This is a genomic window from Amycolatopsis sp. 3B14, from assembly GCF_050958625.1.
Classification (GTDB): Bacteria; Actinomycetota; Actinomycetes; order Mycobacteriales; family Pseudonocardiaceae; genus Amycolatopsis_E; species Amycolatopsis_E thermoflava.
On the sequence record NZ_JBHZEN010000054.1, the window covers coordinates 1 to 55,995 of the forward strand.

52 protein-coding genes (1 of these 52 only partly in view) are annotated in these 55,995 nt (G+C 71.8%); 21 read left to right on the forward strand and 31 right to left on the reverse strand.

Annotation, left to right across the window (positions count from 1 at the left end; translation table 11 throughout):
- Positions 1–131: 131 nt before the first annotated feature.
- Together ACCP09_RS27730 and ACCP09_RS27735 are read right to left on the reverse strand one after the other, a co-directional pair.
- Positions 132–1,001: an HpcH/HpaI aldolase/citrate lyase family protein gene (locus tag ACCP09_RS27730; protein ID WP_431903441.1), complete on the reverse strand. Its 870-nt coding sequence runs from the start codon at positions 999–1,001 to the stop codon at positions 132–134.
- A complete protein-coding gene (locus ACCP09_RS27735) occupies positions 998–2,068 on the reverse strand; it encodes an HpcH/HpaI aldolase/citrate lyase family protein (RefSeq protein ID WP_017986040.1) in 1,071 nt (356 codons plus the stop codon). Before ACCP09_RS27735 ends, ACCP09_RS27730 begins: the two co-directional genes overlap by 4 nt.
- Positions 2,069–2,166: 98 nt before the next feature.
- Between ACCP09_RS27735 and ACCP09_RS27740 the strand changes: the two genes are divergently transcribed.
- The 3 genes from ACCP09_RS27740 to ACCP09_RS27750 all read left to right on the forward strand — a co-directional run bounded on the left by ACCP09_RS27740 (position 2,167) and on the right by ACCP09_RS27750 (position 5,595).
- Complete coding sequence (locus ACCP09_RS27740) at positions 2,167–3,912, forward strand: protein kinase domain-containing protein (protein ID WP_433751523.1); 1,746 nt, start codon at positions 2,167–2,169, stop codon at positions 3,910–3,912.
- A 277-nt stretch (positions 3,913–4,189) separates the two neighbouring features.
- Positions 4,190–4,825 (forward strand): hypothetical protein, encoded by a 636-nt coding sequence (locus ACCP09_RS27745; protein ID WP_027933129.1) that lies wholly within the window; start codon positions 4,190–4,192, stop codon positions 4,823–4,825.
- A gap of 119 nt (positions 4,826–4,944) precedes the next feature.
- Entirely contained in the window at positions 4,945–5,595 is a 651-nt protein-coding gene (locus tag ACCP09_RS27750) for an SDR family oxidoreductase (RefSeq protein WP_027933128.1), read from the forward strand.
- A 259-nt stretch (positions 5,596–5,854) separates the two neighbouring features.
- Here ACCP09_RS27750 and ACCP09_RS27755 read toward each other — a convergent pair whose 3' ends face one another.
- On the reverse strand, positions 5,855–7,162 hold the full coding sequence (locus tag ACCP09_RS27755) for a D-arabinono-1,4-lactone oxidase (protein WP_378365066.1): 1,308 nt from the start codon (positions 7,160–7,162) through the stop codon (positions 5,855–5,857).
- 85 nt (positions 7,163–7,247) lie between these two features.
- Between ACCP09_RS27755 and ACCP09_RS27760 the strand changes: the two genes are divergently transcribed.
- The gene (locus tag ACCP09_RS27760) at positions 7,248–8,435 is read left to right on the forward strand and encodes an amino acid deaminase/aldolase (protein WP_433751526.1); all 1,188 of its coding nucleotides are present in this window, start codon (positions 7,248–7,250) and stop codon (positions 8,433–8,435) included.
- Between the two features lie 32 nt (positions 8,436–8,467).
- Here ACCP09_RS27760 and ACCP09_RS27765 read toward each other — a convergent pair whose 3' ends face one another.
- Positions 8,468–9,040 (reverse strand): TetR/AcrR family transcriptional regulator, encoded by a 573-nt coding sequence (locus ACCP09_RS27765; RefSeq protein ID WP_123684328.1) that lies wholly within the window; start codon positions 9,038–9,040, stop codon positions 8,468–8,470.
- A gap of 84 nt (positions 9,041–9,124) precedes the next feature.
- On the opposite strand from ACCP09_RS27765, the gene ACCP09_RS27770 reads away from it, so the two are divergent.
- A complete protein-coding gene (locus ACCP09_RS27770; protein WP_027933124.1) occupies positions 9,125–10,033 on the forward strand; it encodes an SDR family oxidoreductase in 909 nt (302 codons plus the stop codon).
- Between the two features lie 188 nt (positions 10,034–10,221).
- Here the strand turns inward: ACCP09_RS27770 and ACCP09_RS27775 are convergent, their stop codons facing one another.
- Positions 10,222–10,848: a TetR/AcrR family transcriptional regulator gene (locus ACCP09_RS27775; RefSeq protein ID WP_027933123.1), complete on the reverse strand. Its 627-nt coding sequence runs from the start codon at positions 10,846–10,848 to the stop codon at positions 10,222–10,224.
- A gap of 121 nt (positions 10,849–10,969) precedes the next feature.
- Between ACCP09_RS27775 and ACCP09_RS27780 the strand changes: the two genes are divergently transcribed.
- Both ACCP09_RS27780 and ACCP09_RS27785 read left to right on the forward strand, forming a co-directional pair.
- On the forward strand, positions 10,970–12,244 hold the full coding sequence (locus ACCP09_RS27780) for a GH1 family beta-glucosidase (RefSeq protein WP_433751529.1): 1,275 nt from the start codon (positions 10,970–10,972) through the stop codon (positions 12,242–12,244).
- Positions 12,241–13,488, forward strand: coding sequence for an MFS transporter (locus ACCP09_RS27785; protein WP_433751531.1), 1,248 nt, complete (start codon positions 12,241–12,243; stop codon positions 13,486–13,488). The genes ACCP09_RS27780 and ACCP09_RS27785 overlap by 4 nt, the downstream gene beginning before the upstream one ends.
- Before the next feature lie 250 nt (positions 13,489–13,738).
- Here ACCP09_RS27785 and ACCP09_RS27790 read toward each other — a convergent pair whose 3' ends face one another.
- Entirely contained in the window at positions 13,739–14,137 is a 399-nt protein-coding gene (locus ACCP09_RS27790; RefSeq protein WP_027933120.1) for a hypothetical protein, read from the reverse strand.
- Positions 14,138–14,150: 13 nt separating this feature from the next.
- Complete coding sequence (locus ACCP09_RS27795) at positions 14,151–14,477, reverse strand: hypothetical protein (RefSeq protein ID WP_027933119.1); 327 nt, start codon at positions 14,475–14,477, stop codon at positions 14,151–14,153.
- Between the two features lie 286 nt (positions 14,478–14,763).
- Here ACCP09_RS27795 and ACCP09_RS27800 point away from each other — a divergent pair, with 286 nt between their 5' ends.
- A complete protein-coding gene (locus tag ACCP09_RS27800; protein WP_017986057.1) occupies positions 14,764–16,146 on the forward strand; it encodes a helix-turn-helix domain-containing protein in 1,383 nt (460 codons plus the stop codon).
- Between the two features lie 4 nt (positions 16,147–16,150).
- The gene (locus ACCP09_RS27805) at positions 16,151–17,059 is read left to right on the forward strand and encodes a phosphotransferase family protein (RefSeq protein WP_084022699.1); all 909 of its coding nucleotides are present in this window, start codon (positions 16,151–16,153) and stop codon (positions 17,057–17,059) included.
- A 155-nt stretch (positions 17,060–17,214) separates the two neighbouring features.
- Here the strand turns inward: ACCP09_RS27805 and ACCP09_RS27810 are convergent, their stop codons facing one another.
- From ACCP09_RS27810 to ACCP09_RS27825, 4 genes are all read right to left on the reverse strand, one after another.
- Complete coding sequence (locus ACCP09_RS27810; protein ID WP_123684324.1) at positions 17,215–18,240, reverse strand: copper resistance D family protein; 1,026 nt, start codon at positions 18,238–18,240, stop codon at positions 17,215–17,217.
- Positions 18,241–18,313: 73 nt separating this feature from the next.
- Entirely contained in the window at positions 18,314–18,847 is a 534-nt protein-coding gene (locus ACCP09_RS27815; protein WP_433751534.1) for a copper resistance CopC family protein, read from the reverse strand.
- Positions 18,847–19,581 carry a YcnI family copper-binding membrane protein gene (locus ACCP09_RS27820; RefSeq protein ID WP_027933116.1) on the reverse strand — a complete coding sequence of 245 codons (735 nt, stop codon included), beginning with the start codon at positions 19,579–19,581 and terminating at the stop codon, positions 18,847–18,849. The genes ACCP09_RS27815 and ACCP09_RS27820 overlap by 1 nt, the downstream gene beginning before the upstream one ends.
- 25 nt (positions 19,582–19,606) lie before the next feature.
- On the reverse strand, positions 19,607–20,161 hold the full coding sequence (locus ACCP09_RS27825; protein WP_433751536.1) for a hypothetical protein: 555 nt from the start codon (positions 20,159–20,161) through the stop codon (positions 19,607–19,609).
- Between the two features lie 189 nt (positions 20,162–20,350).
- Here ACCP09_RS27825 and ACCP09_RS27830 point away from each other — a divergent pair, with 189 nt between their 5' ends.
- The 4 genes from ACCP09_RS27830 to ACCP09_RS27845 are packed head-to-tail and all read left to right on the forward strand — an operon-like array spanning position 20,351 to position 23,913.
- Positions 20,351–20,998 (forward strand): ABC transporter permease, encoded by a 648-nt coding sequence (locus ACCP09_RS27830; protein ID WP_027933114.1) that lies wholly within the window; start codon positions 20,351–20,353, stop codon positions 20,996–20,998.
- A gap of 37 nt (positions 20,999–21,035) precedes the next feature.
- The gene (locus ACCP09_RS27835) at positions 21,036–22,181 is read left to right on the forward strand and encodes a betaine/proline/choline family ABC transporter ATP-binding protein (protein ID WP_037322742.1); all 1,146 of its coding nucleotides are present in this window, start codon (positions 21,036–21,038) and stop codon (positions 22,179–22,181) included.
- The gene (locus tag ACCP09_RS27840) at positions 22,178–22,954 is read left to right on the forward strand and encodes an ABC transporter permease (RefSeq protein WP_027933112.1); all 777 of its coding nucleotides are present in this window, start codon (positions 22,178–22,180) and stop codon (positions 22,952–22,954) included. The genes ACCP09_RS27835 and ACCP09_RS27840 overlap by 4 nt, the downstream gene beginning before the upstream one ends.
- The gene (locus tag ACCP09_RS27845; RefSeq protein ID WP_027933111.1) at positions 22,951–23,913 is read left to right on the forward strand and encodes a glycine betaine ABC transporter substrate-binding protein; all 963 of its coding nucleotides are present in this window, start codon (positions 22,951–22,953) and stop codon (positions 23,911–23,913) included. Before ACCP09_RS27840 ends, ACCP09_RS27845 begins: the two co-directional genes overlap by 4 nt.
- Here ACCP09_RS27845 and ACCP09_RS27850 read toward each other — a convergent pair whose 3' ends face one another.
- Positions 23,914–24,378 (reverse strand): DUF6474 family protein, encoded by a 465-nt coding sequence (locus tag ACCP09_RS27850; protein WP_400983404.1) that lies wholly within the window; start codon positions 24,376–24,378, stop codon positions 23,914–23,916.
- A 103-nt stretch (positions 24,379–24,481) separates the two neighbouring features.
- Between ACCP09_RS27850 and ACCP09_RS27855 the strand changes: the two genes are divergently transcribed.
- Entirely contained in the window at positions 24,482–26,116 is a 1,635-nt protein-coding gene (locus ACCP09_RS27855; protein ID WP_378337022.1) for a TM0106 family RecB-like putative nuclease, read from the forward strand.
- 427 nt (positions 26,117–26,543) lie between these two features.
- On the opposite strand, the gene ACCP09_RS27860 is transcribed toward ACCP09_RS27855, so the two are convergent.
- A complete protein-coding gene (locus ACCP09_RS27860; RefSeq protein WP_433751540.1) occupies positions 26,544–27,248 on the reverse strand; it encodes a TioE family transcriptional regulator in 705 nt (234 codons plus the stop codon).
- Between the two features lie 82 nt (positions 27,249–27,330).
- Here ACCP09_RS27860 and ACCP09_RS27865 point away from each other — a divergent pair, with 82 nt between their 5' ends.
- A complete protein-coding gene (locus ACCP09_RS27865) occupies positions 27,331–28,470 on the forward strand; it encodes an erythromycin esterase family protein (RefSeq protein ID WP_378365060.1) in 1,140 nt (379 codons plus the stop codon).
- On the opposite strand, the gene ACCP09_RS27870 is transcribed toward ACCP09_RS27865, so the two are convergent.
- Entirely contained in the window at positions 28,467–29,225 is a 759-nt protein-coding gene (locus ACCP09_RS27870; RefSeq protein ID WP_431903479.1) for an SDR family NAD(P)-dependent oxidoreductase, read from the reverse strand. The genes ACCP09_RS27865 and ACCP09_RS27870 overlap by 4 nt on opposite strands.
- A 158-nt stretch (positions 29,226–29,383) precedes the next feature.
- Here ACCP09_RS27870 and ACCP09_RS27875 point away from each other — a divergent pair, with 158 nt between their 5' ends.
- Positions 29,384–30,688 (forward strand): UDP-glucose dehydrogenase family protein, encoded by a 1,305-nt coding sequence (locus tag ACCP09_RS27875; RefSeq protein ID WP_433751543.1) that lies wholly within the window; start codon positions 29,384–29,386, stop codon positions 30,686–30,688.
- 1 nt (position 30,689) lies between these two features.
- On the opposite strand, the gene ACCP09_RS27880 is transcribed toward ACCP09_RS27875, so the two are convergent.
- The 3 genes from ACCP09_RS27880 to ACCP09_RS27890 are packed head-to-tail and all read right to left on the reverse strand — an operon-like array spanning position 30,690 to position 33,541.
- The gene (locus ACCP09_RS27880) at positions 30,690–31,559 is read right to left on the reverse strand and encodes a VOC family protein (RefSeq protein ID WP_378334473.1); all 870 of its coding nucleotides are present in this window, start codon (positions 31,557–31,559) and stop codon (positions 30,690–30,692) included.
- Entirely contained in the window at positions 31,552–32,076 is a 525-nt protein-coding gene (locus ACCP09_RS27885; RefSeq protein WP_123684317.1) for an RNA polymerase sigma factor, read from the reverse strand. Before ACCP09_RS27885 ends, ACCP09_RS27880 begins: the two co-directional genes overlap by 8 nt.
- A 52-nt stretch (positions 32,077–32,128) precedes the next feature.
- Positions 32,129–33,541 carry an MFS transporter gene (locus ACCP09_RS27890; RefSeq protein WP_433751545.1) on the reverse strand — a complete coding sequence of 471 codons (1,413 nt, stop codon included), beginning with the start codon at positions 33,539–33,541 and terminating at the stop codon, positions 32,129–32,131.
- Between the two features lie 100 nt (positions 33,542–33,641).
- On the opposite strand from ACCP09_RS27890, the gene ACCP09_RS27895 reads away from it, so the two are divergent.
- The 4 genes from ACCP09_RS27895 to ACCP09_RS27910 all read left to right on the forward strand — a co-directional run bounded on the left by ACCP09_RS27895 (position 33,642) and on the right by ACCP09_RS27910 (position 36,690).
- Positions 33,642–34,475, forward strand: a complete 834-nt coding sequence (locus tag ACCP09_RS27895) for a helix-turn-helix transcriptional regulator (protein ID WP_027933102.1) — start codon at positions 33,642–33,644, stop codon at positions 34,473–34,475.
- 54 nt (positions 34,476–34,529) lie between these two features.
- Positions 34,530–34,685 (forward strand): hypothetical protein, encoded by a 156-nt coding sequence (locus tag ACCP09_RS27900; protein ID WP_433751547.1) that lies wholly within the window; start codon positions 34,530–34,532, stop codon positions 34,683–34,685.
- Between the two features lie 263 nt (positions 34,686–34,948).
- Entirely contained in the window at positions 34,949–36,025 is a 1,077-nt protein-coding gene (locus ACCP09_RS27905) for a sensor histidine kinase (RefSeq protein WP_433751593.1), read from the forward strand.
- Positions 36,022–36,690, forward strand: coding sequence for a response regulator (locus ACCP09_RS27910; protein WP_027933099.1), 669 nt, complete (start codon positions 36,022–36,024; stop codon positions 36,688–36,690). Before ACCP09_RS27905 ends, ACCP09_RS27910 begins: the two co-directional genes overlap by 4 nt.
- Before the next feature lie 148 nt (positions 36,691–36,838).
- Here ACCP09_RS27910 and ACCP09_RS27915 read toward each other — a convergent pair whose 3' ends face one another.
- Genes ACCP09_RS27915 through ACCP09_RS27935 form a run of 5 tightly spaced genes read right to left on the reverse strand, consistent with a single transcriptional unit; the run spans position 36,839 to position 44,283 of the window.
- Complete coding sequence (locus ACCP09_RS27915; RefSeq protein WP_433751549.1) at positions 36,839–38,644, reverse strand: glycosyltransferase family protein; 1,806 nt, start codon at positions 38,642–38,644, stop codon at positions 36,839–36,841.
- Positions 38,641–39,129, reverse strand: coding sequence for a hypothetical protein (locus ACCP09_RS27920; protein WP_433751551.1), 489 nt, complete (start codon positions 39,127–39,129; stop codon positions 38,641–38,643). The genes ACCP09_RS27915 and ACCP09_RS27920 overlap by 4 nt, the downstream gene beginning before the upstream one ends.
- Complete coding sequence (locus tag ACCP09_RS27925; RefSeq protein ID WP_433751553.1) at positions 39,126–41,009, reverse strand: glycosyltransferase family 4 protein; 1,884 nt, start codon at positions 41,007–41,009, stop codon at positions 39,126–39,128. The genes ACCP09_RS27920 and ACCP09_RS27925 overlap by 4 nt, the downstream gene beginning before the upstream one ends.
- A complete protein-coding gene (locus ACCP09_RS27930; protein ID WP_433751555.1) occupies positions 41,006–43,069 on the reverse strand; it encodes a methyltransferase domain-containing protein in 2,064 nt (687 codons plus the stop codon). The genes ACCP09_RS27925 and ACCP09_RS27930 overlap by 4 nt, the downstream gene beginning before the upstream one ends.
- A 2-nt stretch (positions 43,070–43,071) precedes the next feature.
- Entirely contained in the window at positions 43,072–44,283 is a 1,212-nt protein-coding gene (locus ACCP09_RS27935; protein WP_433751557.1) for a hypothetical protein, read from the reverse strand.
- Positions 44,284–44,439: 156 nt separating this feature from the next.
- On the opposite strand from ACCP09_RS27935, the gene ACCP09_RS27940 reads away from it, so the two are divergent.
- Positions 44,440–46,074 (forward strand): hypothetical protein, encoded by a 1,635-nt coding sequence (locus ACCP09_RS27940; protein WP_433751559.1) that lies wholly within the window; start codon positions 44,440–44,442, stop codon positions 46,072–46,074.
- Here the strand turns inward: ACCP09_RS27940 and ACCP09_RS27945 are convergent.
- From ACCP09_RS27945 to ACCP09_RS27985, 9 genes are all read right to left on the reverse strand, one after another.
- Positions 46,071–47,825 (reverse strand): hypothetical protein, encoded by a 1,755-nt coding sequence (locus tag ACCP09_RS27945; protein WP_433751561.1) that lies wholly within the window; start codon positions 47,823–47,825, stop codon positions 46,071–46,073. The genes ACCP09_RS27940 and ACCP09_RS27945 overlap by 4 nt on opposite strands.
- A 96-nt stretch (positions 47,826–47,921) precedes the next feature.
- Complete coding sequence (locus ACCP09_RS27950; RefSeq protein WP_433751563.1) at positions 47,922–48,437, reverse strand: DUF3558 family protein; 516 nt, start codon at positions 48,435–48,437, stop codon at positions 47,922–47,924.
- Positions 48,434–48,877: a hypothetical protein gene (locus ACCP09_RS27955; RefSeq protein WP_433751565.1), complete on the reverse strand. Its 444-nt coding sequence runs from the start codon at positions 48,875–48,877 to the stop codon at positions 48,434–48,436. The genes ACCP09_RS27950 and ACCP09_RS27955 overlap by 4 nt, the downstream gene beginning before the upstream one ends.
- 62 nt (positions 48,878–48,939) lie before the next feature.
- On the reverse strand, positions 48,940–50,892 hold the full coding sequence (locus ACCP09_RS27960) for an ABC transporter ATP-binding protein (protein WP_157360805.1): 1,953 nt from the start codon (positions 50,890–50,892) through the stop codon (positions 48,940–48,942).
- The gene (locus ACCP09_RS27965) at positions 50,892–51,440 is read right to left on the reverse strand and encodes a TetR/AcrR family transcriptional regulator (protein ID WP_123684303.1); all 549 of its coding nucleotides are present in this window, start codon (positions 51,438–51,440) and stop codon (positions 50,892–50,894) included. The genes ACCP09_RS27960 and ACCP09_RS27965 overlap by 1 nt, the downstream gene beginning before the upstream one ends.
- 113 nt (positions 51,441–51,553) lie before the next feature.
- Positions 51,554–52,879, reverse strand: a complete 1,326-nt coding sequence (locus ACCP09_RS27970; RefSeq protein ID WP_123684302.1) for a dihydrolipoamide acetyltransferase family protein — start codon at positions 52,877–52,879, stop codon at positions 51,554–51,556.
- Positions 52,880–52,885: 6 nt separating this feature from the next.
- Positions 52,886–53,914: an alpha-ketoacid dehydrogenase subunit beta gene (locus ACCP09_RS27975; RefSeq protein WP_027933085.1), complete on the reverse strand. Its 1,029-nt coding sequence runs from the start codon at positions 53,912–53,914 to the stop codon at positions 52,886–52,888.
- Positions 53,914–55,122: a pyruvate dehydrogenase (acetyl-transferring) E1 component subunit alpha gene (gene pdhA, locus ACCP09_RS27980; protein WP_431903516.1), complete on the reverse strand. Its 1,209-nt coding sequence runs from the start codon at positions 55,120–55,122 to the stop codon at positions 53,914–53,916. Before pdhA ends, ACCP09_RS27975 begins: the two co-directional genes overlap by 1 nt.
- A gap of 357 nt (positions 55,123–55,479) precedes the next feature.
- A protein-coding gene (locus ACCP09_RS27985) for an ABC transporter substrate-binding protein (protein WP_027933083.1) crosses the window boundary here: on the reverse strand, positions 55,480–55,995 show its end. Its footprint extends 759 nt past the window's final position; the window shows 516 of its 1,275 coding nt (coding positions 760–1,275); its start codon lies off the right edge, out of view; its stop codon occupies positions 55,480–55,482.

The window sequence follows — 55,995 nt, forward strand, 5'->3', positions numbered from 1 at the left end:
CGGGAAAGCGTGCCTTGACCCCGCTGGTCGGCGACCAAAGATCGGCTGTGGATCGGGGGCGGGGGAGGTCTGGGGCGTAGTGGGTCTTCTTTCGTTGCCGGGTGCCGGTTTTCTTGTTGGCTAAAGCTTTCCTAGCTCTTTCCGGCGATCGCCTCGGCCAGTGCCAGGATCCGCTGCGCGTTCTCCACGTGCAGGTTCTCGATCATCCGCCCGTCCACGGTCACCACACCGCGTCCCTCGGCCTTCGCCTCGTCGAACGCGGCGATGATCTTCCGCGCCTGGGCGACCTCGTCGTCCGACGGTGCGAACACCCGGTTGCACGGCTCGATCTGCCCCGGATGAATGAGGGTCTTGCCGTCGAACCCGAACTGGCGTCCCTGCAGGCACTCCGCCTCGAAGCCGGCCAGGTCCTTCACGTCGTTGTAGACGCCGTCCAGGATGACCTTGCCCGTCGCCCTCGCGGCGAGCAGGCACAGCGACAAGCCACCCAGGAGCGGGGCCCGGCCGGGGACGAACTCCGCGTGCAGCTCCTTGGCCAGGTCATTCGTCCCCATCACCAGCACCGTCAGGCGCTCGCTCGCCGCAGCGATCTCCTCCGCGTGCAGCATCGCGACCGGGGTCTCGACCATCGCCCAGATCTTCGTCGAATCGGGCGCCCCGCCGAGCTCCAGCGCGCGTTCGATGTTGTGCACCTCGGCCGCCGAGTTGACCTTCGGCACGACCACCGCGGCCGGGCCGGCCTGGGCTGCCGCCCGGAGGTCCGCGTCGTGCCATTCGGTGTCCAGTCCGTTGACCCGGATGGTCACCTCGCGGCTGCCGTAGTCGCCGGAGGCCGCCGCCGCGCACACCCGCTCCCGCGCCGCCTCCTTCGCGTCCGGGGCGACCGCGTCCTCCAGGTCCAGGATCAGCGCGTCCGCGGGCAGCGTCTTCGCCTTCTCCAGCGCCCGCTCGTTCGCGCCCGGCATGTACAGCACCGAACGCCGCGGCTTCACTCCACTCATGCCAGCGCTTCCTTCGTCGCCTCGTCGTACGCCTGCTTCAGCTCCGGGTCGCGCTCGGCCAGCTTGTCCGCCAGCTCCGCGACCACCCGGCACTGCTTGACCGAGGCGTCGTCCTGCATCTTCCCGTCGATCATGACCGCGCCGGTGCCGTCGCCCATCGCCGCGATCACCTTCCGCGCCCACGCGACGTCCTTCGGCTCCGGCGAGAACACCCGTTTCGCGATGTCCACCTGCACCGGGTGCAACGTCCAGGTGCCGACACAGCCGAGCAGGAACGCGTTGCGGAACTGGTCCTCGCAGGCCACCACGTCCCGGATGTCCCCGAACGGCCCGTAGTACGGCAGGATCCCGTGCATCGCGCAGGCATCGACCATCCGCGCGACCGTGTAGTGCCACAGGTCCTGCTGGTAGGTGGTGCGGCCTTCGTGCAAGTCCTCGCCGACCGGGTCGGTCCGCACCAGGTAGCCGGGGTGCCCGCCGCCGACGCGCGTCGTCTTCATGCGGCGGCTCGCGGCGAGGTCCGCCGGGCCCAGCGAAATGCCCTGCATGCGCGGGCTCGCGCCGGCGATCTCCTCGACGTTCGCGACCCCGCTCGCGGTCTCCAGAATCGCGTGCACCAGCAGCGGCCTGCGCAGACCGGCCCGCGCTTCCAGCTGCGCCAGCAACCGGTCGACGTAGTGGATGTCCTGGGCGCCCTCGACCTTCGGCACCATGATCACGTCGAGTTTGTCGCCGATCTCGGTGACCAGCGTGATCAGGTCGTCCAGCACCCACGGCGAGTCGAGGCTGTTGATCCGCGTCCACAGCTGCGTCGAGCCGAAGTCGGTGGCCTTCGCGATCTCCACCAGGCCCTGGCGCGCGGCCTCCTTGCGGTCCGCGCGCACGGCGTCCTCGAGGTTGCCGAGCAGCACGTCGACCTTCTTGGCCAGGTCGGGGACCTTCGCCGCCATCTTCGCGTTGCTGGGGTCGAAGAAGTGGATCATCCGCGACGGCAGCGCGGGGATCTCGCGGACGGGGTCGGGCGCCCCCACGGCAAGGGGCGCGAAGAAGTCCTTCGGCGAGCGCATCCGTCCTCCCTTGGCACGGCCGTTGTAACCGACGAGTAACCCTAACCACGAAACCAGGGGAACCGCTGCGGCGAAACTCACCTCGGAGTGAGGTGCGGATGCGGAACTGGGCGGTGCCGGGCTTCACCGAAGTCGGGTTGCTGGGCGAAGGCGGGTTCGGCGAGGTCGTGCTGGCCAGGCACGACCCCTCCGGCACCCCGGTGGCGATCAAGTACCTGTTCGGGAAGCACCTCGGCGACCCGGCGCGGCTGGCCGCGTTCCGGCACGAGGCGCAGCTGCTGAGCCGCATCCAGTCGCCGCACGTCGCCCGGCTCTACGAGTTCCACGAGAGCCCGCACGGCGCCGCGATCGTGATGGAGGCCATCCACGGCGTCTCGCTGCGCGAGGTCCTCGGCCACGACGGCGTGCTGCCGCCCGAGTCGGCGCTCGCGGTGCTGAAGGGTTCGCTGCTCGGGCTGGCCGACGCGCACCGGGCCGGGGTCGTGCACCGCGACTACAAACCGGCGAACGTGCTGGTCGAGCCAGGCCGGGAGAGCAAACTGGTCGACTTCGGCATCGCCGTGCTGGCCGGGCGGCCCGGCGTGCCCGCGGGCACCCCGGCGTACATGGCGCCCGAGCAGTGGCGCGGCGGGCCCGCCACCCCGGCGACCGACGTGTACGCGGCGACCTGCGTGTTCTTCCAGAGCATCGCCGGGCGGCAGCCGTACGAGGGCGCGACCACCGACGAGCTCCGGAACCTGCACGAGAACGCGCCGGTGCCGCTCGATGCGGTGCCGGAGCCGGTGCGCGGGCTGATCGCGCGCGGCATGGCGAAGGAGGCGGACCGGCGGCCGTCCGCGGCGGCCGAGTTCGTCGCCGAACTGGAGACCGCCGCGGTCGCCGGGTACGGCCCGGACTGGGAGCAGCGCGGCCTGGGCAGGCTGGCCCAGCGGGCCGGGGCGTTGCTGGCGTTGTCGCCGCTGGCGCTGCTCGGCGCCGGGACCGCGGCCGCGCCGGGAGCCGCGGCGGGCGGGCTGGCGGCGGTCGGCACCGGCATCGGTCTCGGCGCGAAGATCGGCGCCACGCTGGTCGCCGTCGCGGTCGGCGTCGGCGCGGTGATCGGCACGATCGCGGTGATCGGCAACGGCGAAACCCTCCCGCCGGTCGCCGCCGCGCCACCCGCCGAGCAGCAGGCGGCGGTCCAGGTGAACCTGCTGACCCGCACCGAACCGGGCGCCGGGTTCCACGTCGACGCGCAGTACGCCGCGGTGAGCGGGATGCGGGACCCCGCGCTGCAGGACCGGATCAACGCCGCGCTCGCGAAACCGCTCGACGACTTCACCGCCTACGTCCGCTCCGGGATCGTCGACCCGACGGAGGACCCGGTGATCGAGAACAAGGTCACCATCGGCAGGCAGGACGAGCGGATCGTGTCCGTGCGGTACGACCTGACGGTGGAGTCGAGCCAGTTCGGCAACCACGGCGGCTACGCCATCCTCTGGCTGAACGTCGACCTGTCGACCGGGCAGGTGATCACGGCCGGGGACGTCTTCGACGGAATCGCGGCCGACCAGAACGCGATGAGCGCGCTGGAGTCGCGGATCCTCGCCCGCTCACCGGGCGGCTACTGCGACGGCGGCGAACCGTTCGGCGAGCGCACCCCGCTCGCGCCGCAGGACCTGCGGCCGTGGGGGATCCTCGACGCGCCCGCGCTCCAGCTGGGATTCCGGCCCGACGGAGTGGTGTTCTGGCTCGCCACCGACGCGCGGAATTATCCGATGGCGTGCGGGTACCACGAGGTCGTGGTTCCCTACTCGGAGGTCGCCGACCTGATGACACCGCTGGGCCGGGAACTCCTGCCCTGATCCATACGTTGTCCACAGTGGAACGCGAATGGAATTGCTCCGTTCGGCGGTACGGAAACGCTGGGCGTCGGGTCGTTCAGCGGTCCGTCACCCATTCGGAAGCAGTGTCGGGCTGAAGTCCCGATACCGCTCATCGACCGGTCACCGACCGTTGAGCGCCGCCGATCGCAGGCGCTCCCGTTGTCCACCGATCAACCGGCCCACCCCTGGTACCTCTTTCCATGTGCCTCTTTTCACGAGGTGCGGGTAGGGAATCAGCGGTAAGAGGAGGCGGATCGTGGCGGTTACACCAGGGCACACCGGAAACTCGGTGGTGGCCGGCGGACGATCGTTCCCCACCCGCGTGGTGCCGCCCGTCGAGCTGCCCGCCAGCGTCAGCGTGCTGGCCCGCGACGCCGCCGCCCAGCTGGGCTGGCACGGCGTCGTCCTCCCCGAGGTCACGATGCTCGGCCGCCGCGTGTGCGTCGTCGCCAAGCTGCGCACCGCCACCCACGCCGAGCGGATCGCGATGGGCGTCGCCCCGGTGACCGACCGCGCGACCGTCGCCACCTGGACGTGGCCGGAGTTCGCGCCGACCGCCCCGGCCCCGGCCGCGGAGATCGTCGGCGTCCTCGCCGTCGCCCGGCACTGGCGCACCGGAATGGCGTCCGCCGTGCCGTTCAGCCGCTACGGCGAGGCGGCCGTGGTGCTGCCGACGTCGGCCGTGCTGAGCCGCGACTACCTGGACAACTGCCTGCCGCGCGCCCGTTCCTACGGCGTCGGCGTGGTCACCGCCGACGAGGACGCCCGGGTCGACCTGGACATCGACGTGCGCCGCGAGCGCATCCTCCTCCCCGAGGACGCCGTGTCCCGCTGGATCAACGAGATGGTCTACGAACAGCTCCTCGCCTCCTACGACCTGCCGGTGGCCTAGAAGACAGGTCGGGGTGGCCTGCGTGACGGTGCGAGTGGCGGTGCCGGTTGCTCGGGTGGCGAAGCGGCTCCGCCACTTCCGAACAGCACCCCGGTGCCGGTCGTCCTAGGCTGGGTCTCATGCGAGTCGTCATCGCCGGAGGGCACGGGAAGATCGCGCGTCACCTGGAGCGGCTGCTGGCCGGCACCGGGGACGAGGCCGTTGGCATCATCCGCAACGTCGAGCAGGCGCCCGCCCTGCGCGACCTCAGCGCCGAGCCGGTCGTGCTCGACCTGGAGTCCGCCGCGGTCGACGAGGTCGCCGACGTGCTGAAGGGCGCGGACGTCGCGGTCTTCGCCGCGGGCGCGGGCCCCGGCAGCGGCGCGGCCCGCAAGGAGACGGTGGACCTCGGCGCCGCGCGGCTGTTCGCCGACGCCGCCGAGCGCGCCGGCGTCCGGCGGCACATCCAGATCGGCTCGATCGGCGTCGACCGCCCGGCCCGCCCCGGCACCGACGAGGTGTTCGCGGCGTACCTGCGCGCGAAGAAGGCGGCCGAGGAGGACCTGCGCGCCCGCGACCTGGACTGGACCATCCTGCGCCCCGGCCGCCTCACCGACGAGCCCGCGATCGGCGAGGTCCACCTGGCCGACAAAGTCGACTACGGCGAAATCCCGCGCGAGGACGTCGCCGCGGTGCTGGTCGCGCTCTTCGAGGAGCCCCGCTCGTTCCGCCGCACGCTGGAACTGGTGACCGGCAACACACCCGTCGACGAGGCGATCACTCGCTTGTAGACGATTCAGGAGAGCATCGAGATCGCGGACTGGCCCGCGGACGAGGCCTGCCGCCGCCGCGGTCCGGCTGCTGAACCCGCCGGAAGCCGCCCCGGTGGTCCAGGCCATCGACGCCGTGGTCGAACTCGCCCGCACCGTCGAGGCGCCGGCTTCACCACAGCAGCTGACCGCCACCCGCGACCCTGCTCGCCCAGTTCGGGCCGCAACCGCCGGGCGATCCACTGTGGATTCGCACCTACTGGCACGACTGACGCGCTGCCTAGGGCAACGGGCCGAGCACGCGGTCCACATAGGAGTTCCGGAACACACCGGCCGGGTCGCAGCGTTGCGCCACCTTCACGAAGTCGTCGAAATGCGGGTAGCGCTCGCGCAGCGCGGTGGCGTCCAGGGTGTGCATCTTGCCCCAGTGCGGACGTCCGCCGACGGCTCCGACGATCGACTCGAAGCCGGCGAAGTACTCGCGGTAGGGCATGCCGACGAACTGGTGCACGGCGATGTAGGCGGAGTCGCGGCCCTGCGCCGTGGACAGCCAGATGTCGTCCGCCGCCGCGACGCGCACCTCCACCGGGAACGCCACCGGGTTCTCCAGCCGCGGCACCAGCGCCCGCAGTTCGCGCAGGACCTCGTGCAGTGATTCACGTGGAACGGCGTACTCCGACTCCACGAACCGCACCCCGCGGTGGGTCACGAAAACCCGGTGCGAGGTGTCCGAGTACTCGCGTGCCGACAACGCCGCCGACGCGAACCGGCCGAGCGGCTGGACCAGTCGCGGCACCGCCCGGCCGATGCGGCACAGCGTGCCGAACGCGACGTTCTCCATGATCTCGTAGTCGAGGAACTCGCGGGCCCGGCTCAACGGCCGCGGCGTCTCACCCGCGGGCAGCCGGTTGTTGCGCTTGACCAGCGCGTTCTTCCCATACGGAAACCAGTAGAACTCGAAGTGGTCGTTCTCCGCTGCGAAGGTGTCGAACCCCTCCAGCACCTGCTCCAGCGGCTCCGGCCGTTCCTGCGCGGCGAGCGCGAACGCCGGCTCGCATTGCAGCGTCACGTGCGTGATCACGCCGAGCGCGCCGAGCCCGACGCGGGCCGCGGCGAACAGGTCCGGCTGCCGGTCGGCCGAGCACGTGACCACCGAGCCGTCGGCGAGCACCAGTTCCAGTTGCACGATCTGCGTGGCCAGCCCGCCGAGCCGCGCGCCGGTGCCGTGCGTGCCGGTCGACACGGCGCCCGCGATCGTCTGCGCGTCGATGTCCCCGAGGTTGGTCAGCGCCAGGCCCAGTCCGTCCAGCTCGGCGTTGAGCTGCCGGATCGTGGTGCCCGACCGCACCGTGACGCGGTGGTTCCCGGCGTCGACCGCGGCGATCCCGGTCCAGCCGCGGAGGTCGATCGCGTCCGAGTCGGCCACCGCGATCGGCGTGAACGAGTGCCCGCTGCCCCACGCGCGGACGCGGCGGCCGTTCACCGCGACGCCGGTGACGACCTCGGCGATCTCGGCCGCGCTGCGCGGAGTGTGGATGCGCTGTGGGTCCGCGCTCGCGGTCCCCGCCCAGTTGTGCCACCGGCTCATGAAGTGCTCACCCGTCCGTGTCGAGTGACGAAACCGTAAGTGAAAGGTATTCGCGTTTCAAGTCGTTCTGACGTACGGTCCTAGCATGACGAGCTCCGCGACCACGTACGACACGGCGACGAAGGATCTCGATCCGCCGCTCGCCGTCGTCGACCTGGCCGCGTTCGATGCCAACGCCGCCGATCTGGTCGAGCGCGCAGCGGGCCTGCCGATCCGCCTGGTCAGCAAGTCCGTGCGCTGCCGCTATCTGATCGAGCGCGCGCTCGCGACGCCCGGGTTCGCCGGGCTGATGTGCTACTCGCTGGCCGAAGCCCTGTGGCACGCCCGCCTGGGAACGTGCGACGACATCCTGGTCGCCTATCCCACCGCCGATTTCGGCGCGCTGCGCGCACTCGCGGCCGACGAGCGGGCCCGCACCGCGATCACGATCGTGGTCGACTCGGCCGAGCACCTGGACCTCGTGGACGCCGCGCTGGGCCACGACCACCCGGAGATCCGGGTGTGCCTGGAACTCGACGCGTCCTGGCGCCCGCTGCCGTTCGTGCACGTCGGGACCCGCCGCTCGCCGGTCTTCACCGCGAAGCAGGCCGCGGCGCTGGCGCGGAAGATCGTGGCACGCCAAGGCTTCCGCCTGACCGGGCTGATGGCCTACGAGGGCCAGATCGCCGGGCTCGGCGACGCCACCGGCAGCCGCCTCAACGACCTCGCCGTGCGCTGGATGCAGCGCCGGTCGTCGGCCGAGCTGTCCCGCCGTCGCACGGCCGCGGTGGAGGCGGTGCGGGAGGTCGCCGACCTGGAGTTCGTCAACGGCGGCGGCAGCGGCAGCATCGAGCTGACCCGGGCCGACCGGGTGGTCACCGAGGTCGCGGCCGGGTCCGGGCTGATCGGCTCGACCCTGTTCGACGGCTACACCCGCTTCCACCCGCAGCCCGCGGTGTTGTTCGCGCTCCCGGTCGTGCACAAGCCGTCGCGCCACATCGCCACGCTCTACTCCGGCGGTTTCGTCGCCTCCGGCCCGGCTTCGGCGAGCCGGCTGCCGTCCCCCTACCTGCCGGAAGGGTTGCGGCTGCTGCCGTTCGAAGGCGCCGGCGAGGTGCAGACCCCCGTCACCGGCAAGGCGGCCCGCGATCTCCGGGTCGGTGACCGGGTGTGGATGCGGCACGCGAAGGCGGGCGAACTCGCCGAGCGGTTCGACGCCTACCACATCGTGGTGGACGGCCGGGTGGAGCGCACCGTGCCCACCTACCGGGGCGAACACCAGAACTTCGGCTGACTTGTCCACATGTCCACAACCCTGTGGACAACTCAGGCGAGCGTCGCCGCCGCCTGTCGCAGTTCGTCGAGCGTCCGCCGGGTCAGTTCGGCGAAGTCCAGCTGGTTGGCCGGGTCGATCCAGCGGGTGAACGCGGTCCGGAAGGCGAGGTTCCCGATCTCGGCGGCGAGGCTCGCGCCGGGTTCCGGCACGCCGCGTTCCCGCAGGGCGTCCCGGAAGGCGGTGGTGAGCGTGGCGAGCTTGAGCAGCTCGCGCTCCTGCAGCTCGGGGTTGGCGTCGATGACGGCCTGCCGTTCCTGCGCCCACTTCAGCCGCTCCGGCCCGAAGAACACCGCGGTGGCTTCGAGAGCCGCGCCGATCGCCGCCAGCGGTTCGACCGGATCGGGCGCGGCGGTGATCGCCTCCGCGAGGACCTTGACCAACGCGTCCTGACCGCCGAACAGCACCTCGCGCTTGTCGGCGAAGTGCCGGAAGAACGTCCGCTTCGTCAGCCCGGTGCGCTCCGCGATCTCCGCGACCGTCGTGTTGTCGTACCCCCGCTCGGTGAACAGCTCCAGCGCGGCGCGCGACAGCCGCTCAGGCGCGTTGGGCTCCCACCTGACCATGCGCCCAGTCTAGGTGATGACACCAAGTGTCATGCGGTGCTATCGTTGTTGATGTCACCAAGTGACATCACTGAGGAGGATTCCATGCGGGTTTTCGTCACGGGCGCGTCGGGGCACGTCGGTTCGGCGGTCGTCCCGGAGCTGCTTTCGGCCGGTCACGAGGTGGTCGGCCTGGCGCGGTCGGAGGCCTCGGCCGCGAAGCTGTCCGCCGCCGGCGCGCAGGTGCGGCGGGGCGATCTGCGGGACCTGGACGGCCTGCGGGAGGCGGCGGCCGAGGCGGATGGCGTCATCCACCTCGCCTTCGACCACGAGGCCATGACCGCCGGGGACTTCGCGACCGCGGGCGACACCGACCTGGCCGTCGTGCGGGCGTTCGGCGAGGTGCTGGCCGGCACCGGCAAGCCGCTGGTCGGGACCTCGGGCACCGGGATGGTCGCCGAGCTCGGGCTGGACCGCGCCGCCACCGAGGAGGACGTGATGCCCGGCGGCTACCGGATCGACGCGGAGAACGAGCTCATCGGGTTCGCCGACCGCGGGATCCGGTCGTCGGTGGTCCGGCTCCCGCCAACCGTGCACAGCTCACTGGACAAGCACGGCTTCGTCCCGGTCCTGATCGCCGCCGCGCGGAAGGCGGGCCGGTCCGGCTACCTCGGCGACGGCGTCAACCGCTGGCCCGCCGTGCACACGCTGGACGCCGCGCGGCTCTACCGCCTGGCGCTGGAGAAGGCCCCGGCCGGTTCGCGGCTGCACGCCGTGGGGGACGAGGGCGTCCCGTTCCGGCAGATCGCCGAGGCCATCGGCCGCCACCTGGGGCTGCCGACGGAGAGCATCCCGGCCGAGCAGGCGGAGGAGCACTTCGGCTTCCTGGCCCGCTTCGCGGCGATGGACAACGCGGCGTCCAGCGAGCGCACCCAGCGGCTGCTGGACTGGAAGCCGGAGCACCCCGGCCTGCTCGCCGACCTCGACGCGGGCCACTACTTCGAAGAGGGCTGACCGCTCTGGTACGCCGCGCAGCCGCTTGCGCCATGCAGGCAGCTCGCACCGCCGCGGGTTCTCAGGAGCCCCCTCGCGAGGACAGCGCCGACGTGGTGAATTGGAATTCATGAGGAGGCGATCCCACAGCGAGGGGGATTCTGAGGTTCCGCTACCCGCACCGCCCCGCAAGCCGCGCTGACACGTTCCTATTCGCCGAGGCGCGAGGCCAGGTACTGCTTGATGAGGTGCTTGGTCTCGCCCACGATTTCCGCGTCGCCCTCGGGGTCGCGGTGGAAGGCCAGCTTCAGCAGTCCGTCCGCGGCCTCGATGGCGACCGTCATTGCCAGCGACAGGCGTGGCGTGTTCAGGTCGATGTACTTCCCGACGAGGTCGGCTAGCGAGTCCGCGATGACCCGGTTGTTGTCCCGGCTGTCGTCGAGCAGCTGCCGGTCCACCACGTCGCCGAAGTGCACCTTCGAGAAGCCCGGCACGGTCCGGTGCATCTCCAGGTAGATGTCCAGCACCGAGTCGACGACGTCCCACCAGTGTCGCGGGTCCTCGCGGCTCAGCCGCTCGCTCACGGCCTGCACGAACCGGTCGAGGTTGCGTTGCGTCAGCGCCCGCACGACCGCCCGCTTGTCGGGGAAGAACTGGTACAGCGACCCGACGGCGACCCCGGCGCGCTTCGCGATCAGGGTGGTGGTCAACGCGTCATAACCGACCTCGTCGATGAGCTCGGCGCTCGCGTCCAGCATCTGCTCGACCCGCTTCGCGCTGCGCTGCTGGACGGGCTGCCGGCGAAGCGGGGTCGTCGTCGCCTGGGTCTCCGACACGTTGTGCTCCTTCTGGTGCTCTGAACAGGGACTTTAGCGCGCCGGACCGCTTCCCCCCGGTCGAGGGAAGGGCTAGCATTTGAGAACTTTTCACGTTAGCCCCGATGAAGGGACGTCGCTCGTGGAGAACCTCGCCTTCCCGCCCGGCTTCCTGTGGGGCGTGTCCACTTCGGCCTTCCAGATCGAGGGCGCGACCAGCGAAGACGGGCGCGGACCGTCGGTGTGGGACACCTTCGCCCCCGGGCAGGCCGACGTCGCCTGCGACCACTACCACCGCTGGCCGGAGGACGTCGCGCTGCTGACGGAGCTGGGTGTCGGCGCCTACCGCTTCTCCTTCGCCTGGCCGCGGATCCAGCCGACGGGGTCCGGCGCGCCGAACGCGGCGGGCCTTGCCTTCTACGACCGGCTGATCGACGCGCTCTGCGAAGCGGACATCGCGCCGGTGGCGACGGTCTACCACTGGGACACCCCGCAACCGCTGGAGGACGACGGCGGCTGGCTGAACCGGGAGACGGCGTACCGGTTCGCCGAGTACGCCTCGGTCCTCGGCGAGCACTTCGCTGATCGCGTGCGGATGTGGATCCCCCTCAACGAGCCGATGGTGACGACGGTGTTCGGGTACGCGATCGGCGAGTACGCGCCCGGACGGACACTGCTCTTGGACGCCCTCCCCACCGCACACCACCAACACCTCGCCCACGGCCTCGCGGTCCAGGCTCTGCGGGCCGCGGGTGCCTCGAACATCGGCACCGCCAACCATCATTGTCCAGTTTGGCCCACTTCAAACGCCGAAGCCGATCATGACGCGGCCCGCCGGCTGGACGCATTGCTCAACAGAGCCTTTTCGGACCCGGTGCTGCTCGGCGCTTATCCCGCGGAAATCGAACCGCACCTTCCCGCCGGATACGCCGATGACCTGGTGAACATCGCTCAACCGCTGGATTTCTACGGCGTCAACTATTACGAGCCGCAGGGCGCGGCGGCGCCCGGCGAGGGCAATCCGCTGCCGTTCGAACTTCGCCCGATCGAGGGTTTTCCGCGCACCACCAACGACTCCCCGATCGTGCCGGCCGCGCTGCACGAGCTGCTGGTCGGCCTGCGCGACCGCTACGGCGAGAAGCTGCCGCCGATCTACCTGACCGAGAACGGTGCGAGCTTCGACGGCGTCCACGATCAGGAGCGCATCGACTTCCTGGACGCGCACCTGCGGTCCGTCGCCGCCGCGATAACGGCGGGAGTTGAAGTCCGTGGGTATTTCGTTTGGTCGTTGCTCGACAATTTCGAATGGTCCAAGGGGTACGCGCCGCGGTTCGGCCTGGTGCACGTCGACTACGAAACGCAGCGCCGGACTCCCAAGGACTCCTTCTCCTGGTACCGGAAGCTGGTGCGCGCATGACCGGAACGCGGACGCCCGACGCGCTCGCCGAGCCCGACGTCCCGGTCCGGGCCGGCTGGATCAGCCTGCTCTTCGGCGCGAACATCGGGCTGTGGCTGGGGATCTACGCCCCGATCCAGGTGCTGCTGCCGGAACAGGCCGAGCACCTGGACGCCGCGGACAAGGAGCTGGTGTTCGGCATCGTCACCGGGGTCGGCGCGGTGGTCGCGCTGCTCACCAACCCGCTGGTCGGGCTGGCCTCGGACCGCACGCGCTCGCGGTTCGGGCGGCGGCACCCGTGGACGCTCGCGGGCGCGCTGTGCGGCGCGCTCGGCCTGGTGGTGCTGGCGCTGGCGCCGAACGTGGCGGTCATGGTCGTCGGCTGGTGCCTGGTGCAGGCTGGGCTCGGCGGCATGCTCGCCACGCTCACCTCGGCGGTGCCGGACCGGGTCCCGGTCGGCCAGCGGGCGCGGATCGGCGGCCTCGTCGGCATCAGCCAGATGCTCGGCACGGTCCTCGGCGCCGTGCTGGTGACGGTCCTGGTCACCAGCCTGCCCGGCGGCTACCTCGCCTGCGCCGCGGTCGTGGTGCTCGGCGCGGCGGCGTTCGTGCTGCGCACCAGGGACATCGCCCTGCCGCGCGACTGGCGCCCGGCGACCGGTTTCCGCGCGGTCCTGCGCGAGCTGTGGGTTTCGCCGCGGCGGCACCCGGACTTCGCGTGGGCCTGGGGCTGCCACTTCCTGATCAACCTCGGCAACGCGCTGGGCACGTTCTTCCTGCTGTTCTTCCTCAAGGACGCGGTGCACCACCCGGACCCGGACACCGGGCTGCTGATCATGATGGGTCTCTACGGCGTCGCGCTGGTGATCGGCGGCCTCGTGGTCGGCCCGCTGTCCGACCGGACCGGCCGCCGCAAGCCGTTCGTGCTGGCCGCGGTGGTGGTGATGGCCGCGGCGGCGGTGGTGCTGGTGCTGTGGCAGACCTGGCCCGCGGCGCTGGCGGCGTCCCCGCTGCTCGGGGTCGGCTTCGGCGCGTACTGGGCGGTGGCGCTGGCCATCCTCACCGAGGTGCTGCCCGCCGCGCAGGACCGCGCCAAGGACCTGGGCGTCATCAACATCGCGAACGCGCTGCCGCAGGTGATCGCGCCGGTCTCCGCCACCGTGATCCTGGCCGAACTGGGCGGCTACCCGGGACTGTTCGCCGCGTCGGCGGTCGCGACGCTCGCGGCCGGGGCGTTCGTCCTCCGCGTCCGCTCGGTGCGCTGAAATCACCGAAGGGCTCCTCCGGGGTTCGGAGGAGCCCTTCAGCTCCGTACCTTTGGGCCCGCGGGCCGGTGCCGGTCGGGGGAGGGGAGTGCAACGGCACCGGTCCGCGGAGTTCTCGGGGCCACGAGGGCGGGGGCGGTCAAGGTGCGATCTGCAACTTCGCGACCTCAACCATGATCGACAACATAGCGGTGACGGGGGCGTTCCGCCAGAGGTTGTGACCGAGTTTTTTCGATTAATCGCCGAGTGGTCAGTGGTTCGCGACCTGCGGTATCAGCGCGTGCCGACCGGTTGTCTCACCCGGCGTCGTACCGCGCGTCTGTGCCGGGACCTTCGGCTTGCGGCGCGACGGGCGGCGCAGGTCCTGCTGGGGGGCGAGACCGCCGGCGACGAGGTGCTCGTGCGCGACCTGCCACACCGAGCACGGCGCCTTGCAGCGGTGCCACCGGGTGGAGCAGGTGGGGCAGTCACCACGCTCGTCGGGCTCGTGAGCGGTCAGCATCGCGCGCCAGCCCTCGGTCAGCCGCGGCAGTTCCGACCGGGCCACTGAGACCAGGGACTGAGCGTCCGCCCTGGTGGCGAGATCGGCGAGCATGTCGAGGCGCTCCCAAACCGCGTTGCGGAGGACCTGCCCAAGGATCTGATCCACGGAATTCTCACCGTCACCTTTCCGCCAGTTTGGCGGCTTCGTTCAACGCCGCCTGGAGCTGGCCGAGCTGACCCGCGGTGAGGCGGGCCGTTTCCCCGGGGGGCCCGACGAGGACCACCTGGTTGTCCTGGACGAGCACGGTGACGCAGCGGTCGCGGTTGATCATGTCGCCGCACTGCACCCGCCACACCAGCTGACCACCCTCGTAGCGGCGCAGCTGCGCGGCACGCGGGTCCGGCGCCGGCATCGCCGACCGGCTCGCGACCGGCGCACCGGCCGGGGCGAAGGACCGCCGGTGGACCTGGGCGCGTGGTGCCGAGATCGAGTTCATGAACTCCACCGCGTGTCTCCGCTCTGCTTCGGGCTTGCTGTCCGTGTTCGTCGTAGCTCTGCGTGATCGCGGGCCGTATTCGCTCGGTCACGCCGAACCCGAGAACTAGATTGCGATGAACCGCAGCCGAAGAGAAGGCGAACCGCGGTCACAGCGGCGACCGGCGCGGGCGGGCCGGTGAACGGTCGCCGGAGTTCACCCCGACCGATCAGGGCTCCCGCAACGACGTTTCCCAGGGTTCAATGGGTGTGCCTACGCTGCGAATCGACGCCCGACAGGACGGTGAGGGGGCGCAATGGACGCCGGTGACAACACTGATGCCCGCCAGGGACACCCGATCAGCTCGGATGCCTGGGAGAAGCGGGAGATGAGGGAGGCCCTGGCCGCCCGCAACATCAGTGCCGTGTACCGGAACCTGCGCAAGGAGGGCATCTCCCAGCGCCAGATCGCCGCGCTCACCGGCCAGTCCCAGTCGGAGGTCTCGGAGATCCTCAAGGGCCGCCAGGTGATGGCCTACGACGTGCTCGCCAGGATCGCCGACGGACTGGGTGTCCCCCGTGGATACATGGGCCTCGCCTACGACGAGGCCACCGAGATTCAGGTCGTCGGCGCAGCCGACGAGCAGCAGGCTGAGGAGGACGAGTCCGTGAAGCGGCGGAACTTCCTCGCGCACGCCGCCCAGGTCACGATGGGGGCGGCCATCCTGGGATCGTCGCCGAGGGCATGGGCGGCGAGCCCCGCGAGGACGCCGGCACCCGGCCACATCGGGATGACCGACGTGCGCCAGGTCGAGGCTGCGACCAGAGCGCTGCGCGCGCTCGACTACCAGTACGGCGGCGGTTTCTGCCGCGACGCCGTGGTCGCGCAGCTGTCCTGGGGGCAGCAGATGCTCGACTCCTCCGCGGCCACCCCGGTCCGCTCGCGCCTGTTCGTGGCGCTGGCCGACCTGCACAGCCTGGCCGGTTGGACGTCGTTCGACAGTGGACTGATGGACTCCGCGCGCGGGCACTTCGCCAACGCGCTGGAGCTGGCCAAGCAGGGCAACAACGACCACCTGGTGGCCAACATCCTGTACCGGATGGGCCGGGTCTACCTGCACCAGGAGGCGCCCAACGACGCGCTCAAGCTGTTCCAGCTGGGACAGATCGCGGCGCAGGAATCCGGCTCCGAGCTGGCGATCTCCGTGCTGGCGGCCAACCAGGCGTGGGCCTACGCGATGATGGGCAACGAGGACCAGTCGCTGAAGCTGCTCGGCCTGGCGAAGGACGAGTTCGCCCGCGCGAACGTGGCCGAGGCCGAGGACTGGGTCAAGTTCTTCAACGAGACCGACGTCTACGCGATGATCGGCACCGTCCACACGGTACTGGCGCGCGGCGTCGACACGAAGCACACGCAGTACGCGATCCCGGCGCTGACCAGGGCGATCGAGGCCTACGGCGAGGACATGCAGCGCAGCAAGGTGTTCAACCAGGCCGCGCTGGCCACCAACCACCTCATCGACGGCGACATCGACCACGGCGCCCGCATCGGCCGCCTGGCGCTGGAGTCGGCGGACGGCCTCAAGTCGGCCCGGGTGAAGGACCGCATGATGCCGATGCAGGAGGAAGCGGCCAAGCGCCGCAACAACCCGGACGCCCGCGACCTCGACGAACGCATCAGTTCGTTCTTCGCGGCATAGGACGATGCGCACCGTCGCGGACGAGCTGGACGGCCGGTTCACCAAGGAGAAACTGGCCGCCGTGCTGGCCGAGGCGTGCGCCCTGCTGGGTCTGGACCACCGCGGCGCGCGGCTGCTGCGGTTCACCAACAACGCGGTCTACGAGCTGGCCGGCGCGCCGGTCGTGATGCGCATCGTCGGGTCGCGTGCGCTGCGGCACCGGGTCGCCAAGGTCGTCGAGGTCGCACGGCACTTCGAGGCCAACGACGTGCCTGCGATCCGCCTGCTGCCCGGAGTCGGCCAGCCGATCCACGTCGGCGAGCACGTCGTCACGGCGTGGGTCCGGGTGCCGCCGGGTGAGCGCCGCGCGAACGCCGCCGACCTGGGCAGACTGCTGCGCCGGGTGCACGCCCTGCCCGCGCCGGACGGCGTCGGCGAATGGGCGCCGCTGGCGGACGTGCGGGCCCGCGTGGCCGACGCGGAGGAGCTCGACCCGGACGACCGCCGGTTCCTGCTGCGCCGCAGCGCCGAGGTCGAAGCGGCGCTCGGCGAGCTGGAGTTCCCGCTGGACCGGAGCCTGATCCACGGCGACGCGCACCCGGGCAACGTGATCGTCGGCCCGGACGGACCGGTGCTGTGCGACTTCGACTCCGCGTGCTTCGGCCCGCCGGAATGGGACCTCACGCCGCTGGCCGTCGGCCGCGAGCGGTTCGGGGACCCGGCGGGCCGGTACCGCATGCTCGCCGACGTCTACGGCTTCGACGTCACCGCCTGGGACGGGTTCGCGGTGCTGCGGGCCGCCCGCGAGCTCAAGCTCGTGACCAGTGTGCTGCCGATCCTGCGCAGCCACCCGCACGTGCGCGGCGAGCTGCGGCGACGACTGGGCGACCTGCGCGCGGGCCGTGCCGGCACGGAGTGGGCCCGCTACCGCTAGTCCACATCGTGGGAAAATCGGGGACATTTACCGACCGCAGAAGACCGCTCGTCGTATGTCCGGATCCCTGTGCGAGCGGTGCGAACTTCGGCCCGGCTAGTCACCCCGGGTGGATTAATCGGTCCCCCACGCGTGCAACTTGCAGCTACTGACGGTTAGCTGACCGGGGCGCGGGTGAGCACCACCGCGAAGCCGAACGCGAGCCCCATGACGGTCAGCTCGAGCGTCGCCCACGTCGCGAGCGCGGTCCGCTCGTGCCGGACGATCCGCGGCATCAGCTTCCACCGGACCATCGCCCCGAGCACCGCGATCCCCGCCGCGCACAGCAGCTTGAGCACCACGAGCTGCCCGTACGGCGTGGTGAACAACGCGGTGAACAGGCCGATCGTCGGGTTGAGCAGGATCTCCACCACCGCGTTGAACAGCCCCGTCGCCGACACCAGGACCAGGCACAGGGTGGCCAGCTTGGAGAACCGCGGCAGCGCGTGCGCGAGCAGCGTCCGGTTCGCGGCGAGCAGCACGACCATCGCGCCGAGGCCGCCGGTCCACGCGACCGCGCCCATGACGTGCAGCTCCATCGAGATCATCGTGTAGTCGTGGTAGTCCCAGTTCGCCGCGTGCCCGGTCACCGGCAGCGGCAGCAGGGCGAACAGGCCGAGCCCGACGCGCACCTCGGCAGGCACCTTCTCGCCGTGCCGCAGCGTCAGCACCCCCAGCCCGACCTGGACCAGCGCGAGCACGGCGACGACGAGCAGCGCCTTGCCCGCGCCGACCTGCACCACGTAGTCCCAGATGTCGGCGAAGCTCACCGTCGGCACCTGCGGCCGGTACTCGGCGGTCTGCAGGACGAGCGTGACCAGCGCGGTCGTCGTCCACACCAGCGACGCGGCGAGCGCGATCGGACGGGCGCGGCGCATGATCGGCTCGGTGAGCTTCGGCCGGTCGTACCCGACCAGCACGGACAGCAGGGCGAGCCCGATCGTCGTCACCGCGGCCAGGTCGAGCAGCACGCGGACGATCGGGATGGCGACCGAGACCACCTCGCTGACCTCCGCCACCCCGGGCACCGGCGCGGTGGCCGTCAGCGCGACGCCGATCAGCGCGCCGGCCAGCGCCGCGGTGACGATCGCGACGATCGCCTGGTAACGGACTTGCGAGGTGGCCCCGGCCGCCGTAGTCATGCCGCGACGCCTCCCCGCTGCGCTCCTTGGGCCGCGGCCGGCCCTGCGATGCTCATGCGTCGTTGTCGCGGAGTCATGCCTTTTCCCTGCCCATCCGCAGAGCCAAGGTCAGCCCGATGGCCAGCAGGACCACCGCGCCGAGGATCCACACCCACACCGGAACGCCGCCGCCGGACTGCGCGGCGGGCGCGGCCGTGTCCGCCCCGGTCGCGGCGCTGGCCGTGGCCGGGGTGCCGTTGCCAGCCGTGGTGAGGGTGAACGGCACCGCGCCGATGACCGGGTGCCCGTCGGCGGACAGGATCCGGAACCCGACGGTGTACTGCCCCGCCGGGCCGAGCGGCCGCACGCCGACGGTGACGACGTTGCTGCTGATCTGCACGTCGCCCTCCGCCCACTGCGTGCCGCCGGGGCCGGTGACCGAGACCTGGTTGACGTTGCCGCCCTGCACCGGCGCGTCGAAGGTCAGCGTGATCTTCGACGGCCCGGTCGCGAGCACGGCGTCCTTGGCCGGGTCGGACGAGACGAGCACGTTGTGCGCCAGCGCCGGGGTGGCGGTGACGACCAGTGCGACCAGTGCGGTGGCGACGGTGACGAGCAGGCGGCGCATTACTTCGACGCCTTCCGGGAGCGCAGGACCGCCCCGGCGCCGACACCGAGGCCGAGCGCGCCGACGGCCAGCCCGGCGCCGCCGAGCCAGCGGGCCGTGTCGTCCGTGGAGGCGGACTCCTCCGCCGCGGCCTGTGCGGCGGCGGTCTTCGCGTGGTGCGAGTCGCCCGAGGCCGAAGCCGCGGCCAGCGACACGGTGGGGGCCGGGTGCTCCGGCTCCTCCGCGCCGGCCGCCTGGACCTGGTCCCACGCCACGACCGCGCCGTTGTCGTAGGTCTGGATCGCGGGCAGGACCAGTTCGTCGACCGCGGGCAGCGAGCCCGCGGTGATGCCGAAGTCCTGGTACTGGGTTTCGCCGGGGCCGATCTTGGTGCCCGGCTGAGCGGTGAAGACGATCTTCGTGACCGCCTCGGTGACGTCGAGGCCCTTGCCGTTCTTGACCGGCGCCGGCAGCGGGGTCTTGGTGACCTCCGCGGTCCAGCCGGGGATCGGCTGGTACCGCACCGAGCTGATCGCGTACTCCGGCTTGAAGTCGATCTCCACCTTGACGGTGGCGGCGTTCTCCTCCTCGTTCGGCACGCGGAAGGTGATCGCCCCGTACCCGCCCTGCTGCGGCTCCGAGCCGAGGACGTTGGCGGTGACGTGCGCGGACGCGACGCCCGCGCCCAGCAGACCCGCGATCCCGACCGTGCCGGCCAGCACGAGCCCGCGCCGGATGACGGCGTTGTTCGTCATGATGCTCCTGAAGAAGTGAAGTGGGTCAGCGCGCTGCGCTGAGGTGAAGGGTGTGGTGCGCCGGGCGCGCGGGCGGGCCGCGCCGCGCGTGCATCCGGTTCAACAACACCTGCACCTGCGGCACGCCGGGCGCCGGAGCGGGCGCGGCGGGCAGCGGGACCGGCGGCGGGAGCGGTCCGAACAGGACCGGGAGCAGCAGCGACAACCGCGCGGCGGCGACGTCCAGCAGCGCTTCGGCGTGCGCCAGCAGCAGTCCGGTCACGACCGTCGCGCCCGCGTGGGCGGCGAACATCGCGCCGGGCATGTCGCCGGCGTGCGGCATCAGCTCGTCGAGCACGACGTGCATCAGCAGCTGGGCCGCGCCGAGGACGGCGAGCACGCCGACCGGGCCGCGGGTGCGGTCGGCCACCGCGGTGCCGGTCCAGCCGACGAGCAGGACGAGCAGCAGCGTCAGCGCGGTGTCCGGCAGCCCGCCGTGGGCGAGCGCGTGCGCGCTGACGGCAAGGCCGCCGGACGTGAGCGCGAGCAGGACGCCGCGCACGGTGCGTGACGCTCCGTGTCGCTGGGGTCGCTTGCTCACCGATCCAGGGTATGAGACCGGTGATGATCATGCGACGGCATCCCGGGTGGTGAACGCTGGGAGAGGTCCGGAAACCGGTCCCACTCGGACCGTAACCCAGTGTCGGTAGTTGAGACTTTCATGTTTTTCGGCAACGGTGGGTAGGCCGGACGAGTGAACGACCGAACCGGGAGGAGGCGGCCACCGGGGATGAACCTGTTCGAATACGTGGCCGATCGGTGGAGCAGGCTCGGGCTGCAGGCCTGGCTCCACGTGAGCGCCGTGGTGCAGTGCACGATCATCGCCGCCGTCATCGGTGTGCTGATCGGCATCGCGGTCTACCGCAGCCCCATCGGATCGGCCCTGGCCACCGCGCTGGCCAGCACGGTCCTCACCATCCCGTCGTTCGCGCTGATCGGCCTGCTGATCCCGATCGTCGGGCTCGGCGTGGCGCCCAGCGTGATCCCGCTCGTGCTGTACGCGCTGCTGCCGATCGTGCGGAACACCATCGTCGGGCTGAGCGGGGTCGACCCCGCGGTCACCGACGCCGCCAAGGGCATCGGGATGAGCCGGTTCGGCGTGCTCACGCGCGTCGAGCTGCGCCTGGCCTGGCCCGCGATCCTGGCCGGCATGCGCGTCGCCACCCAGATGCTGATGGGCATCGCGGTGATCGCCGCCTACGCCAAGGGGCCGGGCCTGGGGTCGGAGGTGTTCGCCGGGCTGACCAACGCGGGCAGCACCAACTCCATGAACCAGGCCCTCACCGGCACGATCGGCGTGGTCGTCCTCGCGCTGATCCTCGACGGCATCTACGTCCTGATCTCCCGCTTCACCGTTCCCAGGGGTGTCCGTGTCTGAAACCATCGAATCTCCCGCACAGGCGGAATCCGGCGCGGTGTCCGGCGTCGAGATCCAGCTGGAGCACGTCACCAAGCGCTACCCCGGCTCGCGCCAGCCCGCGGTCGACGACGTCACCATGACGATCCCGGCCGGCAAGATCGTGATCCTGGTCGGCCCGTCCGGCTGCGGCAAGACGACCACGATGCGGATGATCAACCGGCTGATCGAGCCGACTTCCGGCCGGATCACCATCGGCGGTGAGGACGCGCTCAGCCTCAACCCGGACCGGCTGCGCCGCAAGGTCGGCTACGCGATTCAGCAGGCCGGGCTGTTCCCGCACTTCACGGTCGCGCAGAACGTCGCGGTCGTGCCCGGGCTGCTCGGCTGGGACAAGAAGAAGATCGCCGACCGTGTCGACGAGATGCTCGACCTGGTCGGGCTCGACCCGGCCCAGTTCCACGACCGGTTCCCGCGCCAGCTCTCCGGCGGCCAGCAGCAGCGCGTCGGCGTGGCCCGCGCGCTCGCCGCCGACCCGCCGGTGCTGCTGATGGACGAGCCGTTCGGCGCGGTCGACCCCATCACCCGCGGCAACCTGCAGGACGAGCTGTTGCGGCTGCAGTCCGAACTGGGCAAGACGATCGTGTTCGTGACCCACGACTTCGACGAGGCCGTGAAGCTCGGCGACAAGATCGCGGTGCTCGGCAACCAGTCGAAGATCCTGCAGTACGACACCCCGGACGCGATCCTGGCCAACCCGGCCGACGACACGGTCGCCGGGTTCGTCGGCGCGGGCGCGTCGCTCAAGCAGCTCACCCTGCTGCGCGTGCGCGACGTCGAGCTGAAGCAGGACACGGTGACCGCGACGATCGGCGATTCGCCCGCCGAGCTGCGGCGGCAGATGACCGAGCAGCGCCGCACCTACGCGCTGGTGCTCGACCACCGCCGCCGCCCGGTCCGCTGGGTGCACGTCCGCGACCTGGGCAGCGCGACCTCGCTGGACGGGGTCGGCAAGCCGATCGGCGACTACGTGAGCCTGCAGTCGACGCTGCAGGACGCGCTGGAGGCGATGCTCGTCGAGGGCGGCGGCGTGCCGGTCACCGGGGCGCGCGGCGAGTACGCCGGGATGATCGAGCTGGACACCGTGATGGGCACGATCCAGCGGCTGCGCGAGGAGCACTCCGACGACGGGGGACCGGCGTGACCACGACCGTCGACAAGGGGTTCACCACCGAATCCGGCTCCCGCCGCGCGGAACGGGCGCGCCTGCTGGTGCAGCCCGCGGTGGTCGTGGTGGTCGTCGCCGCGGTCGTGGCCTGGGCGCTGCTGCGGGACAACGACGCCATCGAGGCGCAGAACCTGAACGCCGCCCGGCTGCTGGAGGCGACGTGGCAGCACCTGCTGATCACGGTCGCGGTCGCGGTCATCGTGGTCGGCGTCGCGGTGCCGCTCGGCGCGGTGCTCACCCGCTCCTGGGCGCGGCCGATCGCGCCGGTGTTCCTGACGATCGCGAACATCGGGCAGGCCGCGCCCGCGCTCGGCGTGATCGTGTTGTTCTTCCTGTGGACCCAGTGGGACGGGTTCTGGGTCGCGGTGCTGCCGATCGCGTTCTACTCGTTGCTGCCGGTGCTGCGGAACACGATCGTCGGCATCAACTCGGTCGACCCGGCGCTGATCGACGCGGGCCGCGGCATCGGCATGTCCGGCCGCGCGGTGCTGTTCCGGATCGAGTTGCCGCTGGCGGTGCCGCTGATCCTGGCCGGGCTGCGGACGTCGCTGGTGCTGGCGGTCGGCACGGCGACGCTGGCGTTCTTCGTCAACGGCGGCGGGCTCGGCGAGCTGATCGACACCGGGTACAAGCTCAACCGCGTCCCGGTGCTGGTCACCGGCGCGATCCTGGCGGTCGGCCTGGCACTGCTGATCGACTGGCTGGGCGCGGTCATGGAACGCGTCTTCGGACCGAGGGGGCTGGCGTGAAGCACCGCTGGAAGGCGATTTTCGGAGCCGCGCTGCTGACGACCTCGCTCACCGCGTGTGGCCTGGACGTCAACGCGGCGCTGCCGTACGAGGTGAAGCCCGGGTCGATCCGGCCGGTGCCGAGCCTGGACGGCGTGGACATCGCGGTGGGGTCGAAGGACTTCACCGAGAACATCATCCTGGGCTACATGGCCGAGCTGGCGTTGTCGGCGGCCGGGGCGGACATCACCGACCTGACGAACATCAGCGGGTCGAACTCCGCGCGACAGGCGCTGATCAACGGGCAGATCGACATCTCGTGGGAGTACACCGGCACCGCGTGGATCTCCTACCAGGGCAACACCGAGCCGATCCCGGACGAGAAGGCCCAGTTCGACGCGGCGAAGGCGGCCGACGAGGCGCAGTTCGGCATCACCTGGCTGGACTACTCGCCGGTGAACGACACGTACGCGTTCGCCACCACCGAGGCCTACGCCCAGCAGCACAACCTGCGGTCCAATTCGGACATGACGGAGTTCCTGAAGCAGCACCCGGAACAGGCCATCTTCTGCGTGGAGACGGAGTTCGCGAGCCGCCAGGACGGGATGCCGGGCGTGCAGAAGACCTACGGCTTCCCGACCACGGAGGTGAAGACGTTCGGCACGGGCGCGATCTACTCCGCGGTGGCCAGCGGCACCTGCAACTTCGGCGAGATCTTCACGACGGACGGCCGCATCGCGGGCCTGAACCTCCGCGTCCTTGCCGACGACAAGCGGTTCTTCCCGCAGTACAACGCGGCGGTCACGATGAAGAAGGAGTTCCTGGACGCGCACCCGGCGGTGCGCGGGGTGCTGGAACCCGTCGCGAAGGCGCTGGACAACCAGCAGATGATCGAGCTGTGCAAACAGGTCGACGTCGACGGCCGCGACGCCGGTGAGGTCGCCCGCGACTGGATGGTCGCGAAGGGCTTCATCCAGTAGCTAGACGCCGAGGCGCTTGAGCAGCTGACCCTCGATCCGCTCCAGCTCGGCCGTCACCGCCTGGTGCGCGGCCTTGCGGCGCGCGCCGGGCATGCGCTCGGCGGCCCGGACCGCGGCGGTCAGCTGTTCGAGCGTCGCCTGCGAGTCGTTCGCGAAGCGGACGTCGTCGTCGCTCGCGCGTTCGGCCTTGCGCACCTCGGCCAGCGCCTCGGACGTGCCGGCGATGCGCGCCAGCAGGTGCGCGCCGCGGCCGGTGAACTCCGACAGCTGGTCGATCGGCACCCCGAGGCGCCGCGCCTGGTAGTGGTCGTAGGCGTCGCGGACCGCGCTCGCCGCCTTGACCGCGAGCGGTGCCAGCGCGGGAGCCACCGCGGGCACCACGATCTTCGCCACGGCGACCGCGTTCTTGGCCTTCTTCGGCGTGATGCCCGTCTCGGCCGGCGTCTTGGTCTTCTTGCGAGCCATGGGCTGAATGTAGCGGCACGCACAAGCCGGAGCATGTCCGACACGTAATGCGCCGGTCACACTCGGCGCGGAACTGTCGGTGGTCCTCTCTAAAGTGGGTGTCATGGAACCTGAGGTGCTGCTCGAGGCCGGCGCGGTGAGCCGTTGCCGTCGTCGTGTGCACCTCGAACACGACCCGGCGATGCGCGAGGTGCCGCTGGCCCCGCCGGACCCGTCGGCCGAGCAGCGGATCGCCGACGCGGCCGCGCACCGCGCCGAGATCCGCGACCGGCTGATCGCGGCCAACCCGGGCGCGAGCTGGGTGGTCGTCGACCGGGAGCTGCCGCCGCCGGAGCGGGCCGCCGCGACCCAGCAGGCGATGGCGCAGGGCGCCGACTACATCTGGGGCGCGCTGCTGCCCGCCGACCGGGCCGGCCACCGCCGCGGCGGGTCCGAGCTGCTGGTCCGCGCGGAGGGCGGGTACCTGCCGGTGCTGGTGGTGCGCCACCGCATCACCGACCCGGGCGCGGGCGCGGTCACCACGCCGCCGCACGACCTCGACCCGCGGCACGCGATCCCCGACCCGGCGCGCCGGGTCCGCTCGCACCCGCGTGACCAGATGCGGCTGGCCCACCTGCGCCGCATGCTGGAGGCGCACGGAATGGCGGCGGACCGGCTGGTCGGCGGTGTCATCGGCCTGGACGCCGACGTGGTGCTGTGGCACGACCTGTCCGCCGCGACCTGGCCGAACGGCCGCACGGCGCTGACCGAGTACGACACTCGCTTCGCCGACCGGCTGGCGATCGCCGAGGCCGCCCGCTCCGGTGGGCCCGCGCTGGCCGAGCCGTCCCGCGTGCTGGAGTGCCGCACCTGCCCGTGGTGGCCGACGTGCGAAGTCGAGCTGACCGCGATGCGGGACGTGAGCCTGGTCGTGCGCGGTGAGGACGCGATGGAGCTGCGCCGCGCCGGGGTCTCCACAGTGGACAAGCTCGCCGCGCTCGACCCGGACGACGAGCCGCCGATCATTTGGACGTCCGGGCCGTTCGCCGACGCCGTCGCGCTGGCCAGGGCGTGGCTCGCGGACCTGACGATGGTGCGCCGCGTCCGCGAGGTCGAGGTGGCGCGCGCGGACGTCGAGGTCGACATCGACATGGAGTCCTTCGGCGAGTCCGGCGCCTACCTGTGGGGATGCCTGCTCAGCGGCGCGGACATCGGGGTCGAGCAGGGCTACCGAGCGTTCGTGACCTGGCAGCCGCTGCCGACCGGGGACGAGGCGCGGTCGTTCACGGAGTTCTGGACCTGGCTGCGTGACGTCCGCGAGCGCACCCGCGCGGCCGGCCTCACGTTCCGGGCCTACTGCTACAACGCGATGGCCGAGAACCGCTGGCTCTTCGGCTCGGTCGAGCGGTTCGGCGACCACCCCGGCATGCCTGCCAAGGCCGAGATCCAGTCCTTTGTGGATTCGGATGAGTGGGTGGACCTGTTCCGCAGCGTGTCCGACCAGTTCCTGTGCTCCCGCGGCAAGGGGCTGAAGGTGGTCGCCCCGGTGGCCGGCTTCACCTGGCGCGACCCGGAAGCCGGGGGCGAGGCCTCGATGCGCTGGTACCGCCAGGCGGTCGGCATGGACGGCGGCGAGCCGGACCTGACCCAGCGCGACCGACTGCTGCGCTACAACGAGGACGACGTGCGAGCCACGCACGCCCTGCGCGAGTGGATGACCACGACCGCGAACGGCATCCCGTTCATGGGCGATTTGTAGGCACCACCGCGCGGTGGTGCTTCCCCTGGCGGTGACCAGCCGGCGGGGCTGTGGCGCCGCCTGGTGGCGCTTTCCCTGGCGCTTCTGTTGCTGGTGACCCGCCGACGGGCGTTGACCGCGCACTGCGCGGGAGGCGGCTCGCTCACTCGTGCGCTCACCTGCCTGGGTCGGCGCTATCCCGGTCGCGATTTGCAGCCTGGCTGGGCCTGCGCCATCCCCGCCGTGCGATCCGGGTCTTGGCTCGCGGGCCTGTGCCTGGGCTGTGCCATCGCGGTCTCGGCTCACGGGCTTACCTGCCGGTGCTGCGCCGTCCCGGCCTGAGATGGTGGGCTTCCGTGCCCTGGTTGTGCCCGCACCGGTCTCGGCTCATGGGCCTGTGCCTGGGCTGTGCCATCCCGGCCTCGCCATCCCCGCCGTGCCATCGCGGTCAGCCCGAAGCCTCGGTCACCCGGAGGTAGGCGCTCAACTGCGTGGCGGCCTCCAGCATCGCCACCCCCTGGGCGGTCAGCTTCCCCTGCCACGCCGACAGCGCGTCGGCCAGTGCCTTGGTTCCGCCTGCCGTCCGGATCTGCCGCACGACCTCCGCGATGTGTTCCAGCAGGTAGCCGCCGCGCCGGAGGAGGTGCGCGAGTTCCGCGTCGCGCACGTCGGCCGCCTGGTAGAGGCGGTACCCGGTGGCCGGATCCCTGGTGGGCGAGATGATGCCCGCCTCCTCCCACTTGCGCAGCGTCGCCGGCGTGACGCGGAGCCTCCGCGCCAGTTCGCCGATCGTCCGCGCCGGCCCTTCCGCAACGGACGGGGCTTCGGTCAGGTGCCCGACCGCCTTGCGCACCGAGTCCAGCGTCTCCCGATCGCGCAGCAACTGGGCGTGCCCGCGGTCGACGAGCGTCAGCGCGTGGTCGAGCCTGCCCTCGTGGAGCGCGTTCATGATCTGCCCGGCGATCGCGTGCCCGTGCGCCCGCACCAGCGCCAGGAATGCCCGCAGCGCCGCGGCGTGCACCTCCGTGTAGACCCGGTAGCCGCTGGGCGTGCGGTCGGCCCGCGGGAGGAAGCCGTCCCGCTCGTAGTTGCGCACCGCCTGCGTCGAGATGCCGTGCTCGCGCGCGAGATCCGCCGGTTTCAAGGTGACCACTGGTTGGAGACTTTAGCGCACTCCACCGAGACCAGGTCCAACAAAAGTCTCAACCGTTCTTTCAACGATACGATTGAGGCTCATGGACATTCGAGAACTACTCGCCCCGGACGTCGACTTTCTGGCCTTCGGCGAGCCCGCCCACCTGGAATCGGCCTTCGCCCGGATCCGCAACGAACTGTTCGCCGAGCTGGCCGGTGCGGTCACCGCGATCGCACTGGAGACCGACCGCGTCGCCGCGCTCGCGGTGAACGACTACGTCCAGCACGGCGTCGGCGACCTGGACACGGTGATGCGCGAGGGCTTCTCGCACCGCTTCGGCGAGCTCGACAACAACCGGCGCCTGATCGCCTGGATGCGCGAGTACAACGAGACCGCCGAGCGGCCGCTCGCCTTCCACGGCTTCGACGTCTCCACGGAAATGATGAACGCGCCCAGCCCGCGCACCTACCTCGAGCACGCGCGGGACTACCTGGGCCTCGACCACGACATCGCGGCCCTCACCGGCGACGACGAGCGGTGGAACCGCACGGAGGCAGTGCTGAAGGCGGCCGAATCGCCCGGCGCGACGCCCGAGGCGGACCGGCTCCGCGTGATCGCCGACGACATGCTGGTCACCCTCCACGCCGGCGCGCCGATGCTGATCGCGGCGACCTCACGCGCCGAGTGGGACCGGGCGCGGATCCACCTCACCGCGGGCCTCGGCCTGCTGCGGTACCACCGCCAGGCCGCGGAACCGGTCGACGACAGCGCCCGCTGGACCCGGATGAGCGCGTTCCGCGACGCGATGATGGCCCAGAACCTGCTCGACATCCAGGACGCCGAGCGCGGCCCGGTCCTGGTGTTCGGCCAGAACCGGCACCTGCAGCGCAACGAGAGCCACATGCGGCTGGGCCCGATGGACATGAACTGGTCCAGCGCGGGCGCCATCGTCTCGTCGCTGGTGGGCGAGCGGTACCGGCTGATCGTCGGCAGCCTGGGCAGCAGCAAGGCGATCGACCTCGGCGAACCCGGGCCGGAGACTTTCGAGGGCAGGCTGCAGAGCCGCGTCGACGAGTGGGGTCTGGTGCCGGCGCGCGAGCTCGCTGCCGCGGAGACGCGCACCGACACCAACCCGATGCAGGGCTACTTCCCGCTGGACCAGGCCACGGTCGACGGCGCCGACGCGATCCTGCACGTCACCGCCGGCACCGACACCCAGGCCCTGGTGCTGCGCGCCTAGCGCGGCGCCATCCGCAGCGAGCCGTCCATGCGGATGACCTCGCCGTTGAGGTAGTCGTGCTCGACGATGTTCACCGCGAGCTGGGCGTACTCGTCGGGCCGGCCGAGGCGCTTCGGGAACGGCACCCCCGCCGCCAGACCGGCCCGGAACTCGTCGGAGACCGTGGCCAGCATCGGGGTGTCGATGATGCCCGGCGCGATCGTCATGACCCGGATGCCGTGCGAGGCCAAATCACGCGCCGCGGGCAGGGTCATCCCGGCGACACCGCCCTTCGACGCCGAGTAGGCGACCTGCCCGATCTGCCCGTCGAAGGCGGCGACCGACGCGGTGTTGATGACGACACCCCGGGCGCCGTCCTCGGCGGGCTCGGTCTTGGCGATCGCCTCGGCGGCCAGGGTCGTCACGTTGAAGGTGCCGATCAGGTTGACCTCGACGACCTTGCGGAACAGGTTCAGGTCGTGCCTGCCCTTCTTGGACAGGATCCGCGCGGACGGCCCGATGCCGGCGCAGTTCACCACGACCCGCAGCGGCACCGACCCGCCCGCGGCCTGCTCCACCGCGGCCGCGACCTGGTCACCGTCGGTCACGTCGGCCTCGACGTAGGTGATGCCCTCGACCTTCTCCGCCTTCTCGATCCCGGCGGCGAGGTCCAGCGCGAACACGTGCGCGCCCCGCTCGGCGAGCGCCTTCGCCGTCGCGCCACCGAGCCCCGACGCACCACCTGTGACGATCGCGGCGGTGTCCTTGATCTGCATGAACGGTTCCTTCCGTGGCCGGCCACTCTGCTCTGCACACGAGGTTAACGCTCGTTTGCCCGCGCCCGGCGTGGCCCTCCTCACCCGTCGCGCGACGTACCCGGCGCGGACGACTTCCGTTAGGACTGCGGTCAACTGCGGCTGTCACCGTCGGCAGCATGAGCGGAGCTCGCATCGTCGTGATCGGCACCGGATACGTCGGACTGACCACAGGGGCCTGCCTCGCCGCCCTCGGACACCAGGTGACCTGCGTGGACGTGGACGACGTCAAGGTGGCCCGGCTCGCCGCGGGACGGGTGGACATCCTGGAGCCCGGCCTGGAGGAACTGGTCACCCGGGGGCTCGCCGCGAGAAGGCTGCGGTTCGTCGTCGGGTCCCGCGCTGCGGTGGCCAACGCGGAGGCCGTCTACCTGTGCGTGCCGACGCCGATGGGCGCGGGCGGCGCCGCCGACCTCCGCGCCGTCGAAGCGGTGATCGCCGAGATCGCCGACGTCCTGCCCGCCGGGTCCGCGGTGGTCACCAAGTCGACCGTCCCGGTCGGCACCGCCCAGCGCATCCGCGCCCTGCTCGGCCGCGACGACGTGCCGGTGGTCGCGAACCCCGAGTTCCTGCGCGAGGGCACCGCGGTCGCCGACTTCATGCACCCGGACCGGATCGTCGTCGGCTCCGACGACGAGGCCGCCGCGCGCCGCATCGCCGACCTCTACCGCGACCTGTCCGCGCCGAACGTCATCACCGACGCGGCCAGCGCGGAGCTGGTCAAGTACGCGGCCAACTGCTTCCTCGCGATGAAGCTGTCCTACGTCAACGCGATCGCCGAACTGTGCGAGCGGCTCGGCGCGGACATCGTGTCGGTGACCGAGGGGATGGGCCACGACCGCCGCATCGGCCGGTCGTTCCTCAAGCCCGGCCCTGGCTGGGGCGGCTCCTGCCTGCCCAAGGACACGCACGCGCTGGTGCAGGTCGCCGAGTCCGTCGGGTTCGACTTCTCGCTGCTCACCGCCGCGATCGTGGAGAACATCGCGCAGCGGGACCGGATCGTCGCGAAGATCGCCGGCGCGGTGGGCGGCAGCCTGGCCGCCGCCCGGATCGGCGTGCTGGGCCTTGCGTTCAAGGCCGGCACCAACGACCTGCGCGACTCGCCCGCCCTGTCGGTGACCTCGATGCTCGCCGCGCACGGGGCCGAGGTCACGGCCTACGACCCGGCGGTGCGCGAGGCGCTGCCCGGCATGACCGTGGTCGACGACCCGTACCAGGTGGCCAAGGACGCGGACGCGATCGTCGTGCTCACCGAGTGGGCCGAGTTCACCAAACTGGACTGGGGCTACGTGGCGGACCTGATGCAGGGCGACGGGGTGGTGGACACGCGGAACCTGCTGGAGCCGCGGACCATCACGGACGCCGGACTGTCCTATGTGGGCCTCGGCCGCCCCCGTCCGGCCCGCGTCGCTCTGCCGGGGTGACTCACGGCTGCCAGAGCCAGAACTCGATGCCCTGGTTGTCGATGCAGTCGGCGGTGAGGCCGTACGGTTTGCGGTCCACTTCGGTCACCTGACCGCCGGCCGCTCGGACACGCTCGACCGCGGCGTGCACGTCGTCGACCGCGTACATCAGCTTCCAGCCGACCTGCCGCGGCCCGCCCCACAGGCCGCCTTCCAGGCCAGGCCCCTGGAAACCCCAGGCGCCTTCGACGGATCCCCGGGAGAACTGCCAGCCGAGCACGCTGCCGTAGAACGCCTTCGCGGCCTCGTCGTCGGGGACCTGGAAGGTGAAGTACATGGCCTGGCCGTGCCGCGCGGTGTCCTGTCCGCTGGCCCGGACCGGCGCCTGGGCGAGCAGCCACCGCTGGCCGAACGGGTCGCGGATCGAGCCGGACCGGCCGTGCCCGCGGTCGGACACCGGGTCGAGCACCTGCGCGCCCAGCTCGACGGCGCGTGCCACCGCGGCGTCCACATCGGACAGCTCGATCCGGATGCTCGCCCCGCCCGTGGCCGTCTGGTGCCCGATCTCCGGGAACTCCTCGGCCAGCATCAGGACGCTGTCGCCGATCGCCAGTTCGGCGTGCCCGATGCGGCCGTCCGCCATGACGATGGGGTCGCCGCGGCGTTGCGCGCCGAAGGCTTCGACGTAGAAGTCCAGAGCCCGCCGCGCGTCGGACACGGCGAGGTACGGGGTCAGCGAGTGCAGTTCCGCCCGTGCGGGTGCTTCCGTGCTGGTCATCTCTCCTCCGTTCAACACAGCGCGACGCAGGCGCTCGCGCAGCTCGGCGGCGAACCGCGGATCGGGGGCGACCGGCTGGACCGGGGTGCGGAGTGCGTCGAACGGGTCAGTCATCACGCACCTCCTTCTCCCGGTAGGCGGCCCGGAACGCGGATCGCGCCCGGACCAGCAATGCTTCGGTGGCGTGCACGGTCCGGCCCAGCAGGCGGGCGACCTCCGGCACCGGCAGACCGTCCAGGTACCGCAGCGTCAGCGCGGCCCGGTGGTGCGCGCCCAGCGACTCCAGCACCTCGCGGGCCAGCAGGGCGTCCAGTTCGGCGTCCCACGGGTCCACCGAACCGGCCTCGGACTCGTGCACCACGCGCAGCCCGCGTTCCTCGCGCTCCCGCCGCCGCCAGTGGTCGATCAGCTTGTGCCGGGCCACCCCGATGAGCCACGGCGTGCTCACCGGGGGCGCCCCCGGGTTCCGGCACGCGCTGACGGCGCCGAGGAACGTCTCCGAGGTCAGCTCCTCGGCCACGCCCCGGTCACCGCAGCGCGCGAGCAGGTAGCCGTACACCTCCGGCAGCGCCGTCTCGTAGAGGTCGAGCAGCGCGAAGGCCGGGTCCGGTCGTACCCGCGGTTCGCTCACACCCCCATCGTCGTCCGGGGAGGCGGTTCTCCGACGCCCTTCGCGCGGATTTTCAGCCGCGCGGGTCCGGCAAGCGCCGCGCGGCGACCGCGACGACGGCCATCACGGTCGCCTGCAGGCCGGTGACCAGCAGCAACGCGTCCTGCGCGCCCCAAGTGCCCGCCAGCGCGACGTACAGGGTGCCCATGGTCGCGACGCCCAGCGCGAGCGCGCTCTGCTGGGTCGTGGTGAGCATGCCGCTGCCCGCGCCCGCGCTGTCCGCCGGGACCCGCGACAGGACGACCCGGAAGAGCGTCGGCCCGGCCAGCCCCTGCCCGGCGCCCGTCACCAGCATGCCGGGGACGAGGGCGAGGACCGTGACGTCCGGCCAGGACAGCAGCACGGTGCCGATGAGGGTGAGCAGCCCGAGCACCTGCACGGCCGTGCCGAGCACGATGACGTGACGCCCGAGCCGGGCCACGAACCGGCTGCTGAGCAGCGAGAACACGAGGAACGCGACGGCCATCGGGGCGAGCGCGAGACCCGACGCGAGCGGGCCGAGACGCAGGCCGTCCTGCAGCACGAGCGCGTAGACGAACAGGAACCCGCCGAACCCGGCGAAGAACGGCACGCCGACCATCAGCCCGCGGCGCATGCTCGGCATCCGCGCCAGCGACGGCGGCAGCAGCGGCGTCGCGCCTCGTGCTTCGAGCCGGCGTTCCACGGCGACGAACGCGGCCGCGGCGAACGGGACGGCGACGAGCAGCGCCCAGCACCACGCCGGCCAGCCGAGCGCCTGGCCCTCCATCAGCGGCACGAGCAGCGCGAGCAGGGTCAGGCCGAGCAGGGCGGTGCCCCGGAGGTCCACGCCGAGCGGGTGGTTCGCGCTGGTGTCCGGCAGCAGACGACAGGCCAGCACCAGGCCGAGCAGCCCGATCGGCACGTTGACCAGGAAGATCGGCCGCCAGCCGCCGCCCGCCAGGTCGGCCGACACCAGGACCCCGCCGAGGAGCTGGCCGACGACCATCGAGATGCCGCCGGTGGCGCCGTAGTAGCCGATGGTCCGGGAGCGCCGCTCGCCGGAGGTGGTGGCCTGGATGATCGAGAGCACCTGCGGCACCACCAGCGCGGCCGCCGCGCCCTGGACGACGCGGGCCGCGACCAGCACGCCCGCGTTCGGGGCGAGCCCGCAGACCAGCGAGGTCAGGGTGAACGCGGCCAGGCCGAGGGAGAACACGCGGCGGTGGCCGAACGCGTCGCCCAGCCGCCCGCCGACGACCAGCAGCAGCGCGAACGCGAGGCCGTAACCGGCGACGATCCACTCCAGCGTGGCGGCGGTGGTGTGCAGGTCGGCATTGATGGTGGGCAGCGCGACGTTGACGATGTACAGGTCGATGGGCGCCAGCGCCGCCCCCAGGAGCACGGTGGCGAGCCCACCGCGGGTGAGTGCCAGCCGGGTCTCGGCCGGCGCCAGGGTTGTGGTCATGGTTCCACGGTGGGCTCCCGCGGAGCCTGGTACCAGATAGCGTTGATCCAGGTACCGGGACTACCTGGTAACAGGATCGGGCGCGTGCCAGGCTGGCACCATGACCACCGCCGTGCGCATGTCCGCCGACGAGATCCGCCGCGCCGAGCTGGCCGCGTTCCTGCGCAGCCGCCGGGAACGGATCTCGCCCGAGCAGGTCGGCCTGCCCGCGGGCGGCCGACGCCGCACACCCGGGCTGCGGCGCGAGGAGGTCGCCCAGCTCGCCGGGGTCGGGGTCACCTGGTACACGTGGCTGGAGCAGGGCCGCGACATCCACGCGTCCGAGCAGGTGCTCACCGCGATCGCGCGGACCCTGCAGCTCGACCAGCACGAGCGCAGCCACCTGTTCACCCTCGCCGGCGCGCCCGAGCCGCCGATGGAGAAGGACTGCAAGGTCGTCACGCCGCAGATCCGAGCGATCCTCGACCAGCTGGAGCCGTTCCCCGCGGCGGTGCAGAACGCGCGCACCGACATCCTCGCCTACAACCGCACCTACGACTGGCTGATGGACGTCGGGAGTGTGCCGGTCGAGGAGCGCAACTCGATGCTGCTGGCCTTCACGAACCCGCGGTGGCGGGCGAGGCTGCGGGACTGGGAGGACGGCCTGCCGCGCTCGGTGGCGCAGTTCCGCGCGTCGATGGCCGAGCACGTCGCCGAGCCGGGCTGGAAGGCGCTGGTCAAACGCCTGCGACGGGAGTCACCGGAGTTCGAGGCGATCTGGAACCAGCACGACGTCCAGCCGATGCGGAACCTCACGAAGTGCTTCGTGCACCCCGAGGCGGGCCTGCTGAGCTTCGACTACACGCACCTGTGGTTCGGCCGCCGCTCCGAGGTCCGCCTGACGACCTACACCCCCGCGGACAGCGAGACGGCCGCGAAGCTCGCGGCCCGCTGATCTTGCGGAACCGGCGGCCGTACCAGGGCGGGCCGCTGACCGAGGTCGAGATCGATGATGAACGACGCGGAATGGGCGGCCGCGAAGGAACGCTTCCCGATCGGCTCGGCGGTGGCGGCCGTGGTCGCCGATCACCGGGACCGCAACCGGCAGATCCAGCTCCGGGTGGGGCCGCCCGTGTGGGAGAAGACCGGGAGTGCTCGGGCCTGACGCTGCCGCACGAGGAGCAGCTCGTCCGGTCCGCCTCGTGGCGTGCCTGCCCCTGCCGAGAAGACCCGGCCGAGAAGACCCGGCCGTGGGGACCGCTCGAGCCGCCGCACAACCAGATGCCGGCCCAGGCGGCCGCGCGCCTGCCCTGACCTCGCGCGTACCGCCCGAGTCGTAATCCAAGAGCCGCTCTTCGACGGACGCGCTGCGCGGCCGTCTGCCGTAGCTTCGGGGGCGTGCGTGACCCCCGCCGGTGGCCGGCCCCCGTGGACGTGGTGCTGACCCTCGTCCCGCTGGGGTTCGTCCTCGGGACGACCACCGTGGCCGGCCGGGTGCAGCACCACCCGCTCGACCTGACCGGCTACCTGTGGCTCACCGCGGCCGCGTTGCCGTTGTTCGCCGTGCGGCGGGCGCCGTTGCCGGTCTTCGTCGTCACCGCCGCGCTGACCTGGGTCTACTACAGCACGGACCACCCGGGCGGCCCGGCGGTCGTGGTGCCGACCATCGCGCTGTTCGTGCTCACCCGCGCCCGTGGACCGCTCGTCGCGGGCATTGCCGGGTCGGCCGTCATCCTGGCCGGGCTGGTCGTCTACTTCGCCCGCGGCGGCGAACTCGTGCTCGACGCCCGCGCCGGGCTGTTCGTCGTCTGGCTGGTCGCCGTCCTCGGCATCGGCACCGCCGTCCGCAACCGTGTCGCGGCCAGGCTCGCCGCCGAGCAGGAGGCCGCCGAACGGCAGTCCCGCCTGGCCGAGCAGGAGCGGCTGCGCATCGCCCGCGAGGTACACGACGTCGTCGCCCACAGCCTGGCCATGATCAACGTCCAGGCCGGTGTCGCGGTGCACGTCGCGGACCGGCGGCCGGACCAGGCCGTCGCCGCGCTGCAGGCGATCAAGGAGGCCAGCGCCACCGCGCTCGCCGACCTGCGCGCCACCGTCGCCGTGCTGCGCTCCGGTCAGGGCCTCGGGCCGGCGCCCAGCCTGAAACAGCTCGGCGAACTGCTCGACCACACCCGCGCGACCGGCCTGACCGTCCGCGTCCACGGCTCGCCCGGCGACCTGCCCGCCCCGGTCGACGGCGCGGCCTACCGCATCCTGCAGGAGTCGCTCACCAACGTCGTCCGGCACGCCAACCAGCCCCGCACCGTCGACATCCGCTTCGCCCGCCGCGACGGGCAGTTCCGGCTCGTGGTGCGGGACGACGGCCGCGGCGCGGAAACCCCCACCGTCGGCAACGGCCTGCGGGGGATGCAGGAACGCGCCGCCGCGCTCGGCGGCAAGGCCGAGGCCCGCGCGGTCGACGGCGGTTTCGAGGTCCGCGCGGAACTACCCCTGGAGGAGACATGATCCGCGTCGTGCTCGCCGACGACCAGGCGCTGGTGCGCGCCGGGTTCCGCGTGCTGCTGGAGACCGAGGACGGGTTCGAGGTCTGCGGCGAGGCCGCAGACGGTGCGCAAGCGCTTGCCCTGGCGCGGGAACACCGCCCGGACGTGGTGGTCATGGACATCCGGATGCCCGGTGTCGACGGCCTCACCGCGACCCGCGAGATCACCGGCGACCCGGACCTGGCCGAGGTGAAGGTGCTGGTCCTGACCACCTTCGACGTCGACGAGTACGTGTTCCAGGCGCTGCGCTCGGGCGCCAGCGGATTCCTGCTGAAGGACACCGACCCGGTCGAGCTGCTCCGCGCGCTACGGGTGGTCGCCGCCGGGGAGGCACTGCTCGCGCCGACCGTCACCCGCAGGTTGATCAGCGAGTTCGTCGGCCGCCCGGAGAACCGGCGCATCGACGCCGGCGCGGTCCAGCGGATCACCGACCGGGAACGCGAGGTGCTGGCGCTGGTCGCGGGCGGGCTGTCCAACGACGAGATCGCCGCGCAGCTGGTGATCTCCACGGCCACAGCGCGCACGCACGTCAGCCGCATCATGACGAAACTCGGCGCGCGGGACCGCGCCCAGCTCGTCGTGCTCGCCTACGAGTCCGGCTTGGTCACGCCGCGTGGCTCACGGTGACGCAGCACGGCCACCAGCCGCACCAGGAACACCACGGCGATCAGGCCGACGAGGCCGATCTGGATCCACATCCGCGCCTCCTTCCCGTGCCCGATGCTCTGCCTGGTAGGCGCACGGAGGTGGGAGGAGGTTGCGTGACACGCCGAACTCACCCGTTGGGGGTGACCGGCTCACCTGCGAGGATGCGCGTCAGCGACCAGACGCGGTGCGGGTCGAGGTCCACCGGGCGGGGCGCCGGATCGGGCCGCAACCGGCTCAGCAGGACCTGCTGGACCAGCGCGGTCGGCACGCCGCGGGTGGCCAGCCGCCGCCAGAAGACGTGGTCCTCCAGGCCGTCGGCCAGCGGGTCCTCGGTCCAGCCGCCGAACGACTCGACCAGTTCGCGGCGCACCAGGTACCCGCTGCCCAGGTAGGGCAGCTCCGCCAGCCGCTGCTCCTCCGGGGGCAGCGCGGCGACCAGTCCTTCGACCGGGTCGGCGACGGGGCAGTGCACCACGTCGACCTCAGCGGAGGCGGCGACCAGCCGTTCCAGCAGCCGGCGCGAGGCACGCAGCCCGCCGTCGAGCACCAGCAGCCATGGCGCGGCCGAGCGCTCCAGCAGCCGGTTGCGCGTGTACCCGCGGCCCAGCGGCAGCTCGTGCCGCAGCAGGTCGGCGGGCCGGGGGCGGGGCCGCGGCGCGACACCGTCCTCGCCGACGAGGATGCGGCGCGGCAGCACGGTGCCGGCGAGCAGGTCGCGCACCAGCGGGTCCGGATCCGGCTCGCCGGGGCGGCGGACCAGCAGCACGTCCACCTCGGCCCGGTCGGCGTCCGGGAACACCGTCGGCGCCGCCGACGGCAGCCACTCCACGCCGGACGTGCGGCGCGCGTCCACCGTCTGCTGGCCCATGCGGGTGGCCAGCGGCGGGTTCTCGGCCGGCGCGCCGAGCGACCGGGTCCCGGCGAACCGCACGTCCCAGGAGGGGGTGTCGATCGCCAGCGGCCGCGGCTCGTCGACGGCTGTGGTCTCGGCGAGCGGCGGGCTCGCGGGCACGCCGGGGGAGGCGGTCAGCACCCGCTCGGCCAGTTCGACGAGCGTCTTCGCGGACGCCAGCGGGTCCAGCGCGGTGCGCACGAACTCGTACCCCGCCATCCGCAGGTCCCGTTCCCGTTGCGGGTCGGCGGCCAGCGCGGCGGCCGCCGTGCCCAGCGACTCCGGCCGCGTCACGACCAGGTGCGTGCCGGACACCAGCGGCGCGAGGTCCGTGGACGGTTCGGTCAGCACCACGCAGCCGTTGCACAGCGCCTCCAGCACCCGCACCCACTCCAGCGCCCGCGACCGCTCGCGGTGCAGGTTGAGCAGGAACCGCGAGTTCGCCAGGTGTGCGAACTTCGCCTCGCCGGGCAGGAAGTCGACCCGCTGCGGGCCCATCGGCTCGTGCGGCGGGGTGAGCAGCCGGACCCGCAGGTCGGCGAGGTCGCCGGCGTAGGACGCGAGCAGCTTCGACCGGCGCCGTTCCGCGGTGCCGAGGTAGGTCACGTCGATCTCGCGGGCGCTGTCCGGGTCGCCGCCCCACGCGTCCCACAGCGGCGAGTACCCCAGCTGGAAGTGCTCGACGGGGATGCCGCGGCGGCGCAGTTCGGCGGTCGAGTCGTGGTTGATGTCCACCGCGCCGGCCAGCCCCGGCAGCAGGGCCGCGCTGCGCTCGAAGGTCGCCGTGCCCGGATGCTCGACGCAGAAGGCGATGGTGCGGCGGCGCTGCTCCTCGGTCGGCTGGTCGGCCTCCGGGGTCACCACGAAGTACTCGTGCGGCACCACGACGTAGACCGTGTCGGCGTCCGCGTCCGGGAAGCGGCCGGTCGCGGTAGTCGCGTGGAACCCGGCTCGCCGCACCGAATCGGCGACCACCTCCAGCAGCTCCGCCATGAATCCGGAGCCGCCGGTCGCGGACACGAAGCAGAGCTGCGCGGTCATGAAGTCCGCCGCCGCACGGCCCGCAGCGGCGCGGTGACCCGCCAGCTCACCGTCGCCCGCGTCGCGTCCAGTTCCCGCGCCAGCTCGGCGGCCCGCTGCTCGGCGGCGAGCGTGCCGCTCTCGGTGAGCGGCGCTGCGGCCTGCGCCGCGCCGGACAGCTGCAGCTCGGCGTCCAGCAGCCGGAGCCGCAGCCGGTCCCGTTCGCCGCGGGTCTCGGCCAGCTCGGCGCGCAGCGAATCCCGTTCGGCGCGGGCGACCAGCACGTCCCGCGCCAGCGCGTCGGCCTGCTCGGCGCGTTCGGCGACGCCGGCCAGCTTCTCGACCTGCTTCACCAGCTGGTCGCGGTGCCTGGTCAGCTCGCGGATCTGCAGTTCGGACTCGCGCAGCTCGGTGCGCAACCGCTCGCGCTCCTCGGTGAACGCGACCCGCTCGGCCCGCAACCGCGTCAGCTCGGCGCGCACCGCGCCGGGAAGCTCGTCGGTCATCCCCGCTCCTTCACCAGTTCGGTGAGCACGTCGGCGTACTCGGCGGCGTAGCCGGCCGGGTCCAGCCAGCCGTGCAGCTTCTCGTAGGCGTTCGCGGCGATCGCGCGCCGCCGGTCCGCCGGGGTGTCGAGAGCACGCAGCAACGCGACGGTGAGCGCGTCCGCGTCGTTGGGCTCGAACAGCCAGCCGCTGTGCCCGTCGGCGATCATCTCCCGCGCGCCGAACACGTCGCTGGCGACGACCGGCAGACCGCAACACACGGCCTCCAGGATCGAGCGCGGCAGCGACTCCACGTCAGAGCTGTTCACGAACAGGTCCGCGGCCTCGAACCACGGCGCCGGGTCGCGCTGGATCGGCACCAGGTCGACCCAGTCCCGCAGCCCGGTCCGCTCGGTGAACTCGGCCAGCGCCAGCCCGTACGGCGACGGGTGGTGGCCGACGATGCTCAGCCGGATCCCCGGATGCGCGCGGCGGACCCGGTCCATGGCGCTGATCAGCAGGCCCTGTCCCTTGCGCGGTTCCAGCACGCCGACGTTGAGCAGCAGCGTGGTGTCCTCGGGGATGCCGAGTTTCCGCCGCGCCGCGCGACGGTCGCGTTCGGACACCTGGCCGCCGTAGGTGACCATCGGCGTGCCGTAGCGGATCGTGCGGCAGCGCGCCGAGGTCGAGAACGGCAGGAACATCTCGCGCGTGGCGTCGGCGACGAACAGCAGCCGGTCCGCCTCGCGCAGCGTGCTCACCCAGCGCTCGCGCACCGGCGGCAGCAGGCCCGCCGGACCCCAGTTCTGGTAGGAGAAGTCGTTCAGGTCGAAGCTTTCGTGCAGCACCCACGCGGTCGGCAGGCCGGCGCGGATCGCCGCGTCCGCGCCGGGGAACGCGCCGAGCGTGTTGACCAGCGCGACCGAGGCGTCGGTGCCGCGCGCGAACTGGGCGAGCTCGGCGATGTGCCCTTCGTAGGAGGCGACGTCGTGCACGCGGTACGGCGAGGTGAGGTGCACGTCGATGCCGCGCGCTTCGCAGTCCGCGCGCAGTTCGCCGTCGAGCTGGGTGACGACCGTGATGCGCCAGCCGTGCCGGGTCGCGAGCCGGTCCAGCAGCTCCTGCAACCACAACTGCCCGCCGCCGACCGCGAGGCTGTGCGTGAACACCAGCACGTGGCGCGGATCCGTGCCGCCACGCGGCCGCGCCAGCGCCTTCCTCGTGCGGTCGGCGAGCTGCGCGGCCAGCGCGACGTCGGTGTCCTCGGCCGCCGGGTTGGACAGCACCACCTCGCGCGCCTCGGAGGTCCACTCGCCGGACAGCTCGCCGCGGACGCGGATCCGCACCGACAGGGCACGGTCCTCGCCCGCCGGCAGGTCGATGGGCACGCGCGCCTCGAACCCGCTGACCCCGGCGTCCGGGAAGTCCGGCAGGTGGTCGGCCACGTCCGGCCGCGGCAGGCGGGTGCGGGCGCGAACCGGCTCACCGCCGTCGACCAGGACCTCGACCAGCGACGGCGCACGCGAGTCGAGCAGCACCCAGCCACGCACGAACACCACGTCGCCCTGCGGGTTGTCGCCGTGCTTCGGGGTGTCGATCTCGTACAGCCGCAGCGGTTCCTCGTCGCCGAAGCGGCCGACCTCGACCACGGCGCCGGTCAGCGCGTCGCCGTTCGCGGCGCGGACCACGACCTCGTGCCTGCCGGTCGGCACCGGGTCCGGGGTGCGGATCAGCAGACCGGTCGTGCCCGGCGGTTCGGTCCCGGTGTCGTGGCGCCGCACCTCCGCCTCGGACCCTCCGATGTGGACGGTCACGGTCTCGCCCGCGGTGACCCAGCCGCGCAGCTCGAACAGGTGCCCCACCGGCCGTCCCGGCCGCACCAACCCGGCCGCTGTGTTCATCGTCCCGCCTTCAACGTCTCTTCGGCGTCCTTGACCAGGATCAGCACGTCCTGGTGGCCGTCCCAGCCCGCCTCGACGTACCCGGCGAGGCGCAGCCGCGGGGTGAGGACGTGCCCGGTCACCCACTCCGGGGTGCTCAGCGAGATGCCGTACCCGGGCTGGCCGGGGTAGTCGGCGTAGCCGAACCCGTGGTCACGGTAGTCCGCCAGCACCCGGGCGTGGTCCGCGGCCGTCAGGCCGTACTCGCCGCCGTTGGCCATCCGCCACGCGACGCGGCGGCCGTGCGTGGTGACCACCGCGACCCCGCCCGGCGCGAGCGCGCGCTCGAAGTAGCCGAGCAGCGCGTCCCACGCCGCGATGTCGAGGTGGGTCAGCACCGAGCCGGACCAGATCAGGTCGATGTCGCTGACCTGCGGGATCTCCTCGATGCGCACCGACGCGGGCAGCCCGGTCGCGCCGAAGAACCGCACGCAGTGCTCGACGCCGTCCAGTTCGATGTCGGAGGCGACGAGTTCGGCGTCCGGGAAGGCGGCCCGGAACGTGCGCAGCACCCGGCCGTAGCCGCAGCCGAAGTCGAGCACCCGCCGCGGCGCGGGCCGTCCGGCGGCCTGCAGCCCGTGCAGGCACGCCCGCAACGCCTGCCCGGCCACCGCGAAGTAGTGCTCGGTGTTGCCGCGGAACATCGAGTCGCCGGACGCGATGATCCGGTCCACGCGGGCCATCGTGCGGGCGACCTGCGCGTCCAGCTCGGTCGTGGCCGGGGTGTGCCGCGTGGTCTCCTCGGCGAGACGGCGGCGCCAGGCCAGGCGCATCGCGTCCCGCTCGTGGTCCAGACCGGGGCCGGAGGTGACGCCGCAGCGCCGGATCGCCTGGAACTCCGCCTCCCGCTCGGCGGCGGCGTCGACGAACGCCGTCGGGCGCTCGAGCAGGACGCCGAGCCAGGCAGCCAGGTCCCGCACCGTCGTGCCGGGCGCGGCGCCGGCCCAGCCGGCCCGGGCGAGTTCGTCGGCGAGCAGCAGCAGGCCCCGGTCGATCACCTCGTCGGCGGTCGTCCCGGCGCGCTCCCACTCCAGGTCGATCGCCTGCGGCGGGTCTCCGGCCAGCACGTTCGACGGGATCAGATCCCACGACGGGTTCGCCCGCACCAGATCCGCCCACGCGGTCAGCAGCTCCGCGGCCCGCCACGGCTGCTCGGTCAGCACCTCGGGCAGCGTCGGGGCGTCGACCACGACGTCCGTCCACTCGCGCACCGCGACCGGACCCGGTTCCTGCGGCAGCAGGGGAGTGCGGCGGATCTCGTCACCGACCACGTCCGCCCGGGTGCACCAGCGGGCCGCGCGGTCAGTGTTGAAGTAGGTGGCGAGCACGTCGTCCGGCCAGAGCCGGGCGGCGGGTTCGTCCGCCGAGGCGAGGAACAGCAGGCCGTCCACGGTGTCCAGGCCGAGACCGCCCTCGACCATCTCGGCCCAGCGCTCGTCACGGCCGGACAGCTCCACCGCGAGCCGCGGGTGCCGGTCGAGCAGTTCGGCGGTGATGACGGCGCGGGTGATCCGGTGACCGGGGAGGCAGCCGAGGACCTTGTGGACGGTCAGCCCGGCCTCGGCCAGCCGCCGTTCCCAGTGGCGGCGCGACTGCCCGCCCGGCCTGCCAACGCCCAGCCGGTTCGGCACCGCGAGGCACAGCACCCCGCCGGGCTTCAACCGGTCCGCGTGCTCGACGTCGGACGCGACGACCAGGTCGTACCGCTCGCCGGGGACCTCGTCCAGCACGCGCACCCCGGGCAGGTCGGCGGTGCGGGCCCGGACGGCCTCCGCGTGGACCGCCCCGACGGCGTCGACCCGCGCCACCTGCTCGCCGAGGTACCGCGTCACCGCGCCGTGCCCCGCGCCCACTTCGAGCACGTGCGCGTCCGGCGGCAACCGGAGCGCCCGCAACGCGTTGGCCCGGCCGTGGTCGAGCTGGTCCCGCTCGCCCGGCGCGAGTGCCGCGAAGTGCAGCTCGTCGGACAGCGCGGAGTGGTCGGCGGCGTTGCGGATGATCTCGGCGACCAGGTCGCTCACGATCAGCCCACCGGATAGGGCAGCAACATCGAGCGGACGGTCCGCTGGTAGGCGCCCGACAACGCGGCCTCGTCGGCCAGGTCGCCCTGCGTCACGTTGACGCGGATCAGGTTCTCGCCCGACACCCAGGTGGCGCGGTACACGATCGGCGAGGCGACGAGCTTGTGGAACACCACCTGCGGCGGGATGTTCGGCAGCTGGTCACTGATCAGCACCAGGCCGTTGCGCACGTAGTACTGGCGCAGCTGGCCGGCGAGCGCGGTCGCGGTGGCGGAGCTGTCCAGCGGGATGACCGTCACCGAGATCTTCTCGTTGCCCGGGCCGCTGGCGTCCGGCTGGCGCTGCGAACCGCGCCAGGCGACCTCGTCGACCGAGCGGCTGCTCAGCAGCGTGGCCTCGCCCTCGTCCATGATCCCCAGGTCGACCAGCCTGCTGACCGGCAGCAGACCGCTCTGGCCGTCCGCGGTGCCCTCGGTCGGCGGGATCTTGTCCAGCAGCGCCTGGTTGGGCGAGTTGCTCGCGGCGCTCGAGGTGGGTGGCGCCTGTGTGGTTGTCGGGCCGGCCTGGTTGTCGTCACCGCCGGACGTGGTCAGGAAGATCGTCAGGCCCGCGGCGACCAGCACCACGACGACCGCGACGGAGATCCAGACGGCCTTGCCCTTGCCCTTGGCGGGCTTGTCGTCGAAGGCCTCCGGTCCCTGCGCGACCGGGCTGATCGGCGGGAAGTCCGAGCCACCCCACGGCGGGCTCGCGTCGGATTCCGGCGCGTTCCACGGCTGCTGCACCGGCTGCGGGCCGGACTGGGGGAACCCGGCGGGCGGGGAGGCCGGGAAGCCCGCGGGCGGCGACTGCGGCGCGGGCGGGTTGGCGACGTACTGGGTGCGCTCCGGGTCCACCGGCGGCCTGGCCTGCCAGTTCGGCGAGACGGCCTGCGTCGGCTCCGCGGAGAAGTTCTGCGGCTGCTGCTGGGGCGGCTGCGGCGTGCCCTGCGGCGGGCTGATCGGCGCGATCACCTGCGTCGAATCCGCGGAGTTGTCCTGCTGCTGCGGCGTCGGCTGTTGCTGGGGTGCCTGCTGCTGCGGCTGGGCCGCGCTGTCGCTGTAGGACACCGCGGACGAGAGCACCTGGTCCCGGCGGACGCGGTAGTCGTCCGCGGAGAGACGTCCCGAGGCAAGCTCTTCGTCCAGCTTGCGCAACTCCTCCTGCCAGGACACCCGGTAGCCCCCTAATCTGCTCTGGACGAGGCGGAACGCGTCCGCCGGATAGCGCTACGGTGACGACGCACATTGTGCACGCCTACCCTGCTCATCGCCGGTGAGGGTCATTTCGTGACCTTGTTCTGGTTAGGGTGTGACGGAGGAGGGGGCGAAATGGCGGCACGCTGGCCCGCCGTGGCCGCGGTCGCCGGGGGAACCGCGCTCATCGGCCTGCACGGCTGGTCCTACGGCAACTGGATCAACGACGACGCGGCGATCACTTTCGCGTACGCGCGCGACCTGGTCGACGGCGCGGGGCCGGTGCTCCAGCCGGGTGCGGAACCCGTCGAGGGGTTTTCGAACCCGGCCTGGCTCGTCCTGCTGGTGCTGGGGAAGGTGCTGCGCCTGTTCGACACCGGCGCGATCTTCGGCGTACCCGACTACGTCCTGTTCCCGAAGATGCTCGGATTGCTGTGCTGCGCCGGTGTTCTCGCCGCGTGCCACTTCGCGGTGAGTCGCGTCACGCGGTGGGCGTGGCTGGTGACGTTGTTCGCGGGCGGGTTGCTGGCCGCGATCCCGTCGTTCGTGATCTGGTCGCTGTCCGGTTTGGAGAACCCTCTGTACGCGCTCGCGGTGGCGTGGCTGGCGGCGCTGTTGTTCCGCGCGGTGGCGGACGGGCGGGTGGCCGGCGTCCGGGTCGGGCTGGCCGCCGGTCTGCTGGCCGTGCTGGCGGCTCTGACCAGGCCGGACGGTGCGATCTTCGTGCTGGCCTACCCGGTGGTGGCGCTGGTGTTCGCGCGGCGGTGGCGGGCGCTGCTTCCGGCGGGGGTGTCGGTGCTGGCGTTCGCGGTGCCGTACGGCGCGTACCTGCTGTGGCGGCACGCGGAGTTCGGCCGGTGGGTGCCGAACACGGCGGTGGCGAAGAACCAGCAGCCGCCGTCGTGGTCGAACGCCGGGCGGGTGGCGGAGCCGGTGGAGTATCTCGGCTGGCCGGTGGTGCTGGCCGGGCTGGTCACCGTGGGGTTGGCGTTCTGGCTGGTCCCGACGTTGCGGCGGCCGTTGGTGACGTGGCTGGTGCCGCTGGTGCTCGCGCTGGCGGCGTACTGCGTGCTCAACCCGGAGCCGGGCGGCGAGTTCCGGTTCGCGACTCCGTTGTGGACGATGGCGGCGCTCGTCGCGGCGCTGGCGGTGGTCGAGGTGATGCGGGCGCTGTCGGTGCGCTGGCGGGCGGTGCTGGCGGTCGTGCTGGTGGCCGCGGCGGTGCCGAGCGCGCCCGCGCTGGCCGACTCGGGCCGCGGGTTCGCGAGCGGTCCGGTGGTGCCGTTGTGCCAGATCGCGGAGCGGTACGGGCGGTTGTTCAACGGGTACGCGGACACGATCGGCCTGCGGGAGGGGTCGGTGCTGTTGCCGGACGTCGGCGGTACGGCGCTGACGAGCCGGTTGCGGGTGGTGGACTCGGTGGGGCTAGCGGACGCGCACATCGCGGACCTGGTGTCCACGGGGGACTTCCCGGGGTTGCGGGACTACGTGTTCGACGAGGTCAAGCCGACGTTCATCCACACGCACGTGCCGTGGACCGACCTGACGGGGCTGACGTCGGACGGGCGCCTTGCGGTCGAGTACGCGGCGGTGGTGCTCGACCGGACGGGCAAGAACGGCGACTGGGTGCGGCTGGACGCGCTCGACGGCGACGACCTGGTGAACCTGCGGGCGTACGCGCGGGTGACCGTGCCGCGCGTGGAGGCTTCGCGCGCGGCGTCGGTGACCGGGCGGTGTGGTGACGTGCTGCGGCCCGGTCAGGTGCCCTAGTTCGGCGGGAGTGCGGTGGCCAGGGAGGTCTTGGTCTGGGCGAGGCGTTCGGTCAGCGAGTTCGGGTGGCCGTCGAGACCCTGGGACACCCAGATGGCGACGGCGTAGCTGCCCGAGGTGTACCACGTGCCGCTCATCTGGCCTGCCGAGTTGCTGCCGGTGACGGCCTTCGCGTCGGTCGACCCGGACGGGACGGTCTGCAGGCCGGCGGTGAGGGAGTGCTCGTAGAGGCCGCGGGTGATCGAGGCCGCGGCGGTGGGCGAGCTGGCGGGGACGACCAGGACGAGGTAGCCCTGCGGGCCCTGGGAGGAGCCGCGGAAGATGACCTGGTTGGCGCCGTTGTCTTTGAAGAGCTGGCCTTCCTCGCGGGAGTACAGCTTGAGGTCGATGCCCTGCTCGACGGTCAGGGTGCCGTTGTTGGTGCTCGGGGTGCCCGGCAGGGTCGGCAACCGCGCCTCGACGGCCTCCGGGGAGTTGACGGCGGAGGTGGTCGGCCCGGCGGTCGTGGTGGTGGTGTTGTCGTCGCGCAGGAACCACACGCCGGCCGCGACCATCGCGACCACGACGACGACGCCGAGGGTGATGAACAACCAGGTCGGCTTACGCTTCGGCGGGGCCTGCAACACCGGCGCGGCGTCGAAGGGAAGCTGTTGGCCGGGCCCATGCAGGGGCGGCGGCGGGGTCATGCTGGGCAACGGCCGGGCAGGCGGAGGCACCGGATTCGTGACGACCGTCGGAGCGTCCTCGATGGAGGGAAAGCGCATCGAGTCGGTGGCCCGCTCGTCGGCCGGGCTGGGGGCGCTCGTGGGCTTCTTGGTGGCGAGCAGTTGCGCGGAGATGCTCTGAGTGGGCCCTTCCTCGGTGGCGAGCGCACTCCGGACGGGAGCCTCCCCACCCTGCTGCTGGCTCGGGCCACCCTGCGGCTGCCCAGCCTGCGGGCGACTCTGCGCTTGGCCACCCTGCTGCTGGCCGGCCGGTGGCTGCCCGGCCTGAGGCTGGCTCTGCGGCTGACCGCCCAGTTGCCCACCGTGCTGCTGGCTCTGCGGCTGGCTGCCCTGCGGTGTGCCGCTCTCCGGCTGGCTGCCCTGCTGCTGGCCAGCCTGTGGCTGGTCGCTGTGTGGCTGCCCCTGGCCAACTTGCGGCTGCCCGGCTTCGGGCTGCGGCTGGGCGCCTGGCTCAGGCTGGCCACCCTGAACCTGCCCGACCTGCCCCGCCTCGACCTGACCCGGACCAGCCTGCGGCTGCCCCGCCGGAGTCTGCCCCGTCGCGCCGGTCTGAACCTGCCCGTACACGTCCTGCGGCTGCCCCACCTGGGGCTGAACCCCCGCCTGCGGCTGCCCAACCGGCGGCTGCCCCGGCACGCCCGGCCCCTGCGGCACCCCGCCCACCGGCTGATGCGCGTACTCGCCCGGCGGAACCTGCCCCTGCGGCCACCCCTGCGGCGCGAAACCCTGCGGCACCGCGCCCCCCGGCACCGCGCCCTGCGGCGCCCCCTCCTGCGGCCACCCTTGGGGCGCCTGCGCCCACGGCGCCTCCCCCGGCTGCGGAGCGAATCCCGAACCGGCCGGATTCGCACTCTGCCACTGAGGCGCCCCGTCAACCCGCCCCCGCGGCGAAGCCCCCGACGCCGGCGCCACATTGCCCGACGCGGCGGCGAGCAGCTCGTCCCGCATCTTGCGGTGCTGGTGCTGGGTGATGGTCCCGTTGGCGAGCTCGGCGTCCAAACGGCGCAGCTCGTCCTGCCAACTCATCCCGGGGCTCCTCGGTCAACTTGCGCACGGTGGACGTCACCGAGAAGATAGCGCGATCACCGGTTCGATGGGTGCGGATGTGTCCGATCCGCCCGCCTACCCCGCCGGCAGCAGCGGCTCCACCTTCTCGGCGAACGTCCGCGCGTCCGGGCACGCTTGAATGCCGTCGGCGGTATCGGACAGCGTGGCTATGACCAGCACGCGAGCGTGCTCGGTAACCTCGAGTGCGAGAGCGCAACCGCCGGTGGTGGTTTGCGCCTGCATCGCGTTTCGGCCGTTTATCGAGGTGTTCACCACGCCGGTGTTGGCCGTGGCGAATTCACTGAGTCCCTGTTCGGGATCCAGGGCCAACGCGAACGAGCCCCAACCCGGCTTCACCGCGACGCATTGGTTCCGCGCGCTCTTGTTTTCCCCCGGGTCGAATCCCTGGCCGGCGGTGAGCTGATCCAGGAGCCGGCAAGCGTTCAGCCCGTTGAACACGTCCGCGCCCGCTGTCGATGCGGTCGTGGGCGCGGGTGATGCTGTGCCGGCCACGGTGCTGGTACAGCCTGTCGCCGCGGCTGCAAAGCACACGAGGCCGGCCACAGTTTTGATGATGCGGATTGTGCTCACCGGGGTTCCTGGTCCTTGAAGGTGCTGAGAGTCTCGCTCACCGCGTCGTCGGCAACCTGGTACTTGCTGATCGCGATTTCGACCGCCTGCTGGAGAGTGGTCAGCAAGTCCACAGCAGCTGTGAACACCTTGACGAGCGACTGGTCATCCGAATCCATTGCGGTCAGGAAATGGGCGGAGGCCTTCTTGGCGTAGTCATCGTTGCCGAATTTCGGCGCTTGTTGGAGGAGGTAGATCCTCGGGCGGATACCGTCCAGACGTTCCTTCATCTGTTCGATGGCCCGGCGCAGGTGCGTTCCCGTCTCCTCGTCCACCGCCCAGCGGCCGGCTTGCGCGTCCGCCAGCATGCGCTTCGCGTCGGTGTTCATCGTGTTCAGTTGTTGCTCGCCGCCGAAGACGTTGGCCACCTGGGTCGCCACGTCGCCGGAGTTGTCGCTCATGAGCCCTCCCTCGCTCGGCCAGCACGATATCCCCCGGGCCGCCCCGCTGCCACAACCAGCGACTACGCCGCCTCCTCCAGGTACGCCGCCGCTTGCAGGGTGAACAGTGACGCGTAGTCGCCGCCCTGGGACATCAGCTCCTCGTGCGTTCCTTCCTCCGCCAGGCGGCCCCGGTCGAGCAGCAGGATTTTCTCCGCCTGCCGCACCGTCGAGAACCGGTGCGAGATGTACAGCGTCGTCCGGCCCTCGGACAGCGCGCGCAGCCTCGCGAACAGATCATGCTCCGCCGCGGCGTCCAGTGCCGATGTCGGCTCGTCCAGGATCAGCACCGGCGCGTCTCGCATGAAGGCCCGCGCCAGCGCGATCTTCTGCCACTCCCCGCCGGACAGCGACACCCCCTGGTCGAACCACCGGCCAAGCGGGCTGTCGAAACCCCGCGGCAGCCGGGAAATCCGCGAACCGACCCCGGCCCGCTCCGCCGCGTCCTCAATGCGTGCCCGGTCGTCCAGTGCGCCCAGCTGCCCGAGCCCGATGTTCTCCGCCGCCGTGCCCTGGTATGTCACGTAGTCCTGGAACATCGCCGAAATCCGGGACCGCAGCTCGTCCGGGTCGAACTCGCGCAGATCCACCCCGTCCAGCAGGATCCGGCCCCCGGTCGGGTCGTAGAGCCGGCACAGCAGCTTGATCAGCGTCGACTTGCCCGCCCCGTTCCGCCCGACGACCGCCACCGTCTCACCGGGCCGGATCTCGAACGACACGTCGTCCAGCGCCTTCTCCCCGGCGCCCGGGTAGCTGAACGACACGTTCTCGAACTCGATGTGCCCCCGCACCGGTTCGGGCAGCGGCTTCGCCACCGCGGGCGCCGTGATCCGCGGTTCGGTCGCCAGGAAGTCGTACAGCGTGTCCAGGTACAGGTTGTTCTCGTACATCCCGGAGAACCCGCTGAACAACCCCTGCACCGACGTCTGCACCGCCGCCGCGGCCGCCGTGTACAACGCGAGGTCCCCGATCGTCAGCCGCCCGGCCACCGCCTCCAGCGCGATGTACAGCGCGATCCCGGATCCGGCCAATGTGGACAACAGGCTCCACGCCGTCCCCACGAAGTTGCGCCGCGTCGTCAGCTTCCGCTCACGCGCGTAGTAGTTCTGCCCGAGCCGCCGGAACCGGTCCACCAGGTACGGCCCGAGCCCGAACAGCTTGGTCTCCTTGGCGTACGTGTCGGTGGTGACCAGCGAGTTCAGGTAGTCCATCCGCCGCCGGATCGGCGACATCCACAGCGTCAGCATGAACGCCCGCGCCCCGTACTTCGACTGCGAGATGAACGCCGGCACCGGCGCGGCCAGCGCGACCACCGCCAGCAGCGGGCTCACCGACACCAGCAGCACCACCATGCTCCCGAACGTGATCGACGTCCGGACCAGCCCGAGCGCCGAGGTCAGCATCGACACTGGCCGCTGTGGCGCCTCCTGCGACGCCTGCCGCAGCTGGTCGTAGGACTCCGAGTCCTCGAAGAACCGCAGGTCCAGCTTGCTGGCGTGGTCCATCACGCGGTGCCGGATGCTCAACGTCATCCGCTCCTGCAGCAACTGCTGGGCCGCGTTCGTCAACGCGGTGCTGATCGCCGTCGCCGTGAACACGCCGAACTCCAACGCGGCAAGCTCGACGATCCGCGTGGTCGTCCCGTGCCCCTGCACCGCCGCCACCACGGCGTCCAGCAGGAGCTTCGCCACGTACGCGGTCAGCGTCGGCATCAGGCCGCTCACCACAGTGGACAGTGCGATCAGGACGGTCATCACCGGGCTCGCCTGCCAGGCCAATCCGATCACGCGCGGCAGACCACGCACCGTCCCGCTCGCGGACTGGCGGAGCCGGGTCAGGCGCGACCGCAGGTCAGTCGGCTCGTCCCGCACCGCGTCCGGGATGTCGACCGGACCCGTCAGCCCGCTCTGCGCGACCGAGCTGCTGGCCTTCCGCAGCATCCGGCGCACCCCGATCGGCGCCCCGCCCCCGTGCATCATGCGCTCACCGCCCCGTGCAGGAACACGTCGATCAGCTCCGCCGTGGACAACCCCGCCTGGTCGTCGCGACGGCGCGAGAACAGCAACGACATGAAGACCCCGGCCAGCTGTTCGGCGGGCAGCCGCAACCGGTCTTCTGGGGTGAACAGCTCCGTGATGGCCTCGCGCATCGCGGTGAACGATTCCGCGCGCGAGCCCTTCCGCGGCTCGCCGCGCTTGAGCCTGCCGGAGGAGTGCAACGCGCCCATCAACGCGCCCATCCGCTCCAGGTGCGCCGACAACGCCTCCGCGGCTTCGGTGAGCCGGTCCGCCAGCGGCTGGTCGAGCGGGATCTCGGCGATCACCGCCAGTGCGCTGTCCGGTTTGAGCGCTTCGGCGACACAGGCGTCGAGCAGTTCGTCCTTGTCCTTGAAGGCGCGGAAGATCGTGCCTTCGCCGATGCCGGCGGCGCGCGCGATCTGGGCGGTGGTCACGGCGGCACCGTGCTCGACGACCAGCGGCAGCACGGCCTGCACGATCATCCGGCGCCGGTCTTCGGCGCTCATGCCGGGCGCCCGGCGGCGGGGAGGAGCGGTCATGGGACCAGTGTGCGGAGTGAGCGCTCACTCCGTCAAGCGGGTAGAAGAACGGGGCCGCGCCGGAACGCGGCCCCGAACCGTCAGTACGTGATCGCCATGGCCGGATCGGCCAGCAGCGCGCCGACGTCGGCGAGGAACTGCGAGCCCTGCTGCCCGTCGACCAGCCGGTGGTCGAAGCTCAGCGACAGCTGCAGCACCTTCCGCACGGCGAGCTGCCCGTCCACCACCCACGGCGCGTCCTTGATCGCGCCGAAGGCCAGGATCGCGGCCTCGCCCGGGTTGATGATCGGCGTGCCGGTGTCCACCCCGAACACCCCGACGTTGGTGATCGTGATCGTCCCGTTGACCATGTCCGCGGGCGGGGTCTTGCCTTCGCGCGCGGTCGTGGTCAGCTGGTCCAGCGCCCGCGCCAGCTCGGGCAGCGACATCGCGTCCGCGTCCCGGATCTTCGGCACCACGAGCCCGCGGGGCGTCGCCGCGGCGATGCCCAGGTGCACGTAGTCCTTGTAGACGATCTCGCCCGCCGCCTCGTCCCAGGTGGCGTTGACGTCCGGCGTCCGCTTCACCGCCATGCACACGGCCTTGGCCGCGAAGGCCAGCGGGGTCAGCTTCACCCCGGCGAAGTCCGGGTGCTTCTTCAGCCGCTCACGCAGCTCCATCATCGGCGTGACGTCGATGGTGAGGAACTCCGTGACGTGCGGCGCGGTGAACGCGCTGGACACCATCGCCTGCGCGGTCGCCTTGCGGACGCCCTTGACCGGCACCCGACGCTCACGCGACCCGGCCACCGGCGCGGGAGCAGCGGGAGCAGCCGGACGGGCCGCCCGCTCGACGTCCTCGCGCGTGATGATCCCGCCGTCCGCCGACCCGGTCAGGGTCGACAGGTCGACACCGAGGTCCTTGGCGAGCTTGCGCACCGGCGGCTTCGCCAGCGGTACGTAGCCACCCCGCGCCGCCGCGGGCGCCGGCGCCGGAGCAGCCGGTGCGGCGGGAGGAGCAGCAGGCGGTGCGGCGGACGGAGCGGCCCGACGCGGTCGTCGCCGCGCCTCGGTCGTCTTCGAGCCGTAGCCGACCAGCGGCTTCATCTCCTCCTCGGCCGCGGCAGGCGCCGGCGCGGACGAGCCGTTCACCGCCTGGGCCGGAGACGCCGACGACCCGGCCGGGTCGACGTCGACGGTCAGCAGCGGCGCCCCGACCTCGACGGTCGCGCCGGGCTCGGCCAGCACCTCGGTGATCACGCCTGCCCACGGGATGGGCAGCTCGACGGCGGCCTTCGCGGTCTCCACCTCGACGACGATCTGGTTGACCGTCACCTCGTCGCCGGGCTGCACCCGGATGTTCAGGATCTCGGCTTCGGTCAGGCCTTCGGCGGTGTCGGCGAGCAGGAACTGCTTGTACTCGGGCACCCCGCCTCACCAGCCCATCGCGCGGTCGACGGTGTGCAGCACCCGGTCCAGGTCGGGGAGGAAGTGCTCCTCGAGCTTGGACGGCGGGTACGGGGTGTCGAACCCGGTGGCCCGCAGCACCGGCGCCTCCAGCGAGTAGAAGCACTCCTGCTGCACGCGCGCGGCGATCTCCGAGGTGATCGACGACTCCGACGACGCCTCGCTGACCGCGACCAGCCGCCCGGTGCGGCGCACCGACTCGAACACCGGCGCGAGGTCGAGCGGCGAGATCGTGCGGAGGTCGATGACCTCCAGCGACCGGCCCTCTTCCGCCGCGGCCTCGGCCGCGTCCAGACACACCTTCACCGACGGCCCGTAGGCGACCAGCGTGCAGTCGGTGCCCTGGCGCACCACCCGCGAGGCGAACAGCGGCCCCGGCGGCGTCGTGGTGTCCACTTCGGACTTGAGCTGCCCGTTGTGGTAGAGCCGCTTGGGCTCGAAGAACAGCACCGGGTCGTCGCAGTCGATGGCCTGCTGGATCATCCAGTACGCGTCGGCCGGGTTGGAGCACGACACGACCTTCAGCCCGGGGATGTGCGCGAACAGCGACTCCGGCGACTCGGAGTGGTGCTCGACCGCCCCGATCCCGCCGCCGAAGGGCACCCGCACGACCACCGGGACCTTGACCTTGCCCTGCGTCCGGTAGTGCAGCTTCGCCAGTTGCGAGGAGATCTGGTCGAAGCCGGGGAAGATGAAGCCCTCGAACTGGATCTCGCACACCGGCCGGAACCCGCGCACGGCGAGGCCGACCGCGGTGCCGATGATGCCGGACTCGGCCAGCGGCGTGTCCAGCACGCGCTGCTCGCCGAAGTCCTTCTGCAGCCCGTCGGTGATGCGGAAGACGCCGCCGAGCTTGCCGACGTCCTCACCGAGGACGATGACCTTGTCGTCGGCCTCCATCGCGGCACGCAGGCCCAGGTTCAGGGCCTTGCCGATGGTCAGCTTCTGCATCGCGGGCACGGCACCGTCCACAGGGGACTTGACGGGGGCGGCCATCAGCGCTCACCCGCTTCCACGAAACCGGCGAGGTAGGACAGGTACTCGTCGCGCTGGGCGTCTAGCACCGGCGACGGTTCGGCGTAGACGTTGGCGAACACGCGTTCCGGCGGCGGTTCGGGCATGTTGAAGCAGAACTCGCGCAGGTCGGCGGCGAACGCGTCGGCCTCGACCTGGATCTGGTCGAACCACGCCTGGTCGGCGAACCCGCTGCGCGCCAGGTGCACCCGCACGCGCTCGATGGGGTCCTTGTGCTTCCACACCTCGAGCTCGTCGGAGAGCCGGTAGCGGGTCGGGTCGTCGGTGGTGGTGTGGGCGTCCATCCGGTAGGTGAACGCCTCGATCAGCACCGGGCCGTTGCCGTGGCGGCATTCTTCGAGCGCCCACCGGGTCACCGCGAGGCAGGCCAGCACGTCGTTGCCGTCGACGCGGATGCCGGGGAACCCGTACCCGCGGGCGCGCTGGTAGAGCGGCAGGCGGGACTGGCGTTCGGTCGGCTCGGAGATCGCCCACTGGTTGTTCTGGCAGAAGAACACCAGCGGCGCGTCGTACACCGCGGCCCACACGAAACCCTCGTGCACGTCGCCCTGCGAGGTGGCGCCGTCGCCGAAGTAGACGATGGTGGCTTCGCCGTCGTCGTCGCCGACCTTGCCCTCGAACTTCTGGCCCATCGCGTAGCCGGCGGCGTTGAGGACCTGGTTGCCGATCACGATGGTGTACGGGTGGAAGCCGTGGGCCTGGAAGTCCCAGCCACCGTGGTCGGTGCACCGGAAGATGCCCAGCAGTTCCTTGAAGTCGACGCCGCGGGTGTAGGCCACGCCGTGTTCCCGGTAGCTCGGGAAGGCCATGTCCTGCGGTTTGAGCGCGCGGCCGGAGCCGACCTGCGCGGCTTCCTGGCCGAGCAGCGGGACCCAGATGCCGAGCTGGCCCTGGCGCTGCATCGCGTTGGCTTCCCGGTCGGCCCGGCGGACCAGCACCATGTCGCGGTAGAGCCCGCGCAGCGCTTCCGGGTCGACGTCGGAGATGTAGCGGTCGAACTGCGGCGAAGCGATCCGCTCGCCTTCGGGGGTGAGCAGCTGAGTCACCTCAGCGCCACCTGCGTCCGTGTTTCGCAAACCGGCGATCACCTGCTCCCGCGATGGTTGTGCGGCCTGTGCGGCCGGTCCTTCGCCGGGCTCCGGGTGCGTCCACTGTTCGGGGGACGGCATGCGCGTTCTCCTCGGTGTCCTGCCACGAGGCCGCTTGTGGCGGCCGCTGATGGCTGACCGGCGGCCACCGACGTTTCGGATCCGAAGCGCTCGGCAGCCGTCGGCCGTGACGGCTTACGGGGAACATCCTGACACGAACCAGCCCCGCGAGTGCAGGTCCGCGCCTGATTTGTTGCTGGGAAAGTCCGCCCTGAGCTGCGCAAACGCTCGGAAGCCCGACCGACGACCCACCGATAGTCGGCCGTGGAGGCGCGCGTTCACCTGCCCGGAAGTGACGGACGGGCCACCTCCGTCGCGGAGAACGCTCCGGAGGTGGCCCGTCTCGGTGCTGTGGGTGACCTGCGTCACGTCACCCGGTTACAGGTTGGCCTTCGTGAACTGGTACTGCTGTGCCGCCTGTGAACTGAAGTTGTACTTGAGAGTGGCGAGCCCGAACGGCTTCGTCGGGTCGACCTTGAACAGCGTGCTCGACCGCGGCGGGTTGCGGGTGTCGGCCGGGCCGTACTTGTAGTCGCCGGTGAGACCGTCGAACGACACGGTGCCCAGTTCGCTGGACGCTTTCAGGATGCCGTCGCGGGACAGATCGCCCAGCTCGACCGCCTTCTCCAGCACCGCGGTCATCGCGCGGGCCTGGTTGTAGCCGAAGGCGAAGTAGTAGTCCGGCTCCTGCTGCGGGGCGAAGGCATTCTTGTCGGCGACCATCTTCGCCATGCCCGGCACGGAGTTGTCGCCCCACTCGGTGCCCTCGGCGACGATCGTGACGTACTGCTGCAGGTACGGCGCGATCGCGGACTTGGCGAACGCCGAGGTGTAGCTCGGCGACTGCCCGTACCACTTGGGCGCGAACCGGGCCTGCGCCGCGGTGCCCCAGAT

Excerpts from the sequence above, each read along its gene's own strand:
- ACCP09_RS27730 (WP_431903441.1), bottom strand. The coding sequence starts at position 1,001 with ATGAGTGGAGTGAAGCCGCGGCGTTCGGTGCTGTACATGCCGGGCGCG.
- ACCP09_RS27735 (WP_017986040.1), bottom strand. The coding sequence starts at position 2,068 with ATGCGCTCGCCGAAGGACTTCTTCGCGCCCCTTGCCGTGGGGGCGCCC.
- ACCP09_RS27740 (WP_433751523.1), top strand. The coding sequence starts at position 2,167 with ATGCGGAACTGGGCGGTGCCGGGCTTCACCGAAGTCGGGTTGCTGGGC.
- ACCP09_RS27750 (WP_027933128.1), top strand. The coding sequence starts at position 4,945 with ATGCGAGTCGTCATCGCCGGAGGGCACGGGAAGATCGCGCGTCACCTG.
- ACCP09_RS27755 (WP_378365066.1), bottom strand. The coding sequence starts at position 7,162 with ATGAGCCGGTGGCACAACTGGGCGGGGACCGCGAGCGCGGACCCACAG.
- ACCP09_RS27760 (WP_433751526.1), top strand. The coding sequence starts at position 7,248 with ATGACGAGCTCCGCGACCACGTACGACACGGCGACGAAGGATCTCGAT.
- ACCP09_RS27765 (WP_123684328.1), bottom strand. The coding sequence starts at position 9,040 with ATGGTCAGGTGGGAGCCCAACGCGCCTGAGCGGCTGTCGCGCGCCGCG.
- ACCP09_RS27770 (WP_027933124.1), top strand. The coding sequence starts at position 9,125 with ATGCGGGTTTTCGTCACGGGCGCGTCGGGGCACGTCGGTTCGGCGGTC.
- ACCP09_RS27785 (WP_433751531.1), top strand. The coding sequence starts at position 12,241 with ATGACCGGAACGCGGACGCCCGACGCGCTCGCCGAGCCCGACGTCCCG.
- ACCP09_RS27800 (WP_017986057.1), top strand. The coding sequence starts at position 14,764 with ATGGACGCCGGTGACAACACTGATGCCCGCCAGGGACACCCGATCAGC.
- ACCP09_RS27805 (WP_084022699.1), top strand. The coding sequence starts at position 16,151 with ATGCGCACCGTCGCGGACGAGCTGGACGGCCGGTTCACCAAGGAGAAA.
- ACCP09_RS27810 (WP_123684324.1), bottom strand. The coding sequence starts at position 18,240 with ATGACTACGGCGGCCGGGGCCACCTCGCAAGTCCGTTACCAGGCGATC.
- ACCP09_RS27815 (WP_433751534.1), bottom strand. The coding sequence starts at position 18,847 with ATGCGCCGCCTGCTCGTCACCGTCGCCACCGCACTGGTCGCACTGGTC.
- ACCP09_RS27820 (WP_027933116.1), bottom strand. The coding sequence starts at position 19,581 with ATGACGAACAACGCCGTCATCCGGCGCGGGCTCGTGCTGGCCGGCACG.
- ACCP09_RS27830 (WP_027933114.1), top strand. The coding sequence starts at position 20,351 with ATGAACCTGTTCGAATACGTGGCCGATCGGTGGAGCAGGCTCGGGCTG.
- ACCP09_RS27850 (WP_400983404.1), bottom strand. The coding sequence starts at position 24,378 with ATGGCTCGCAAGAAGACCAAGACGCCGGCCGAGACGGGCATCACGCCG.
- ACCP09_RS27855 (WP_378337022.1), top strand. The coding sequence starts at position 24,482 with ATGGAACCTGAGGTGCTGCTCGAGGCCGGCGCGGTGAGCCGTTGCCGT.
- ACCP09_RS27865 (WP_378365060.1), top strand. The coding sequence starts at position 27,331 with ATGGACATTCGAGAACTACTCGCCCCGGACGTCGACTTTCTGGCCTTC.
- ACCP09_RS27870 (WP_431903479.1), bottom strand. The coding sequence starts at position 29,225 with ATGCAGATCAAGGACACCGCCGCGATCGTCACAGGTGGTGCGTCGGGG.
- ACCP09_RS27875 (WP_433751543.1), top strand. The coding sequence starts at position 29,384 with ATGAGCGGAGCTCGCATCGTCGTGATCGGCACCGGATACGTCGGACTG.
- ACCP09_RS27880 (WP_378334473.1), bottom strand. The coding sequence starts at position 31,559 with ATGACTGACCCGTTCGACGCACTCCGCACCCCGGTCCAGCCGGTCGCC.
- ACCP09_RS27890 (WP_433751545.1), bottom strand. The coding sequence starts at position 33,541 with ATGACCACAACCCTGGCGCCGGCCGAGACCCGGCTGGCACTCACCCGC.
- ACCP09_RS27895 (WP_027933102.1), top strand. The coding sequence starts at position 33,642 with ATGACCACCGCCGTGCGCATGTCCGCCGACGAGATCCGCCGCGCCGAG.
- ACCP09_RS27900 (WP_433751547.1), top strand. The coding sequence starts at position 34,530 with ATGATGAACGACGCGGAATGGGCGGCCGCGAAGGAACGCTTCCCGATC.
- ACCP09_RS27910 (WP_027933099.1), top strand. The coding sequence starts at position 36,022 with ATGATCCGCGTCGTGCTCGCCGACGACCAGGCGCTGGTGCGCGCCGGG.
- ACCP09_RS27915 (WP_433751549.1), bottom strand. The coding sequence starts at position 38,644 with ATGACCGCGCAGCTCTGCTTCGTGTCCGCGACCGGCGGCTCCGGATTC.
- ACCP09_RS27920 (WP_433751551.1), bottom strand. The coding sequence starts at position 39,129 with ATGACCGACGAGCTTCCCGGCGCGGTGCGCGCCGAGCTGACGCGGTTG.
- ACCP09_RS27925 (WP_433751553.1), bottom strand. The coding sequence starts at position 41,009 with ATGAACACAGCGGCCGGGTTGGTGCGGCCGGGACGGCCGGTGGGGCAC.
- ACCP09_RS27940 (WP_433751559.1), top strand. The coding sequence starts at position 44,440 with ATGGCGGCACGCTGGCCCGCCGTGGCCGCGGTCGCCGGGGGAACCGCG.
- ACCP09_RS27945 (WP_433751561.1), bottom strand. The coding sequence starts at position 47,825 with ATGAGTTGGCAGGACGAGCTGCGCCGTTTGGACGCCGAGCTCGCCAAC.
- ACCP09_RS27955 (WP_433751565.1), bottom strand. The coding sequence starts at position 48,877 with ATGAGCGACAACTCCGGCGACGTGGCGACCCAGGTGGCCAACGTCTTC.
- ACCP09_RS27960 (WP_157360805.1), bottom strand. The coding sequence starts at position 50,892 with ATGCACGGGGGCGGGGCGCCGATCGGGGTGCGCCGGATGCTGCGGAAG.
- ACCP09_RS27965 (WP_123684303.1), bottom strand. The coding sequence starts at position 51,440 with ATGAGCGCCGAAGACCGGCGCCGGATGATCGTGCAGGCCGTGCTGCCG.
- ACCP09_RS27975 (WP_027933085.1), bottom strand. The coding sequence starts at position 53,914 with ATGGCCGCCCCCGTCAAGTCCCCTGTGGACGGTGCCGTGCCCGCGATG.
- pdhA (WP_431903516.1), bottom strand. The coding sequence starts at position 55,122 with ATGCCGTCCCCCGAACAGTGGACGCACCCGGAGCCCGGCGAAGGACCG.